The organism is Pseudomonas sp. Pseusp3 (genome assembly GCF_047304225.1).
In the GTDB taxonomy this organism is placed as follows: Bacteria; Pseudomonadota; Gammaproteobacteria; order Pseudomonadales; family Pseudomonadaceae; genus Aquipseudomonas; species Aquipseudomonas fluorescens_CD.
The window spans coordinates 1-57,671 of sequence record NZ_JBGLYV010000029.1; the positions used below are offsets into that span (position 1 = coordinate 1).

Below are 57,671 nucleotides of genomic sequence, written 5' to 3' on the forward strand. Positions count from 1 at the left end.
GTGGTGGTGGCGGCGGGACTGCCAAGCCCCCGGGATTGCCCTCGCCGTTCACGACACCCACACTTCCCGACCCGATTTTTACCAACCCGAATGCGATTCATGGGTTTGACGTTACCGGTTTTATCCAGGACATGACCCTGGACACCACCAATGCGAATTGCCCCAATACCAGCGACCCGAGCCGCTTTGGGGGGACCGTCCAGTTGAACGGCGTCACGATTGTTGTCCCTTGCAACACCGTAATGCAGATGCCGGCCAACACCCTGACCTGGGCCGACTTCGTCAGGGGTGGAACCCTGGCGCTCGGAAAATCACCGGCGGCTTACCCCTCGTTCGAGATCCATGTGGTAGGCAATACCGTCTCCAACAAGCCAATTGCCGGGCTGATCTTTGTCTCCCAGCAATCCGTCAACGCAGGTAGCGGTGTCATCACCCGGATCGACTACACCAACGGCAACATCGAAGTTGACAGTGGAAACCCGACGCAACCCACGATCATTCAGATCAACGATCCGAATGGCCGTTTTGGCCGCGCCCAAAGCCCCGACCCACGCTTCTCCGTCGATGATGCCAACCCGACCATCCATGCTGCCACCGGCTACCCGATGTGCGTGCCACGTACGCTCTCCGGGGACGATGCGCTCTGCCCACAGAAAAACCGGCCAAAAGTGGTCACCCCGACCACGACCAACAACTGCCGCAATTTCAGCCAGGCCGGCGTCGCGCTTCCGGCCAGTGGAGAGCTCTCGGGTCCAGCGGTGGGGCAGGTCTATTGCAGCCAGTACGTCATGAAGCGATTCAGCGATGCTACACGCACGGCGACGGACCCCGACCCGACACAACAGGCACCCTTCGAAGTCGGCGACTTCATCAGCTGGTCCGGTACTCTGTTCAAGTCAGCAACTACTGGCCTCCCGGACTTTGTCTCTGCACACACGATCGAGGCGAATGTCGGGATCTACACTCAGCCTGGTTCGCAGCCCAGCTACATGGCTATCGGGGAATTTGGCATCGGTACGGCCGACCCGGCCGCAACGGCCATCAACGGAGTAGCCCAGGAGACGCAGGACCGGATTTTCCTTGAAGCCTCGACCACCGACATCAAGACCCCGGTCGACATCTATCTGATAGATGTCAATCCATCGACAGGTGTGCAAACCAATCGCTGGATTACCCCCTATGAGATGACGGGTGAATGCAACCCTGGACTGGGCCTTGCGGCCAGTTGCCTGGGAGCCTCGGGTGGTATCACGACCCAGAACACGGGTGCTCAGCCACAACGCGCCAGATTGCGTGCGACCAAAGCGCCCACTGGGCTGCTTAGCCAGCCGACACGTACCTTGCGCGTCGTTGCCCGGTCACTTTGCGTTCCACAGCTAAGCTTGTCCCAGGCCGGCGTGGATGCTTGCATCCAGAATGCGGGCAGGTTGACCGTCGCCAATGGACTGACTGCCGGACAGTATGTGGCGCCGGTGTTCGAGTTCATCTTTCCGGAAGGCGTCAAGCCTGGCGACCCGGTGGTGCCGAACGACTTCTGGCACCTGCCGTTCATACGTAACGGCGAGGGTGTGAGCACTCCAACAGGCGTAGGCCCTCTGGACCCGACACCATGGTGATCAAGGCCTGAACACAGCGCAAAAAAAAACCGCCGCTCCCGGAGGAAGCGGCGTTTTTTTCAAGACACTGCGTTAAGGCTTAGTAGCCCAGGTCGAAGTTCTCTTCTTTCATGTCCATCAGGTTGTTGGCGCCCGACAGCATGGTTGCAACGTGAGTGCGGGTACGCGGCAGGATGCGCTGGAAGTAGAAGCGCGCAGTCTGCAGCTTGGCGGTGTAGAACGCCTCTTCGGTAGTGCCGGCAGCCAGTTTCTCGGCAGCCAGGCGCGCCATGTCAGCCCAGAAGTAGGCCAGGCAGGCGTAACCGGAGTACATCAGGTAGTCCACGGAGGCCGCGCCGACTTCTTCGCGATCTTTCATGGCGGCCATACCGACCTTCATGGTCAGCTCGCCCCATTCCTTGTTCAGTGCAGCCAGCGGAGCGATGAACTCTTGAACCGCTTCGTTGCCTTCGTTGGTCTGGCAGAACTTGTGGACGATCTTGGTGAAGCCTTTCAGAGCCTCGCCCTGGGTCATCAACACTTTACGGCCCAGCAGGTCGAGTGCCTGGATACCGGTGGTGCCTTCGTACAGCATCGAGATACGGCTGTCGCGAACGTTCTGCTCCATGCCCCACTCGGCGATGAAGCCGTGGCCGCCGTAGATCTGCACGCCGTGGTTGGCCGACTCAAAACCGACTTCGGTCATGAACGCCTTGGCGATTGGCGTCATGAAAGCCAGCAATGCGTCGGCTTTCTTCTTCGCCTCGGAGTCCACACCGTACTTGACGATGTCGACTTGCTTGGCGGTGAAGTAAACCATCGCACGGTTACCTTCGGCGAATGCCTTCATGGTCAACAACATGCGGCGTACGTCAGGGTGAACGATGATCGGGTCAGCGGCTTTGTCCGGCGCTTTCGGGCCAGTCAGCGAGCGCATTTGCAGACGGTCGCGAGCGTATTTCAGGCCGCCCTGGAAACCGACTTCGGCGTGGGCCAGACCTTGCAGAGCGGTACCCAGACGTGCGGTGTTCATGAAGGTGAACATGCAGTTCAGGCCTTTGTTCGCCGGGCCGATCAGGAAACCGGTAGCGCCGTCGAAGTTCATCACGCAGGTGGCGTTGCCGTGGATGCCCATCTTGTGTTCCAGGGAACCGCAAGACACGGCGTTACGCGTGCCAACCGAGCCATCAGCGTTCGGCAGGAACTTCGGCACGATGAACAGGGAGATGCCTTTGGTGCCAGCCGGTGCATCCGGCAGGCGGGCCAGTACGATGTGGACGATGTTGTCGGCCATGTCGTGCTCACCGGCCGAGATGAAGATCTTGGTGCCGGAAACCTTGTAGGAACCGTCGGCCTGAGGCTCGGCCTTGGTGCGCAGCATGCCCAGGTCGGTGCCGCAGTGCGGCTCGGTCAGGCACATGGTGCCGGTCCACTCGCCGGAAACCAGCTTGGTCAGGTAAGCCTCTTGCTGCTCAGGGGTGCCGTGCTCGGAGATGGTGTTCATCGCACCGTGCGACAGGCCTGGGTACATGCCCCACGACCAGTTGGACTCGCCGACCATTTCGCTGATGGCCAGACCCAGAGACTCCGGCAGGCCTTGGCCGCCATGCTCTACGTCGTGGGCCAGGCTTGGCCAGCCGCCTTCAACGAATTGCTTGTAGGCTTCCTTGAAGCCAGTCGGGGTCTTAACGCCAGACTCGCTCCAGATGCAGCCTTCGAGGTCGCCCACGCGGTTCAGCGGAGCCAGCACCTGCTCACAAAACTTGGCGCCTTCTTCGAGAATGGCGTCAACCATGTCCGGAGTTGCGTCCGCACAAGCCGGCAGGCTCTGATAGTGCGCTTCGTAGCCGAGCAGTTCGTCACGTACGAAGCGAATATCACGCAAGGGGGCCTTGTAGTCAGGCATAGCGATAAACCTCTGCTGATGTAACCGGGAATGAACGACCGCATTGATTTGTTGTTGCGATCAAACAGTTGTTTGAAACATACGTTTACGCCCAAATCTTGTCAAGCGCCGATCTTTTGCCGTTCGTCATCGCAGGTTTGGACACACAGGCACACGGCAACGCCCCCGCGCGTTCGAAGCAGCCCGCCACACAGGAAAGATTAGTTGAGCAAGAAAGACTTACGCAGAAAAACGCCGCGATCGGGCGCGGCGCTTGAAGGTGCGGATTCAGTAAAAAATCAAGCGAAGGTATCGATCAAGGTTCCAAGCACTTCATCGGCTGCCTTGGCGACTTTCACGCCCAGTTCCACCTGAAATTTGCCCTGAGACATTTCGACCACGTTGCTGGCCAGGTCCGATTGCTGACTACGATCGACAGAACGCAAGCGATCAACCTGAGCCTCGGAAGACTGGCTGGTGACTGAGCGTTCAATGGTGGTGTTGGCGATCTGCCCGGCGGCTTGATCGACACGGTTCTGCCCTGTCTGAATAGTGCTCAGACCGGCATAAAAAGCGCTGTTTCCTGAGATTTCCACGGGAGAACTCGTCCTTGCAAAGGATCAACAGCGGCCATTGAAGCAGAGTGGCCGGCAAAACACCCGACAAAAACACTAATGGCACAATGCCTTGTCATAGGCAAAGCCCGCATTGCTAAAACATCAGTCCAACAGGTCCAGTTGCAAGTGCTCGGCCACCGCTTCGGCCGTGACGGCCTTGAGTTTGGGCACACGCCCCAGGCACGGCGCTGGCAGACGCTCGGCGAGAGTGGCAAGGTTTTCTTCAAGACGCGAGGTCTTCGGGTCGATGATGTTGGCCACCCACCCCGCCAGTTGCAGACCGTCCCGGGCAATCGCTTCGGCCGTCAGCAATGCATGGCTGATACATCCCAAGCGCACGCCGACCACCAGAATCACCGGCAGACCCAGCGCCATTGCCAAGTCCGACAGATTGTCCTGATCTGCCAGCGGCACGCGCCAGCCTCCAGCGCCTTCGATCAAGGTGAAATCTGCCTGCATGGCCAGAATCTGCCGCATCGGCGCCAGCAACGACTGCACCGTCAGCGCCACCCCGGCCTCTCGCGCCGCCAGGTGCGGGGCAATGGCCGGTTCGAAGGCCATCGGATTGACCTGTGCATAGGTGAGTGTTAGCGAACACTCCGCCAGCAAGGCCAGTGCATCGGCATTGCGCAAGCCTTTGGGTGTCACATCGCAACCGGAAGCGACCGGCTTGCCCGCCGCCGTGCTCAAGCCTGCCGAACGTGCCGCGTGCAGCAGCCCCGCAGCGACCGTGGTCTTACCAACATCGGTATCCGTGCCGGTGATGAAATAGGCTGCACTCATAAGGATTTCTCCAAAACGGCGTACACCACTTGATAAGTCGCCGGCAGGCCTTGGGCCTGACGAAACTGCTCGTAAGCCTCAATCAGACCCAGAATCCGTGCCCGGCCGGTCAAGCCACCCGGTCGACCGGGATTGAGGTTGTGCGCACCCAGCGCCTTGAGTTCATGGGTCAGGCTGCGCACATCCGGGTAATGCAGCACATGCGCAAGGTTTTGCAGACTGACCGTCCTCAAGCCGCTGGCCGCACACAACTGCTGATAAACACCAAACTCCCGGAAACGGTTGACATGCACCATGCCATCGACCTGCCGCCAGCTGTCGCGCAATTCAAACAACGTCCCTGCACACAGACTAGCAAACGCGAAAATTCCACCCGGCTTCAGCACCCGAAAGGCTTCACTGAGCACCGATTCGAAGTCCGCGCACCACTGCACCGCCAGGCTGGAGAAGATCAGGTCGCAAGTCGAATCCTGCAGTGGCAAACGCTCGGCGTCGCCGGCCACGAAGTGCGTGGCACCTCCCAATGGCCGGGCATGGTTGAGCATGCCTTCGGCGATATCCAGCGCCACACCATGACCGCCCGGAAAGTGCTCATCCAGGGCACGACTGAAATGCCCGGTGCCACAACCAAGATCCAGCCAACGCTGCGGTACGAAGTCTTGCGGTAAGCGCCTGAGCAATTGGCTGCCGACATCACGCTGCAACTCGGCAACGCTATCGTAGCTCGCCGCTGCGCGGGAGAAGGAAGCGGCGACCTGGCGCTTGTCGGGCAAGGCGCCGGGCAGGTTGGGAAGGGATAAATCAGTCATCGCCGCACTCATGCAAAAAGGCCTGGATCGCCCCCGCCACACCGTGGGGATCTTCCAGGAGAAACGCGTGGCTGGCCTGTTCAATCAGACCGATTTCAACATCCGGCAGCAATGCCAACAACTCGCCCGCCGCTTGCGCTGGCACCAGCCCGTCATGGCCGGCGAACAGATGCAATTGCGGACCGCGGAACGACTGCATTGCCTGTCGTGTATCCAGTTGCGCGAGCACTTGCAGACCGCTCAGCAGCAGCGGCGCGGCGGTGTTCGGTGCACCACCGAGCAACAACCGCGACAATCCGCGCGAGTCTTCGGCGCCTTGGGCGCAGAGCAGTGAAAAGCGTTTCAACGTCGCGCGCGGATCGGCTCCACATCCCGCCAGAAACGCATCGAAGGTTTCCCGGGGCATGGCGCTTGCCCATTGTTCATGAGCGACAAAAGAAGCGTTGCTGGCCAGGGTAAACACACCACAGCAGCGATCTGCACGCCGGGCCGCCAACTCGCAGGCGAGCATGCCGCCCAAGGACCAACCGCCAAGCCAGGCGTCCTGCGGCAATATCGAATCAAGCTCGTCGAGCCACTCTTGAAGATCGCTCGACTCCAGTTCCGGTAACGGCTCGATCTCGACATGCAGGTGCTCATCCAGGCCGCGCAAGGCCGCCGCCAAAGGCTCCAGCGGTGAAACGCCAAGGCCCCAACCGGGCAGCAGAATCAGACGATCACGCATGGCTTGGCTCCGGCTTCAGTTGTTGAAAGCAATCGGCCAGTCCATTTAACAATAGCTGTACCTGGGCCTCGCTGTGGGCAGCCGTCAGCGTGACCCGCAGTCGGGCGCTGCCGGCAGGTACGGTCGGCGGGCGAATCGCGGTCACCATCAACCCGCGTTCGCGCAGCATTTGCGAAAGGCGTACCGCGCGCCCCGCATCACCAATCATGATCGGCTGGATCGGCGTGAAGCTGTCCATGAGTTCCAGGCCAATCTGTTCGGCACCGGCGCGGAACTGGCGGATCAGCGTCTGCAAATGCTCGCGACGCCAGTGTTCGCTGCGCAGCAGTTCCAGGCTTTTCAACGTGGCGCAGGCCAGCGCAGGTGGCTGGCTGGTGGTGTAGATGTAGGGACGGGCGAACTGGATAAGACTCTCGATCAGCTCTTCGCTGCCCGCCACAAAGGCACCCGCCGTACCAAAGGCTTTACCGAGGGTACCGACCAGCACCGGAACGTCATCCTGGCTCAGACCGAAATGCTCGACGATGCCGCCACCGTTGGCACCCAGCGGTCCAAAACCATGGGCATCGTCGACCATCAACCAGGCGCCTTTGGCCTTGGCCTCGCGAGCCAGCGCTGGCAAGTCAGCGATATCGCCGTCCATGCTGAACACGCCGTCGGTGACCACCAGCGTATTGCCGGTGGCTTTTTCCAGGCGTTTGGCCAGGCTCACCGGGTCGTTGTGCAGATAGCGATTGAACCGCGCACCGGACAACAGCCCCGCGTCGAGCAGCGACGCATGATTGAGGCGGTCTTCGAGCACCGTATCACCCTGCCCCACCAGCGCCGTGACCGCGCCGAGGTTGGCCATGTAACCGGTGGTGAACAGCAACGCGCGCGGGCGACCGGTCAGGTCGGCCAATGCTTCTTCCAGGGCATGATGCGGGGTGCTATGGCCGATGACCAGATGTGACGCCCCGCCGCCCACACCCCACTTCGAAGCACCCGCGCGCCAGGCTTCGATCACTTGCGGATGATTGGCCAGGCCCAGGTAGTCGTTGTTGCAGAACGCCAGCAACGGCTGGCCATCGACCACCACTTGCGGCCCCTGCGGACTTTCGAGCAGCGGGCGCTGGCGGTAGAGGTTTTCGGCACGACGGGCAGCAAGGCGTGCGGCGAGATCGAAAGACATGCAGGCCTCGACTTTCAAATGACATAGAGCTTTTTGTGGGAGCGGACTTGCTCGCGAATACGGTCTGACATTCAACAAAGATGTTGACTGATACACCGCCTTCGCGAGCAAGCCCGCTCCCACAGGGTTTAGCATTCATCCAGTGGAAGCTGTGATTGCTCAAATAGCTGCGTTGTAAAACTGCTCGCTGCTCTTCTGCTCCACCAGCGCCTGCTCGATAGCCGCCTGATGCACTTCATCGGCGTGCTCTTCGCGGGCTTCCGGCAGGATGCCCAGGCGCGAGAACAGTTGCATGTCCTTGTCGGCCTGCGGGTTGGCAGTGGTCAGCAGTTTTTCGCCGTAGAAAATCGAGTTGGCACCGGCGAAGAACGCCAGGGCCTGCATCTGTTCGTTCATGGCTTCGCGGCCGGCGGACAGGCGCACGTGGGATTTTGGCATCAGGATGCGGGCAACCGCGAGCATGCGGATGAAGTCGAATGGATCGACGTCGTCGGCATTTTCCAGCGGCGTACCGGCGACTTTCACCAGCATGTTGATCGGCACCGACTCCGGATGCTCCGGCAGGTTGGCCAACTGGATCAACAGGTTGGCGCGATCGTCCAGCGACTCACCCATGCCCAGAATGCCGCCGGAGCAGATCTTCATCCCCGAGTCACGCACATACGCCAGGGTTTGCAGGCGCTCGCTGTAGGTGCGGGTGGTGATGATGCTGCCGTAGAACTCCGGCGAGGTATCGAGGTTGTGGTTGTAGTAGTCGAGGCCGGCCTTGGCCAGCGCTTCGGTCTGCTCCTGATCCAGGCGCCCGAGGGTCATGCAGGTTTCCAGGCCCAGGGCTTTCACGCCTTCGACCATCTTCAGCACATAAGGCATGTCCTTGGCCGACGGGTGCTTCCACGCCGCGCCCATGCAGAAACGGGTCGAACCGATGGCCTTGGCGCGAGCGGCCTCTTCGAGGACCTTCTGCACTTCCATCAGTTTTTCTTTTTCCAGGCCGGTATTGTAGTGACCGGACTGCGGACAATATTTGCAATCTTCCGGGCAGGCGCCGGTCTTGATCGACAACAGGGTCGACACCTGGACGCGGTTGGCGTCGAAATGCGCGCGGTGCACCGTCTGCGCCTGGAACAACAGGTCGTTGAATGGCTGAACGAAGAGTGCTTTGACTTCGGCCAAAGACCAGTCATGACGCAGGTTTGCAGTGGTGCTGGCGCTCATGGGCGATTCCTTGATTTATGCTGGGCTGGCGACCGGGGGAATGGAATACCCACAGGCGCGACACGGATGTTCGGCATATTTAAGGAAGAGCGATGCGCTGTCAACCACGATACAAAGGACCGGTTTACATCTGGTTAAAAAACAAACAACACTGCTTGCTCTGCGATGAAATCGCCGATGGCACCCTCCCTGTCTGCATGGCCTGTGAAACCGAGTTGCCCTGGCTCGGCGATCACTGCCAGACCTGCGCCCTGCCGCTCCCGGCTGCGGGCCTGACCTGCGGCCATTGCTTGAAGCAGCCACCGGCCTTCGAACAAGTGATTGCTCCCTGGACCTACAGCTTTCCGGTAGACAGCCTGATCACCCGTTTCAAGCACAACGCAAAGTGGCCGTTTGGTCGCCTGCTCGCCGAACTTCTCGTTCAATGCCTGCAACATCGCTTCGAAGACGATCTGCAGCGGCCCCATGCGCTGATCCCGGTGCCACTGGCCAGCCGGCGCCTGCGCCAGCGCGGGTTCAATCAGGCGGCAATGCTGGCTCAGTGGTTGAGTGCCAGTCTCGATATCCCTTGCGACGAACGGTTGCTGCTGCGAACCCAGGACACCGACGCCCAGCAGGCCTTGAATGCCGAAGCCCGCCGAAAGAACCTGCGCAACGCATTCGCCCTGGCACCCGGCGCCGTCGTCAAAGGCCGGCACCTGGCCCTGATCGACGACGTACTGACCACGGGTGCCACGGCCCAGGCCCTGGCGAGGCTGCTGATGGACGCCGGTGCGGCGAGGGTCGACGTCTATTGCCTGGCCCGCACGCCCAAACCCGGCGAGACACCCTGACTTGACTCGCGCAGCCCAAGCGGCCAACGTCCTCATCATCGTCACCACCCAAAGCGACTCGCCATGTCTTTGCCCACCTTGTTGTCCCAGCACATTGTCCGCCGTCCGCAGCGCATCGCCCTGCTGCAGCACATCGCCGAACAAGGCTCGATCACCCGCGCCGCAAAGAGCGCGGGCCTGAGCTACAAGGCCGCCTGGGATGCGATCGATGAACTGAACAACCTGGCGCAGAAACCGCTGGTGGAGCGGATTGTCGGTGGCAAGGGCGGTGGCGGTGCCCGCCTGTCCAACGAAGGCGAGCGCGTGTTGCGCCTGTACCAGAAGCTGCAAGCCTTACAGGCTCAAGTGCTGGAAGCCGCTGAAGACGCCAGCGACCTCGACCTGCTCGGGCGCTTGATGCTGCGCACCAGCGCACGCAATCAGCTGCACGGCAAGGTAATGGCGATCGAACCTCAGGGACGCAACGACCTGATTCGCCTCGAAGTCGCCGAAGGCGTGATCGTCGACGCGCAAATCACCCACGACAGCACCGAGCGCCTGGAACTGCAAATCGGCACTGAAGTCGTGGCATTGATCAAGGCCGGATGGCTCGATGTGCTTGGAATCGATTCCGTTGAAACCCATGGAAACAATTGTCTGAAAGGCACCATCGAAAAAATTCTCGACGCCGACGATGGCCCCAGCGAAGTGCGCATTACCCTGCCCAACGGCCTGACACTGTGTGCCCTGGACGAACCGAGGCATCTGCAGGCATTGGGGCTGACGTGCGGCAAGCCGGTGCGCGTGGAGTTTTCGCCGTCCAGGGTGCTGCTGGGCACACCGCTGTAAACAGAACTGCAACAAAAGGTTCATTACTCATGATTAAGGTGTCTGCAAAACCGCAGGGAGCCTGAAATGAGCCTATTAGAAGAAAACCAGTCCACCGATCTCGAAACCATGGTCGGCCTCAGTCGTCGCGGCTTCATCAGCGCAGGTGCCCTGTGCGGCGCCGCGATGTTCCTCGGCGGCAACCTGTTGAGCCGCAGTGTGATGGCTGCCAGCGTCAGCGCCGGTAACAGCCGGTTGCTGGGTTTCGACAGCATTCCCGCCGCCACCAGCGACGCAATCACCCTGCCACCGGGCTACAAGTCCTCGGTGCTGATCAGCTGGGGCCAGCCTCTGCACAAGGATGGCCCGGCGTTCGACCCGAGCGGCAACGGCAGCGCCGAACATCAGGAAGCCCAGTTCGGCGACAACAACGACGGCATGAGCCTGTTCGAATTCCCGGGCGAAAAAGACCGGGCGCTGATGGCGATCAACAACGAATACACCAACTACCGCTACCTCTACGCTCACGGCGGCATGCCGCAATCGGCGGAAGATGTACGCAAGGCGCTGGCCTGCGAAGGTGTGTCGGTGATTGAAGTGCAGCGCAAGAACGGCCAATGGCAATTCGTCCAAGGCTCGCGCTACAACCGCCGCATTCACGGCAATGCCCCGATCAGCATGAGCGGCCCGGCCGCCGGCCATGCCCTGTTGAAAACCAGTGCCGATCCCCACGGCAAGAACGTTCTCGGCACCTTTCAGAATTGCGCCAACGGCAAGACGCCGTGGGGCACCTATCTGACCTGTGAAGAGAACTTCACCGACTGTTTCGGCAGCAGCAACGCGGAGCAGAAATTCGACCCGGCACAAAAACGCTACGGCGCGGTGGCGACCAGCAAGGAGATCAACTGGCACCAGCACGACGAGCGCTTCGACCTGGCCAAGAACCCCAACGAGCTCAACCGTCACGGCTGGGTGGTGGAGATCGATCCATTTGATCCGAAGTCGACGCCGGTCAAACGCACGGCCCTGGGGCGCTTCAAGCACGAAAACGCCGCCCTGGCCGAAACTGGCGATGGTCATGCCGTGGTGTACATGGGCGACGATGAGCGCGGTGAGTTCATCTACAAATTCGTCAGCCGCGACAAGATTGACCACAAGAACCCCAAGGCCAACCGCGACATTCTCGATCACGGCACCTTGTACGTGGCGCGTTTCGATGCGGGGGACGGCAACGCCGATCACCCGAAAGGCCAAGGTGAATGGATCGAACTGACCCACGGCAAGAACGGTATCGACGCCAGCAGCGGCTTTGCCGATCAGGCTGAAGTGCTGATCCACGCCCGTCTCGCCGCCAGTGTGGTGAAAGCCACGCGCATGGACCGCCCGGAATGGATCGTGGTCAGCCCCAAGGATGGCCAGGTCTACTGCACGCTGACCAACAACGCCAAACGTGGCGAAGACGGGCAACCGGTGGGCGGACCGAACCCGCGCGAGAAGAACGTCTACGGCCAGATCCTGCGCTGGCGCACCGAGCGCGACGATCACGCCTCGCACACCTTTGCCTGGGACCTGTTTGTGGTGGCCGGCAACCCGGGTGCGCATGCCGGTACACCGAAGGCCGGCTCGTCGAACATCACGCCGCAGAACATGTTCAACAGCCCGGACGGCCTGGGCTTCGACAAGGCCGGACGCTTGTGGATCCTGACTGACGGTGATGTGAGCAACGCCGGTGACTTTGCCGGAATGGGTAATAATCAGATGCTCTGCGCTGATCCTGCGACCGGCGAGATTCGCCGCTTCATGGTCGGACCGGTGGGCTGTGAGGTGACCGGGATCAGCTTCTCGCCGGACCAGAAAACCCTGTTTGTCGGGATCCAGCACCCGGGCGAAAATGGCGGTTCGACCTTCCCCGAGCATCTGCCTAACGGCAAGCCGCGCTCATCGGTGATGGCGATTACCCGGGAAGACGGCGGGATCGTCGGCGCCTGACAGACCCTCTTCGCGAGCAAGCCCGCTCCCACTGGTGATCTATGGTGTGCCACCGATCGCGTGCACACCAACGATCCAGTGTGGGAGCGGGCTCGCCCGCGAAGGCGTCAGCCCAAACACCGCACATCTCAAGCCCACCCCCTAAAACCGCGCCGTCTGCGCTACCATGCCTGGCCGGACGCAGCAACCTGCTGCGCGCAGGAGTCAGCATGGCCCACCCGTTTGAAACCCTTACGCCAGACCTCGTGCTCGATGCCGTCGAAAGCATCGGCTTTCTCAGCGATGCGCGCATCCTGGCGCTCAACAGCTACGAGAACCGCGTCTATCAGGTCGGTATCGAAGACGCCGAGCCGCTGATCGCCAAGTTCTACCGGCCGCAACGCTGGAGCAACGAAGCGATTCTGGAAGAGCACCAGTTCACCGCCGAACTCGCCGACTGCGAGGTGCCGGTCGTGGCGCCGTTGATCCACAACGGTGAAACCCTGCACGAACACAACGGTTTTCGTTTCACCCTGTTCCCCCGCCGTGGCGGCCGTGCACCGGAGCCTGGCAACCTCGATCAACTGTATCGCCTTGGCCAGTTGCTCGGCCGCTTGCATGCGGTTGGCTCGACACGGCCGTTCGAGCACCGTGAAGCACTGGCGGTGAAAAACTTCGGCCATGACTCACTCAATACCTTGCTCGACGGCAACTTCATCCCCCGCAGCCTGCTGCCGGCCTACGAGTCGGTGGCCCGCGATCTGCTCAAGCGTGTGGAAGATGCCTACAGCAACACGCCGCACCAGAACATCCGCATGCACGGTGACTGCCACCCCGGCAACATGATGTGCCGCGACGAGATGTTCCATATCGTCGACCTCGACGACTGCCGCATGGGCCCGGCGGTGCAGGACATCTGGATGATGCTCGCCGGCGATCGCCAGGATTGCCTGAGCCAGTTGTCGGAACTGATGGATGGCTACAACGAATTCCACGACTTCGACCCGCGTGAACTGACCTTGATCGAACCATTGCGTGCCTTGCGCCTGATGCACTACAGCGCCTGGCTCGCCCGCCGCTGGGACGACCCCGCATTTCCCCGCAGCTTTCCGTGGTTCGGCACCGAGCGTTATTGGGGTGATCAGGTGCTGGCATTGCGCGAGCAACTGGCGGCACTCAATGAAGAGCCACTCAAACTCTTCTGATTCACCCTCAAACCCTGTAGGAGCGAGCTTGCTCGCGAAAAATCAGAGAACACCGCGGGGCATCAGGTTCCCCGCGTTATCGTGGACGACCATCGTCGGAACGCCGCCCGGAGCAAGCTCGCTCCTACATGTATCAGCACATCACACAAAATCTCCTTACAATCCCCCTCTTTGTTAGCTGCCTAAGCAAGGATTCTGCATGCAAGCCGCCAACCCGCGTCGCGGGTACATTCTAGGCCTGAGTGCCTACATCATCTGGGGGCTTTTCCCCCTCTATTTCAAAGCCATCGCCAGCGTGCCCGCCGTGGAAATCATCATCCACCGGGTGCTGTGGTCGGCGCTGTTCGGTGCCTTGTTGCTGCTGGTCTGGAAGCATCCCGGCTGGTGGCGCGAGCTGCGGGAAAACCCGCGACGGCTGGCGATCCTGGCCCTGAGCGGTGCGCTGATCGCAGCCAACTGGCTGACCTACGTCTGGTCGGTGAACAACGGCCGCATGCTGGAGGCCAGCCTCGGCTACTACATCAACCCGTTGGTGAACGTGCTGCTGGGCATGCTGATCCTCGGCGAACGGCTGCGGCGCATGCAATGGATTGCCGTCGGTCTGGCGACTGTGGGGGTGGCGCAACAGGTCTGGCAAGTCGGCAGCCTGCCGTGGGTGTCGCTGGTGCTGGCCCTGACCTTCGGCTTCTATGGCCTGATTCGCAAGCAAGCACCGGTCAAGGCACTGCCGGGGCTCGTGGTGGAAACCTGGATGCTGGTGCCGATTGCCCTCGGCTGGTTGCTGCTCAACCCGACGGCCAGCAGCGCCCAGGCCGAATTCTGGACCACGTCCCAAGCCTGGTGGCTGGTGGCCGCCGGCCCGATCACGCTGGTGCCACTGGTCTGCTTCAACGCCGCTGCACGGCATTTGCCCTACACGACACTGGGTTTTCTCCAGTACCTGGCACCGACACTGGTGCTGCTGCAAGCGGTCCTGCTGTTTGGCGAGCACTTGTCGTCCAGCACCCTGGTGGCGTTCATGTTTATCTGGGCCGGCCTGGCGGTTTACAGCGTTGATGCGTGGCTCAGTTTGCGTCGCCGCAGCTGATCAAAAAACACACAACCCCCTACAGGCCACGTCTCCCGTGGCCTGCGTTGATCCTTCCCAAGGTTATCCACAGCGTGATCCCCGCCGATTGTGTGCAAGTGGTTGAAACTGCTGGTTTTTTGATCAAGTCCTGAAGAACCCCGGTCGGCGTGGCCTGGCGGTGTGTCTCTACAGGTTATCCACAGGCCGGTGCACGTTTAACTTGGATAACCTGATCAGGGATCACTGCGCAGCACCAACTCGACCATCAGATCATCGGCCAGGGTTTCCAGGCGCGATTGCAGTACGTCCAGCGACAACGTCAGCGGGACAGCAAGAATCGCTTCGGCATGGAACAACGGCTCGCTGCTCATCGGTGCCGGGCGCACTTCGGTGACCAGCCGTTCCAGATTCACCCCCTGCTCGCTCAACAAGCGTGTGATGTCACGCACGATCCCCGGTCGATCATTGCCCACCAGTTCCATGGCGATCGGCTTCCAGGTGCAAGATTGTTCGATGCTGCTTTCGGCGACCAACACGCGAATGCCCTGGGCGGACAAGCCCTGCAGGGCATCGACCAATTCGTCGTAGGCCTCGGCCGGTACGCCCACCCGCAGAATGCCGGCGAATTGTCCCGCCATGCGCGACACGCGGCTTTCCAGCCAGTTGCCGCCGTGCTCGGCAATGCATTGGGCAATGCGCTCGACTTGCCCGGGCTTGTCCGGAGCAAAAACGGTGAGTACGAGATGGTCCATGGCGCAGCCCTCTGGTCATGTTTTTTGTTTTGGAAAAACAAGTATAGGCAAGGGTTGAACCTGCGCCGACAGGTCCGGCGCCTTCACGAGCAGGCTCGCTCCCACAATGATTGCGCTGGCCCTTGTGGGAGCGGGCTTGCTCGCGAATGCAGGCACCACCGAGGCGACAGACACAACAAATCGTGTACAACTTTTGATATTTAACTGGAACAATCCAATAGTTTTTTGAGAACATCACGATCCCCGACGTGACCGCAATGCGTCATGGGGTCGCAGAACGACGTAATTAGTCTAATTTTCACAACCGCAATTCATCATGTAGTATGCCGCAGCGCGCACTACATAATGTTGGATCGATGTCTGCCGCAGGCACGTTCGCAACCCTGAAAGCCCTGTCAGCAAGGCCCCAAGCCGTTGATTGGTCCCAACCCAGCCGCCCGTCATGGGCATGTACTGGTAGAGGGGTTTGTGGTTTAAATGGCCAAAGGCTTCATTGTTAAATTGAAGAGCTGAAAAGCGAAATAGCTGAGCAGAGTGAGGCAAGCAATGACTGAACACGTTCAAGTCGGTGGCCTGCAGGTCGCCAAAGTCCTGTTCGACTTCGTGAACAACGAAGCCATTCCCGGTACCGGCCTCACCGCCGATAAGTTCTGGGCCGGTGCCGACAAGGTCATCCATGACCTGGCGCCGAAGAACAAAGCCCTACTCGCCAAACGCGATGATTTCCAGGCTCGTATCGATGGCTGGCACCAAGCGCGTGCCGGTCAACCGCACGACGCCGTGGCCTATAAAGCCTTCCTGCAAGACATTGGTTATCTGCTGCCAGAAGCGGCCGATTTCCAGGCGACGACGCAAAACGTCGATGACGAAATCGCCCGCATGGCCGGCCCACAACTCGTGGTGCCGGTGATGAATGCCCGCTTTGCGCTCAATGCCTCGAACGCCCGTTGGGGTTCGCTGTATGACGCGCTCTACGGCACCGACGCCATCAGCGAAGCTGGCGGCGCGGAAAAAGGCAAAGGCTACAACAAGGTACGCGGTGACAAGGTCATCGCCTTCGCCCGCGCCTTCCTTGACGACTCGGCGCCATTGGCGGCCGGCTCCCACGTCGACTCCATCGGCTACAAGATCGTTGATGGCAAACTGGTAGTCGCCCTTAAAGGCGGCAGCAACACCGGCCTGCGCAACGACGCTCAACTGATCGGCTTCCAGGGCGATGCCACTGCACCAACCGCGATCCTGCTGAAAAACAACGGCCTGCATTTCGAAATCCAGGTCGACGCCAGCACCCCGGTCGGCCAGACCGACGCCGCCGGTGTCAAAGACATCCTGATGGAAGCCGCGCTGACCACCATCATGGACTGCGAAGACTCGGTTGCCGCCGTCGACGCTGATGACAAGGTGGTGATCTACCGCAACTGGCTCGGCCTGATGAAGGGCGATCTGTCCGAAAGCGTCGCCAAGGGCGGTCAGACCTTTACCCGTACCATGAACGCCGACCGCACCTACACCGCTGTCGATGGCAGTGAACTGAGCCTGCACGGTCGTTCGTTGCTGTTCGTGCGTAACGTCGGTCACCTGATGACCATCGACGCGATCCTCGACAAAGATGGCAATGAAGTGCCGGAAGGCATTCTCGACGGCCTGGTGACCTGCCTGTCGGCGATCCACAACCTCAACGGCAACAGCTCGCGCAAGAACAGCCGCACCGGCTCGGTCTATATCGTGAAGCCGAAGATGCACGGCCCTGAAGAAGCAGCGTTCACCAACGAGCTGTTCGGTCGCATCGAAGACGTGCTGGGCCTGCCGCGCAATACCCTCAAAGTCGGGATCATGGACGAGGAGCGTCGTACCACAATCAACCTCAAGGCCTGCATCAAGGCGGCAAGCGAGCGCGTGGTGTTCATCAACACCGGTTTCCTCGACCGCACGGGCGATGAAATCCACACCTCCATGGAAGCAGGCGCCATGGTGCGCAAGGCGGACATGAAGGCGGAAAAATGGATCGGCGCCTACGAGAACTCCAACGTCGATATCGGTCTGAGCACCGGCCTGCAAGGTCGCGCACAGATCGGTAAGGGCATGTGGGCCATGCCTGACCTGATGGCGGCGATGCTCGAACAGAAAATCGCTCACCCGCTGGCCGGTGCCAACACCGCCTGGGTACCATCGCCAACTGCCGCTGCGCTGCACGCGCTGCATTACCACAAGGTTGACGTGTTCGCCCGTCAGGCCGAACTGGCCAAACGTGCGCATGCTTCGGTGGACGACATCCTGACCATCCCGCTGGCGGTGAACCCGCAGTGGACCGCCGAACAGATCAAGAACGAACTGGACAACAACAGCCAGGGCATTCTCGGTTATGTGGTGCGCTGGATCGACCAGGGCGTCGGCTGTTCGAAGGTGCCGGACATCAACGACGTCGGCCTGATGGAAGACCGTGCAACGCTGCGTATTTCCAGCCAGCACATCGCCAACTGGCTGCGCCATGGCATCGTCACCGAAGACCAGGTCATGGAAAGCCTCAAGCGCATGGCGCCGGTGGTTGACCGTCAGAACGCCGGCGACGCGCTGTACCGCCCGCTGGCCCCGAACTTCGACAGCAACATCGCCTTCCAGGCGGCGGTCGAACTGGTGGTCGAAGGCACCAAACAGCCGAACGGCTACACCGAGCCGGTCCTGCACCGTCGTCGTCGCGAGTTCAAAGCGAAGAACGGGTTGTAAGCCCGCTCTCTCTACAAAAATCCCCCGGTTGAAAAACCGGGGGATTTTTGTTTCTGCGTCCTGAGAATGTAGAGCTACTTCCTGTAACGCAACGCGCTGGCAGCGATGTGATGGCCTATTTTCGATGCATTCATGAACAAAGCAATTCCAACGACCGTGATGACGAGAGCAAACAGTTTTTCGCCACCAATGGGTTCGTCGAGTACATACCACGACGTCAAGATACCCGATATCGGAACAATCACTGACAACGGTGCAACCTGGCTCGCCGGATACTTCTCAATCATTCGGTTCCACACCCAATACCCGAATACCGTCGCCACATAGGCCTGGAACAGGACAGATACCAGCACCGGAGCAGTCATGTCTGTTAGCAACGCCTGGAAAGGGGCCGCTCCCTTGACCCAGTAAGTCATCAGATATAGAGGAGGTGTTGCATACAGACTCGACCAAACGACAAAGGAAAATATATCAACCACTTTGCTTTTCTTGACCAGCACATTGCACAAACTCCAGAACAGTGCGCCGAGGAGTATCAGAAAAAGTCCAAGACTTTCGGCATAACCGTCTGTTACATGAATAATGAACATCAGCCCCAGCAACGCCATGAGAATGCCGGCCACTTGTATTCCCGTCATTTTCTCGCCAAACAGCAGCACCCCCCAGATGACCGTGAAAAAAGCACTGAACTGCAAGAGCAAAGATGTCACGCCGGCACTAACGCCAAGAAACATGCCATAGTTCATCAGCCAACACATTCCGATACCAAACAACAGACCGTAGAGAATAGTTACAAACGTACTGACACCTTTCGGTTTCGGGATGAAGAACACCAGCGGCAGCGCACAGAAAGTAAAGCGCAACGCGGTCAATATGAACGGATCGATACCGTCAAGACTGATATCAATTACCGTAAAATTGCTGCCCCACATGACTGTCACACCGATAATAAGTACAAGATCGCGAAATTCCATTTTCTTTATCATATCGTCCTCATTGCGATACACACCCACACAACCCGGGAAGAGCGATGACCTGATCTTTGACAGTATTTTGTCTGCACGAACTAACCGCAGATTGAATACACGACGACCACCGGCATGCTCAAACCACTAAAGCAGGGGGAGTAAAATCGGTAACTTTTATAGCGCTACGACAGTTCCCGCAAACCACGAATGACATTAGATAATGCCTGCGCTGGCTTTCAAGCACCGAACGATAACTGAATCACCGAAAGAAAATACAAGCTATTTGTGAGGAGCTTTTTCGCAGAGCAAATGGACAACTCTAATTACAATTTGAATTAACAAAAACAACTCAAATTCGCAATTAACAATTACAAATAATAAATTATTTAATGTCCAGTTCGTGCTTTACCAGTGCCACAAGGTGCTTGGCATCAATAGGCTTGAGCAGAAAGTCCACAACGCTCAAATGCATCGCGGCGATTGCATCCTTCACGTCGGCGTCTCCCGAGACAATGATGATCGGCAACGCCGCCCGAACCGATTCACGTATCTGGCGGATCAGATCCAGCCCGTCTACATGGCCCATCCGCAGGTCGGTGATCATCAAACCGATCGAGGGCTTTTTGATCTCTGCCTCAGCCACCAGGATATTGAATGCCGCTTCGCCGCTGACTGCAGTCATGCAGCGAACGCCCTGCAACTCGAGGATCTCTGACAACAGCTCCCGGGCGTCTTTATCATCGTCGACGATCAGCACCCGTTGCGGCGGCAAGTCAGGTTCCAGCATGACGGCACTGAGCGCTTCCCGCTCGGCGTCACTCAAAATATCGTGGTCGGACATGGCGTTCCCTACATGTTCAGTTCAATTCCCTAGCACAGTGGTGAGACATCGCTAAGAGACCTTCAATTTGCACTTCGTCGGAGACTTTTCCTATAGCAGGATAGAGCGATTTTTCTCTCAATTGCGTAAGGTTTTTCTGACATTCCGTCACACTCATTGCCTACCTAGACTTACGTCCAATGGGCACCCTGACCGTAGGGGTCGACCATGGTTGAGTCATCCGACAACAACAATTCAAAAAAGACTGCGGTAATGGTTATGAGTAAAGCGGACGCCTTCACACAGGCAGGGAAAACCGCGGTGTTGCAGAACATCCAGGGCACGTTGCAATTCCTTCAGCGCTTCCCGCCCTTCAATCAGATGGAACACGCTCACCTGGCGTATCTGGTCGAGCAATGTCAGCTGCGTTTCTACGCCCCTGGCGAGAGCATCATCAAACCCGCCGACGGCCCGGTCGAGCACTTCTATATCGTCAAGCAAGGCCGGGTCGTGGGCGAACGTCCGCATACGGCAAAAGGTGGCACCGAGACGGTCTTCGAGATCACCACCGGCGAATGTTTCCCACTCGCGGCATTGCTGGGTGAGCGGGCGACCCGCACCGAGCACCTGGCCGGCGAGGACACCTTCTGCCTGCAACTGAACAAGCCGGCGTTCATCCGCCTGTTTTCGCTATCGGACACCTTCCGCAACTTCGCCCTGCGTTGCGTCAGTAGCCTGCTGGATCAGGTCAACCAGCAAGTGCAGCAAAAAGCCGTGGAAACCCTCGGCACCCAATATTCGCTCAATACCCGACTGGGCGAATTGGCCATGCGCCACCCGGTGACATGCGCCCCGCAGACGCCGTTGCGCGAAGCCGTGACGCTGATGCACGAACAACAGGTCGGCAGCATCGTGGTGGTCGATGAACTCAAGGCGCCACAGGGGATTTTCACCCTGCGCGACCTGCGTCAGGCCGTGGCCGATGGCAGCAGTGATTTCAATGAAGCCATCGAAAGGCACATGACCCGGGCGCCGTTTTTCCTGTCGCCGGATCACAGTGCATTCGACGCCGCGATTGCCATGACCGAGCGTCACATCGCCCATGTCTGCCTGGTCAAAGACCAACGCTTGTGCGGCGTGGTTTCCGAGCGCGATCTGTTTTCCCTGCAACGGGTCGACCTGGTGCACCTGGCCCGCACTATCCGCAATGCACAGAAAGTGGAAAACCTGGTGGCGCTGCGGGGCGAAATCGGCCAGTTGGTCGAGCGGATGCTGGCCCACGGCGCGTCTTCGACGCAGATCACCCACATCATCACCTTGCTCAACGACCACACCGTGTGCCGGGTGATCGAACTGACCCTCGCCGAAAAAGGCGACCCCGGCGTGCCGTTCAGCTGGCTGTGTTTCGGCAGTGAAGGCCGCCGCGAGCAGACCCTGCACACCGATCAGGACAACGGCATTCTGTTCGAAGCCAGGGATGCGGCCCATGCCGCCGAGATTCGCGGCAAGCTGTTGCCCATTGCCCAGCAGATCAACCAGAGCCTGGCGCTGTGCGGCTTCACCTTGTGCAAGGGCAATATCATGGCCGGCAACCCGGAGCTGTGCCTGTCCCGGGCCGAGTGGGCGCGACGCTTTGCGGCGTTTATCCGCGAGGCAACCCCGGAGAACCTGCTGGGTTCGAGCATCTATTTCGATTTGCGCGTGGTCTGGGGCAGCGAACAAAGCTGCGAGCAGTTGCGTCGGGGCATTCTCGATCAGGTCGGTGACAACCGCTTGTTCCAGCGCATGATGGCCGAAAATGCGCTGCGCAATCGCCCGCCCGTAGGGCGTTTCCGCGAGTTCGTGCTGACACGCAAAAATGGCGAAAAGGCCAGCCTGGACCTGAAGATTCAGGGCTTGGCACCCTTTGTCGACGGTGCCCGGCTGCTGGCCCTGGCTCACGGTATCGAAGCGAACAACACACTGGAGCGTTTTCGCCAGTTGGTCGCCAGGGAAGTCATCGACCCCCTGGACGGTGCCGCGTACGAAGAGGCCTATCACTTCATCCAGCAAACCCGCATGCAGCAACATCAACTACAGACCCGAGAGAATTTTCCCTACTCGAACCGGGTCGATCCCGACAGCCTCAACCATCTGGACCGACGCATCCTGCGTGAGTCCCTGCGCCAGGCACAACGCCTGCAAAGCAGCCTGACCTTGCGGTATCAGCTATGAGTCTGTTTTCCTGGTTGCGCCCGACGCCACCCACCTTGCCTGCCCATCTGCAACATCGGCTGGAACGCTTGCCGACTGCTGCCGACCTGGCGCAGTGCAGTCTGCGCGAGCAGCGCTGGGTGGTGCTCGATCTGGAAACCACCGGGTTGAACCTGAACAAGGACCACGTGTTGTCCATCGGCGCGGTGGTGATCGAGGACGGGGCCATCGACTTTCGCCAGCAGTTCGAGCGCACCCTGCAATACCCGCAAGTAAAACTCGGCCCCAGCGTGCTGATCCACGGTATTGGCCCCAGCGCCATTGCGGCAGGCAGCGACCCGGCAGAAGCGCTGCTCGACCTGATGGAGTACCTCGGTGACAGTCCGGTGCTGGCCTTCCACGCGCCGTTTGACCAGCACATGCTCGGCCGTGCGCTGAAAGATCATCTGGGTTTCAAGTTGCAGCATCCGTTTCTGGACGTGGCGGACATTGCACCCCTGCTGTGCCCCCAGGCACACATTCGCGAGGCGGGGCTGGACGATTGGATCGACTGGTTCAAGCTTGAAGTCTTCGAGCGCCACCACGCCAGCGCCGACGCCCTGGCCACCGCTGAACTGGCGCTGATTCTGTTCAGCCGCGCGCGGCAGCAGCAGATTCATAGCCCGTTGAATTTGCAGCAGCGGTTAAGTCAGTGGAAGCGCCGGCAGCAGGCGCCCTCCTTCTGACCTTCAGGCCCCCCCCTGTAGGAGCGAGCTTGCTCGCGATGAATTTGAAGGCGACGCATTTTTCCAGACAGCACGCGTCACCGTTCGCGTCCATCGCGAGCAAGCTCGTTCCTACAGGGGCCGTCGCGAAATTCCCACCCGACCAACGCCAATTGCTTACCTCCCCTGCCTCTGCCACAATCGCGAACAGTTCTCGTTAGTTAATATTTCCCAATCGGTAATGCGGCGTGTCGTCAGTCCCAAGCCCTCAAAGTGAGCTCGTCGGTGCGTTATATCGCGACCATCGCGGTTGGCTATTGGCCTGGCTTCGACGCAACGTCGCCTGCCCACAACGCGCCGAAGACCTGAGCCAGGACACGTTCGTGCGCTTGCTGGGCCGCGAAGAACTGAAGGCCCCGCGCGAGCCCCGGGCATTCCTGGTGGCGATTGCCAAGGGCCTGCTGTTCGATTATTTCCGGCGTGCCGCGCTGGAGCAGGCTTACCTCACTGAGTTGATGCTGGTTCCCGAAGCCGAACAACCGTCGGCGGAAGAACAGCAAATGATCCTCGAAGACCTGAAAAACATCGATCGATTGCTCGGCAAGCTCTCCAGCAAGGCCCGGGCGGCGTTCCTCTACAACCGTCTCGACGGCCTCGGCCACGCGGAAATCGCCGAGCGTCTCGGCGTGTCGGTGCCGCGGGTGCGCCAGTACCTGGCCCAGGGTATTCGCCAGTGCTACATCGCGCTATATGGTGAGCCGACATGAATCCGCTCGGTTCCAAACCGGTATCGGCCAAGGTGCTCGACGCGGCGATTGCCTGGCAATTGTCCATGGATTCCGCCAACCCGGTGGAGCGCGAAGAGTTCGCCAGGTGGCACGCGGCCCACGAAGAACACGCCCGCGCCTGGCGCCAACTGGGCATGCTCGACCAGCGTTTCAGCGTGGCCAGCGGCCCGGCTCGCACGGCCCTGCTGCAATCGCGCGAAGGTATTCGTCGACGGGTGCGCAAACTTGGCAGTGGTGTGGCCGGTATCGTTGCGGTGATCGGCCTGGCGCTGTTCGCCGGGCCACGTTACCTGCCGATCGACTATTGGCTGGCCGACCAGAGCACCGCCGTTGGCGAGCAGCGCACCTTGCGCCTGGCTGATGGCACGCTGATCAATCTCAACACCCACAGTGCCCTGGATGTGCGCTTCGATGAAAGGCAGCGACGCATCGTGCTTCAGGAAGGCGAAATCCTGGTGGAAACCGGTCATGGCGACCCCCGGCCGTTCATCGTCGAAACCCGCGAAGGCAGTATGCGTGCGCTGGGTACCCGGTTTCTGGTCAAGCGCGAAGAAGAAGGCACACGCCTGAGCGTGTTGCAGTCGGCCGTGGCGGTTCATCCGGAGTCCAATCCGGACGAACAGATCCTGCGCGAAGGCCAGCAGGTGCTGATCCGCAACAACGGCCTGGGCCCGGTTCTGGCCGTCAACCTCGGCGCGGATGCCTGGACCCGCGGCATGCTGGTGGTAGACAACACGCGGCTGGAAGATCTGGTGCATGAAATCGGCCGCTATCGAAACGGTTACGTCGGCGTCGCGCCGGAGGTAGCCGACCTGCGCATCACCGGCAGTTTCCCGCTGCGCGATACCGACCTGGCGCTCAATGCCCTGCTGCCAACCCTGCCGGTGCAGATCGAACAGCACACGCGATGGTGGGTGAAGGTCGTGGCCAAGGCCGGCAACAAACCCTGAACAGGCATCCACGCCGCTCACTGGATCTACGCGGTGCTTGTGAGCGCATCGCTGGCAAGCCAGCGCCTACAAAAGCCAAAGACTGAATCGAAATTATTTTTATCCAGCCCTATCACTTTTCAATTCTCGCTCGGCACACAGGCAATTGAGAAATATTTCCATTCAGGAGCCGCCGTATGCCCCGTTCGCTAGACACCCTGTTGCGCCCCGGTTTGCTGGCGCTCGCCATTGCCTTGTGCGCCCCTTTGGCCAGCAGCCCACTGTTCGCCGCTGAACAGGCTTCCAGCGTTCGCGCCTACAACTTGCCGTCCGCTCCGTTGGCCAACACCCTGAACCAGATCGCCAGCCAGGCCGGCTTGGCCCTGGCGTTGAACCCATCCCTGGCTGTGGGCAAAACCTCGGCGCCAGTCAAAGGCCAGTTCGACGCAGCCGGCGCCCTGCGTGAAGCCCTGCGTGGTACCGGCCTGCAACTGGAGCAGAGCAGTGCAGGCACCTACAGCCTGGTGGCGGTACCGGAAGGCACCCTTGATTTGCCGGTCACAAGCATTACCGGACAGAACGGTGACGATGAAAGTGCTTGGGGCCCCGTGCAAGGCTATCTCGCCAATCGCACAGCAGCCGGGACCAAAACCGATACGACGCTCGCCGAAGTTCCGCGCTCGATCTCTGTTGCCACTCGTGAGCAGATGCAGGACCGCGCAGTACAGAACCTGGATGACGCTGTGCGTTACATGCCCGGGGTTGTGGCCAGCAGCTATGGCAGCGATAGCCGTGCCGAATGGCTAAAAGTGCGCGGATTTGAACCCACCCAGTTCCTCGATGGCTTGCCGCTGCCAAAGGGCACTTACGCCATGCCGAAGATTGAAACCTGGGATCTGGAGCGCGTAGCCTTGCTGCGAGGCCCTGCGTCTTCAGTTTACGGCCAGACACCTCCCGGTGGATTGATCGACATGGTCAGCCGCCGCCCTGAGGAGTTTGCAAGCAACGAAGTGCAATTGCAGATTGGCAGCTATCAGCGCAAGCAGATCAGTTTCGATAGCACCGGTCCAATTGACGATGAAGGGCGATTTTTATACCGCGTCAGCGGTGTGGTGCGTGATAGCAACACCACCATCGATCACAACGAAGACAAGCGTTACAACATCGCGCCCAGCCTGACCTGGAATATTGACCCGGACACGAAATTGACCTTGCTCAGCCAGTTCAATCGTGACGATACCAGCAACACCAGCCAGTTCCTTCCAGTACAAGGCACCAAACTTTCAACGCCTGCTGGCGAGGTGAAATTCCACGAGAACCTCGGTGATCCGGACTGGGAGTTCTACGACAAAACCTATTACGCGCTGGGTTATGCATTTGAGCACCAGATGAACGACGTTTGGCAGTTCCGTCAAAACCTGCGCTACACCAAGAGCGACCTGTCCTTCCAAGGCATAACCGCTGGCGGTTTTAACGGTTCGGTCAGTGACGATGGCACGGTGGCCCGAGGTGCCAACATCGTCAACGAAGACATCAGCCAGTTCGCCGTGGATAACAATTTCCAGGCAGACTTCGACACCGGCTCAATCAGGCACACACTGCTGCTGGGCCTTGACCACCAACGTGTGAATACCAATTACAAATGGCTGTTCGGCAGCGCGCCGCCCAGCAATATCAACACTCCGATTTACGGCCAGGACTTCAGTAACGTCAGCTATACCGCGTTCAATGATTACAACCAGAAAACCCATGACACAGGCCTGTACATTCAGGACCAGATAGCCCTCGACAACTGGCGCCTGACTTTGGGCGGCCGCCAGGACTGGCTGCACACCGATACGACTTTCTACAACATGAACAATGCCAAGGACACCCGCGACGACACGGCCTTCACCGGCAACGCGGCCCTTAGCTATGTCTTCGACTCCGGTTTCACACCTTACATCTCCTACGCCGAGTCATTTCAAGCCGAACCCGGTGGCGCCAATGGTGAGGCGTTCCGCCCTGGCACTGGCAAGCAATACGAAGTGGGTATCAAGTACCAGCCTCCAGGCAGCGATATGCTATTTACAGCAGCTGCCTATGACCTGACCCGCAAAGACATCGTGCTCAATGACACTCTCGGCGTATCGCGTCCACTGGGTGAAGCCAAAGTGCGTGGCTTCGAGCTGGAAGCAATTGGCAACGTCAACGAGAACTTGAAATTGACTGCCGCGTATACCTACGCCAACACCAAGATGACCAAAGTCACCAGTCCACTGGACCAAAACCGTCCTCTGCCATTGACTCCGGAAAATCAGGCTTCAGCCTGGGCTGACTACACCTGGCATACCGGGGTTCTCGATGGTTTCGGACTTGGTTTCGGCGTGCGCTACGTCGGAGAAACCGACAACATCGCTATCGGCAGCATGGAGTTCGTACGCGATAAATCAGACGGCCACTCCGACTCCTATACCGTCTACGATGCTGCCGTCCACTACGACCTGGGTCGCCTGAACAGCTCGCTCAAGGGCGTCAGCGTTGCGGTCAATGCCAATAACGTATTCGACAAGGAATACATTTCGACCTGTGATGGTTTCTACTGCTATTACGGCGATCGTCGCAACGTAATGGCCAGCGTCGACTACAAGTGGTAACGCCTTGAGCTGACACGCCCAACGACCAGGCCGTCCTTCGTGGACGGCTTTGGTTTTTCTGAAGGCCATGAAATGAAAAGTAAAACAATTCGCCGCTGGTCCGCTGTCCATACCTGGACCAGCCTGGTTTGTACGGTGTTCCTGTTGCTGCTGGCGCTGACCGGCCTGCCGTTGATCTTTCACCACGAGATCGACCACTTGCTGGGCAATGCACCCGAAGTGAAGGCAATGCCGGCGGACACCCCACACCTGAATTTGCAGCAACTGGCAGAGGCGGCCGAGAGACATCGCCCCGGTGAAGTCATGCAGTACTTCGGCTTCGAGGACGATGAGCCCAACGCGGTGCTGACGATCATGGCCGCGACCGCCGGCACCGAGCCGAACTCGTCCCATACCTTCATGCTCGATGCCCGTACCGGCGAAGCGCTGGAAACGCCATCGGCCAACGGCGGCTTCATGCTGACCATGCTGCGTCTGCACGTGGACATGTTCGCCGGCTTGTCGGGCAAGTTGCTGCTGGCGCTCATGGGGGTTCTATTCGTTGTTGCGATCGTTTCCGGCACGGTGCTGTACCTGCCGTTCATGCGTCGCTTGAAGTTCGCCACCGTGCGCCAGGACAAATCCACGCGCCTGCGCTGGCTCGACCTGCATAACCTGATCGGTGTGGTGACATTGACCTGGGCACTGGTGGTCGGCGTGACGGGTGTGGTCAGTGCCAGCGCCGACCTGATCATTGCCGCGTGGCGCAACGACAGCCTGAGCGCGATGGTCGCGCCATACCGCGATGCGCCACCCCTGACGCAATTGGCACCGGCCACCCGCCTGCTCGACATCGCCGAGGAGGTTGCGCCGGGCATGCAGGCGGACTTCATCGCCTTCCCCGGCACGCGGTTTTCCAGCGAGCACCATTACGCGGTGTTCATGAAAGGCAGCACGCACCTGACTTCACACCTGCTGACACCCGTACTGATCGACGCCAGCACCCTGCAAGTCACCGCCGTGGCCGAACGACCGTGGTACATGGACGCCATGGGCATGTCGCAGCCACTGCACTTCGGTGACTACGGCGGCATGCCGATGAAAATCCTCTGGGCGACCCTGGATGTGCTGACCATCATCGTGCTCGGCAGCGGGGTGTACCTGTGGGTAGTGCGGCGCAAGGCTGCCCGGCCTGTGCTGGAAAAAGCGGAGAGCGTGGCATGAAGCCCCGGCAGTCGAACTTCTGGAAAGTGTTCAGCACCCCAATCGTCATCGCCCTGTTCAGCGCGGCAGGGTTGTTTGCCGCGTTGCTCGGGGATGGTGTGTGGGATTCGCTGAGCTGGCTCGGCTTGGGCATCCCCGCCGCTGTTGCCCTGCGGGGCCTCCTGCCACCCTGTAGGAGCGAGCTTGCTCGCGATGGTCGTCAACGATGATGTTGGAAGACTGACACCCCGAGGTGTTCCCGGGTGCATCGCGAGCGAGCTCGCTCCTACAAGGGATATTGAGCTCCCGCCACAACGCGCTATGCTGCCCGACACTGCCACCGATCGAGACGCTGCCATGTCCGCCCCGAGCATGACCCTGTACCACAACCCGCTCTCTCCCTTCGTTCGCAAAGTCATGGTGCTGTTGCACGAAACCGGTCAACAGAACCGCGTGGCGTTGCAAAACAGCGTACTCACCCCTGTCAGCCCGGACCTGACCCTGATCGACGACAACCCCCTGAGTAAAATCCCGGCGCTGCGCCTGGCCGATGGCAATGTCATCCACGACAGCCGGGTCATCCTCGACTACCTCGATCAGCAGCACGTCGGCAATCCGCTGATCCCCCGCGAAGGCTCGGCCCGCTGGCGGCGCCTGACCCTCGCTTCGCTGGCCGACGGAATCATGGACGCAGCCGTGCTGGTGCGCTACGAAGTCGCCCTGCGCGCCCCGGAGAAACACTGGGACGAATGGCTCGACGGCCAGCGCGACAAAATCCGCCGTGCCTTGGCGCTGCTGGAAAAAGACGCGATTGCCGAGCTGACCTGCCATTTCGACGTGGCTGCGATCAGCGTAGCCTGTGCACTGGGTTACCTGGATCTGCGCCACCCGGATCTGGATTGGCGTACGGCGAATCCGCAACTCGCGCAGTGGTATTTCGAGGTGAGTCAGCGACCTTCGATGATTGCGACGATGCCGAAGATTTAAGCCTTCAAAAGATCAGCAATCCGGCTTGTCGGCCGTAAACCGCCGAGCCGGGTTCACCGCCGCCCCAAACTCACGCAAGGCCTTGGCGCCGATCAACAATGGATAGTTGAAGCTGCTGCGATCGGTGAGGTTGACCTCGACCGTGCGCTTGACGTTGCCCAGGCACAATTCCAGATCAACCACCGGCCGCTTGGTGGGTGCTGCCGCCTCGTCATCCTCCTCTTCGAAGCGGGTCTTGATCTTGCTGATGCGCGCGATCTTGTGTTCGTAGACCTGGTTGTTCGCATCCTTGGTGCCAAGGCGGAAACGCACCCAGTCCTCACCGTCACGCTTGAAGGTTTCGATGTCCTTGGCCGACAGCGACGCGGTCAGGGCGCCGGTGTCCATTTTCGCCTTGAGGACCTGCCCGCCGATTTCCGGCAGGGCAATGTATTCGTAACGCCCATAGAGGGTGGGTTCAGCGGCCATGACCGGCAGGGCGATGAGGGAGAGCACTGCAAGGAGGGATTTCACGTGATGGGCTTCCATGAGAGTGAACAGCGGGAATTTAGACCGCCGTTCGCTTGATCGTTCCCACAAGGTTACCGGCCCAAAGGTGAAACATTCGTCACCACCGATTTGGCCTGTCGCCCGAAGCTGCTTATCATTGCGCGCCCAACCGCTTCCACGAGTGACTTATGCGCCGCCTGCTCACCGGCTGTTTCGTGACCCTGCTGCTTCTGCTCAACACCCTGGTGCTGATCGGACCGCTGATGGTGTTTGCCCTGCTCAAGCTGGTCCTGCCTGGCCGCTTTCGCGATTACGCTTCATGGTCGGTGATGTGGATTGCCGAGACCTGGTCCGAGATCGACAAGCTGATCTTCCGCCTGTGTATCCCCACCCGATGGGACATCCGCGGCGGTGACGATCTGCGCCGTGACACCTCGTACCTGGTGATCAGCAACCATCAATCCTGGGTCGACATCCCGGCGCTGATCCAGACGCTAAACCGGCGTACGCCGTTCTTCAAGTTCTTCCTCAAGAAAGAGCTGATCTGGGTGCCGTTCCTGGGCCTGGCGTGGTGGGCGCTGGATTATCCGTTCATGAAGCGCTACAGCAAGGCGTTTCTGGCCAGACACCCGGAACTGGCGGGCAAGGATCTGGAGATCACCAAACAGGCCTGTGAACTGTTCAAGCGCCAACCGGTGACGGTGGTCAACTACCTCGAAGGCACCCGCTTCACGGCGGCGAAACGTGCCCGGCAACAGTCACCGTTCAATCATCTGCTCAAGCCCAAGGCCGGCGGAGTGGCCTTTGTGCTGGCGGCGATGGGTGAACAGCTGGACGCGATCCTCGATGTGACGGTGGTTTACCCGCAGCAGAACATTCCGGGGTTCTGGGACTTGATCAGCGGCAATGTGCCAAGGGTCATCATCGATATCCAGACCCGCGAACTCGACCCCGCGCTGTGGCAGGGCGACTACGAAAACGATCCGTTGTTTCGCGAAAAAACCCAGAACTGGGTCAACCAGCTCTGGATCGAAAAGGACCGGCACATCGACGCCTTGCGCACCGGGCAACGCTGAATCAGCTACCGGTGCCGATGCCCGGGCCCCAGATGCTGCCCAGATTGCTCAGCAGCGAACCGCCAACGCCCTGCTGACCGAGGTATTGCAGGAGCACCGGGGTAAACAGCCCGATCATGCCGCTGTCCATGCCCAAGGCGCTAAAGGCATTGTTCAGGTCATTGGTGTTCTTGACGTTGCCCAAGGCGTTATCCAGGCCTGCGGCCTTGCCGGTGGAGCCGAGCAGTCCGGCAAGCGCACCCAGCTCGCCACCGCCGGACAGCATGTCGATACCCGGCACGCTTTTGGCCAGTTCCGAGTAGTCGGTCGAACTCAACTGGTTCTTCGCCAGCCCCAGCATCGCCCCGGCGCCGCCAAGGGCTTGCTGAGGGGTGATGTTCAATTCAGTGAGCGCGCCCAGCAGGTCCGCCGCTTCCGGGGTCGGCGCGGTATCGGTCGCGGCATTGCCGCCCTTCATGCCGGAAATGGCATTGGCCGCATCGCTCAGGTTGAACTGGGCAAAGGCCGGGCTGACCACCAGGGTCAAGAGCGATGCCAGGACAAAACCGCGTGAAATCTTCATTCAGACATCCTCTATGAACGCCGCCCGGCAATGGGCGGCGAAAAACTGTGCTTTGGACTGATATCCCCCGGCATTGTTCCCAGCCACCCATCCCCTGTAGGAGCGAGCTCGCTCGCGATGGACGTCAACGATGACGCGGGCTGTCTGGATAAACGCATTGCCTTTGAGCCCATCGCGAGCAAGCTCGCTCCTACAGGGATCAGGTTCGGCAGAATATTTTCCCACGCACTGCATCCAGCCTGCCCCCACGCCCGTATATCAAGCACGGACAGACATTCCTGGCCGATTCCCCACCAAAGGATCATCACCATGAAACGCACTACGATCAAAACACCGTTGATTGCCAGCCTGCTGACCCTGGCCCTTGGCGGTGCTTTCGCCCTGAATACCGTACAAGCGGCAACCATGAGCCATGACAGCGTGACCGTCGGCGGCCAGGCCATGCTGCCGAGCAAGGACATCGTCGATAACGCGGTGAACTCCGCCGATCACACCACCCTGGTCGCCGCGGTAAAAGCCGCCGGTCTGGTCGACACCCTCAAGGGCAAAGGCCCGTTCACCGTGTTCGCCCCGGTCAATTCAGCCTTTGCCGCCCTGCCCGCCGGCACCGTCGATACGCTGCTCAAACCGGAAAACAAGACCACCCTGAGCAAAATCCTCACCTACCACGTGGTCGCCGGCAAACTCGACATGTCCACCCTGGCCGAGAAGATCAAGGCCGGTGGCGGCAAAACCGAGCTCACCACCGTTGCTGGCGGCAAGTTGTGGGCGATGATGAACGGCCCGCACAACATCACCATCAAGGATGAAAAAGGTGACGTCGCCGACATCACCACCTATGACGTGTACCAGTCCAATGGGGTGATCCAGGTCATCGACAAGGTGTTGATGCCGAAAAGCTGAACCGTACCGCCGTCCCCGTGCATCGGGGGCGGCGGTCCTCCCGAGGTGTTCGCCGTGAATGGAACAACTGCGCGCCGTGAACTAACCTCTGCCTGCAACCGGCCCCCTGCCCTGCTTTCCGGGAGAACCGCCATTCCAATCACCGACACCGATCAGCTCAGGCAACTGCTGGCCCAGTGCTCACTGGGTGACCGCCGCGCGTTCGAGACGCTGTACCGCAGCGTCGGCCCGCGTCTGCACGGGGTAGCGCTGCGCTTCATGGGCCGTTCGGACCTGGCCGAAGAGGTGCTGCAAGAGAGCTTCGTGCGCATCTGGAACAACGCCTCGCGCTACGAAGCGCATCTATCGGCGCCGTTGACCTGGATGATCAACATCACCCGGAATCAAGCCATCGACCAGTTGCGCAAACACCGTGATCGGCCCTTGAGTGATCTCGAAGAACAGATGCTTGTGGATGAAAGTCCATCGGCCCAGGAGCAACTGGACAGTGCCCGTGAGGCCAGTGCCTTGAGCCGCTGCCTGGACAGCCTCGACGGCATGCAGCGCCAGTCGATTACCGTCGCTTATTTCCAGGGACTGTCGTGTTCCGAGTTGGCCGAACACCTGGCCGCGCCGCTGGGCTCGGTGAAGTCCTGGATCCGCCGCGGCATGGAGCGCCTGCGCAGGTGCCTTGAATCATGAACTATAAAACCCCGACCCTGCGCCGCGCCCTCGCCGCCGACTATGCCATTGGCCTGATGCCCGCCACCGCGCGTCGTCGTTTCGAACAGCTGTTGCTGGAGGATGCGACCTTGCGCGCCGAACTGGCACAGTGGCAGGAAAGCCTGGTCAGCCTGACCGAAGCCCTGCCTGAGCAGCCGGTGCCGGATCGCGTCTGGCAAGGCATTACCGAACGGATCGAACCACAAGTGCTGCACGTGCCGCAGAAGCGTCCGTTCTGGAACTGGCTGCGAGTGTCGGCGGCGCTTTGCTCACTGTTGATTGCAGTGATTCTCGGAGTTCACTACATCTCCGACGACGCCCGCTACAGCGCCACGCTGGTCAACGCCGACGCGAAACCGGCGTTGCGTGTGCAGGCCCATGAGAATTACCTGCAAGTCGAGCCGCTGACGCTGGCGGCTGTCGAACCCGGGCAAAGCCTGGAGTTGTGGGCGATTCCGGCGGACGGCAAGCCGATCTCCCTCGGTGTGATTCCGGCTGGAGGCAAAGGCAAGGTCGAATTGAGCGAGGCGCAGAAAGTGCTGATCGGCAAGCCGATTGCGCTGGCGGTCAGTCTGGAACCGAAGGGCGGTTCGCCGACCGGGCAGCCGACTGGGCCGGTGCTGTACCAAGGGGCGTTGGCGGCACTGTGAAAGCAGAAGATCAAAAAATCGCAATAAAAAACGGCGACCCGAAGGTCGCCGTTTCATTTTGCGTGAAGACTCAAGCTGCGCTGAACATCTTGTGCGGATCAATCACAAACTTCTTCGGCACGCCGGCGTCGAACTCGCCATAACCCTGTGGAGCCTGATCCAGGCTGATCACCTGAACGCCCACCACTTCGGCGATGTTGATGCGGTCCCACATGATCGCCTGCATCAACTGGCGGTTGTACTTCATCACTGGTGTCTGGCCAGTGTGGAAGCTGTGGGATTTGGCCCAGCCCAGGCCGAAGCGAATGCTCAGGCTGCCCATTTTCGCGGCAGCGTCCACGGCACCCGGATCTTCGGTTACGTACAGGCCAGGAATACCGATTTTGCCAGCGACGCGAACCACGCCCATCAGCGAGTTGAGTACGGTGGCCGGAGCCTCGTGTTTCACGCCGGCATGGCCGTGACCGCGAGCTTCGAAGCCTACCGCATCGACGGCGCAGTCCACTTCCGGTTCGCCCAACAGTGCAGCGATTTGTTCGTGCAGTGGGGTGTCTGTTGACAGGTCGGCGATTTCGAAACCCTGAGCCTTGGCATGGGCCAGGCGGATCGGGTTGACGTCACCAATGATCACCACCGCAGCGCCCAGCAGGCGAGCGGAAGCGGCAGCCGCCAGGCCAACCGGGCCGGCACCGGCGATGTACACGGTGCTGCCAGGGCCGACGCCGGCAGTCACTGCGCCGTGGTAACCGGTGGGCAGGATGTCGGAGAGACAGGTCAGGTCACGGATTTTTTCCATGGCCCGGTCGCGATCCGGCAGTTTCAGCAGGTTGAAGTCGGCATACGGTACAAACGCGTACTCGGCTTGGCCACCGGTCCAGTCACCCATGTCGACATAGCCATAGGCACCGCCCGGACGCGCCGGGTTAACGCTCAGGCAGACGCCAGTATGTTGCTCTTTGCACGAACGGCAACGGCCACAGGCAACGTTGAAAGGTACCGACACCAAGTCGCCGATCTGCAGGTTCTCGACACCGCTGCCCTTCTCGATCACTTCACCCGTGATCTCGTGGCCCAGCACCAGACCGGTCTGAGCGGTGGTGCGACCGCGCACCATGTGCTGGTCGGAACCACAGATATTGGTGGAGACCACACGCAGGATGACACCGTGTTCAATCTTCCTGCCGCGCGGGTCCTGCATTTTCGGATAGTCAATCTTCTGCACTTCGACCTTGCCAGCGCCGAGATACACCACACCACGATTGCCAGACATGCTTTCACCTCGCTGTTGTTTTTATGGAACCGCGTTGCCCAGGCAGGCAGCGCGTTAAATGCTCGGGTACAGATGCTGTTTCTTGTGTTGCTTGTGAGGGCCTCTTCGCGGGCAAGCCCCCCCAAAAACCTAGAGAACGACCGTACGATTGGCGTTCAGAAACACCCTTCTCTCAATGTGATAACCAACCGCCCGCGCCAGAGTCAGCCCCTCGATATCCCGCCCCTTGGCGATCAGATCTTCCGGGTAATGGCTGTGGTCCACCGCCTCGACGCCCTGGGCGATGATCGGCCCTTCGTCAAGATCGTTGTTGATGTAGTGCGCCGTGGCGCCCACCAGCTTCACGCCCTTGTTGTAGGCCTGGTGATAGGGCTTGGCGCCCTTGAAACCGGGCAGCAGGGAGTGGTGGATGTTGATCGCCTTGCCATCGAGCTTGCGGCACAACTCCGGCGACAGCACTTGCATGTAGCGCGCAAGGATCACCAGTTCGGCACCGGACTCTTCAATGACCTGCCATACCTGGCGTTCCTGCGCCGGCTTGTCGTTCGGATCCAGCGGGAAGTGGTAGTACGGAATCTGGTGCCAGTCGGCCAGTGGCTTGAGGTCCGGGTGGTTGGAGACCACGGCGGCCACGTCCATCGACAACTGGCCGATGCGCTGGCGATAAAGCAAATCGTTGAGGCAGTGATCGGCCTTGGAAACCATGATCACCACTTTCGGCCGATAGTTCGGCGCGACCAGTTCGAAGTTCATGCCAAAGGCATCACCACGCTCGGCCAACCCCGCGCGGAACGACTTCTCGTCGAAACCATCGGGCTGGCGGAATTCCACACGAATGAAGAAACGGCCCGAAAGCCGGTCATCGAAGGAATGGTGCTCGGTGACGTAGCAGCCCTGCTCGAACAGAAAGCGGGTCACCACATCCACCGTGCCAAGCAGGCTTGGGCAGTCGGCGGTCAGAATCCATGTGTCTGGGGCGCGGCTCATGGTGCGGTGACTCCTGAGAATTCGGTGGATGCCTACTGTAGGAGCGAGCCCTGCTCGCGATGGGGGCCAACGACGACGCGTACTGTCTGATTCAACGCGTTGCCTTGAAGTCCATCGCGAGCAAGCTCGCTCCTACAGTGACGGTGGTGATCAAGCCTGAACGCTGAGGCCGAATTCGGCAGAAGCATCCTGCAGCCACAGCCACCAGTAATCCGAGAAGCTGCGACGAATCAGCAGTTCCCAGGTGTCTTCGGCGGTGTGACGGATCATCAGCTGCGACTTGGCGAACACCGTACCGACGGCTTTGCCCACCGGGAAGTTGTTCGGGTGCACGTCGTAGCTGGTGGACTTCATCAGTACCTGGCGCACGTTCGGGCCGCTCAGCTCGAGGAGCTGCTGGCCGCCGCTGACGTTGACGATGGCAATGTGCAGATTGCCCAGCGCTTCGCGCAGTTTTTTCTCGGCGGCAAACTCTTGACCGGTTGGCACGATCAGCAGCCACTCATCCGGCCCCATCCATTGCAAACTGGTTTCGCCTTTGACGATGACGCTCAGCGCGCCCGGCAACTCGATGCCCAGGGCCTTGTGCACGCCTGCGGCGAACGCGGCGTCGTGGCCATCGCCGCGGATGGTCAGGTGGCCGAGGAGTTTTTTCTCACGCACGGTCACGCCGGCGTTCTTGCGGCCCTTGCCCACCAGGCTGGCGAGGTCGGCGTGATGCAGCGACGACTCGGCCTTGGCCCCGGAGGTTGGGCGTTGTTGGTAAACATTGGCTGCGGTCATAAAGCACCTGTCCTGAATTCTGTATTGATCGTTCCCACGCTCTGCGTGGGAACGATCGGAGGCAATTAAACGTTCTGGCGCTCACCCTTCGGATCGAAGAACACCGAAGAAACGATTTCCGCCTCGATCACGCTGCCGTCCGCCAGGGGGGCGAACACACGTTCGCCCATGCGGTTCAGGCCGCCCTTGACCACGCCCATGGCAAACGAATAGCCCAGGGAGTTGTGCAGGTAACTGGAGGTCACGTGACCGACCATGGTCATCGGGATCGCCTGCTTGGTGTTGAACACCAGTTGCGCACCTTCCGGCAGCCACTTGTTCGGATCGATCGGCTTGAGGCCAACCAACTGCTTACGTTGATCACGCACACAGTCTTCGCGGTTCATGCCACGCCAGCCGATCCACGAGAACGGTTTGGTGCGACCGACACACCAGCCCATGTTCAGGTCGTCCGGGGTCATCGAGCTGTCAGTGTCCTGACCGACGATGATGAAGCCCTTCTCGGCCCGCAGCACGTGCATGGTTTCGGTGCCATATGGCGTCAGGTTGTACTTCTTGCCGGCGTCGACGATTTTTTCCAGCACGCCCATGGCGTAGTCGGCTTGCACGTTGACTTCGTACGACAGCTCACCGGTAAACGAAATCCGGAACACCCGCGCCGGCACACCACCCACCAGACCTTCTTTCCAGGTCATGAACGGGAAGGCTTCGTTGGCCAGGTCAATGTCGGTGACTTCGCTGAGCAGCTTGCGGCTGTTCGGCCCGGACAGGGTCATGGTCGCGAAGTGGTCGGTCACGGAGGTGAAGTACACCTTCATGTCCGGCCATTCGGTCTGGTGGTACAGCTCCAGCCACTGAAGCACGCGTGCCGCGCCGCCGGTGGTGGTGGTCATGACGAAATGGTTGTCGGCAAGGCATGCCGTCACGCCGTCGTCGAACACCATGCCGTCTTCTTTGCACATCAGGCCGTAACGCGCCTTGCCCACGTCGAGCTTGGTCCAGGCGTTGGTGTAGACACGGTTGAGGAACTCGCGGGCGTCCGGTCCCTGGATGTCGATCTTGCCCAGGGTCGAAGCGTCCAGCAGGCCGACGCTGTCGCGCACGGCTTTGCATTCGCGCTTGACCGCTGCGTGCATGTCTTCACCGGACTTCGGGAAGTACCATGGACGTTTCCACTGGCCGACATCTTCGAACTCGGCGCCGTTTTTCAGGTGCCAATGATGCAGAGCGGTGTAGCGCACTGGCTCGAAGATGTGCCCACAGTGACGACCGGCCACAGCGCCAAAGGTCACTGGCGTGTAGTTCGGACGGAACATGGTGGTGCCCATCTGCGGGATGGTCACGTTCAGCGAGCGGGCAGCGATGGCCAGGCCGTTGACGTTGCCGAGCTTGCCCTGATCGGTGCCGAAGCCCAGTGCGGTGTAGCGCTTGACGTGCTCGACCGATTCGAAGCCTTCGCGGGTCGCCAGTTCGATGGCGGCGGCGGTGACATCGTTTTGCAGGTCGACGAATTGCTTCGGTGCCCGTGCGGTGCTCTTTTCATGGGGCACCTGGAACAGCGCCAGCGTCGGCTCTTCGAGGCGGCTCAGGGCTTTCGGCAGTACGCCTTCGACTGTCTGGAACCCGGCTTCAGCAGCGGCGCGGGCGCCGCCTTCAAAACCGTCGGCCAGAGAATCGCCAAGGCCGTAGACGCCGTTGATGCCACCGACACACACGCGTTTCTGCGGTGCTTCACCCGGTACGAAACCGAGGATGTCTTCGCGCCAGATCGGCTTGCCACCCAGGTGCGAAGCCAGGTGAACCACAGGGCTGTAACCACCGGAGCTGGCCACCACGTCGCACTCAAGCCATTCGCCTGGGCTGGTCACGGTGTGGGCTTTGACATCGATGGCGGCCACACGGGCAGCGGTCACGTGCTTGCTGCCACGGGCCTCGATCACGGCGCTGCCGGTAAGGATGCGGATACCTTTGGCGCGCGCTTCTTCCACCAGCGCACCACGCGGGTTGCTGCGGGCGTCGGCGATGGCCACCACTTGCAGGCTGGCATCGAGCCAATCCAGGGCAACGCGGTAGGCGTGGTCATTGTTGGTCGACAGCACCAGCTTCTTGCCCGGTGCCACGCCATAACGGCGCACGTAGGTCGAGACAGCGCCAGCGAGCATGTTGCCCGGCACGTCGTTGTTGCCGTAGACCAGTGGACGCTCGTGAGCGCCGGTCGCCAGCACTACGCGCTTGGCACGAACACGGTGGATGCGTTGACGCACCTGGCCAATCGGTGCGCGGTCGCCGAGGTGATCGGTCAGGCGCTCGTGAATGGTCAGGAAGTTGTGGTCGTGGTAGCCGTTGACTGTGGCGCGCGGCAACAGCAGCACGTCCGGGGTGTTTTTCAGTTCGGCGACGACGCTGGCAACCCACTCCACGGCAGGCTTGCCGTCGAGGCTTTCGCGGGAGTCGAGCAGGCTGCCGCCGAACTCTTCCTGCTCATCGGCGAGGATCACCCGGGCACCGCTGCGCGCAGCCGCCAGGGCAGCCGCCAGACCGGCAGGACCAGCGCCGACGATCAGCACGTCGCAGTGCTGGTTCATGTAGTCGTAGGTGTCCGGATCGTTCTCGGTCGGCGAGCGGCCAAGACCGGCGGCCTTACGAATGTACTTCTCGTAGGTCATCCAGAACGATTGCGGGTACATGAAGGTTTTGTAGTAGAAGCCCGGTGGCATCAGCTTGCCGCCGACCTTGCCGAGAATCCCCATCATGTCGTTGTTCACGCTCGGCCAGCCGTTGGTGCTGGTGGCGACCAGGCCCTGATACAGCGCCTGTTGCGTAGCGCGCACGTTCGGGATCTGCGTGGCTTCGGTGGCGCCGATCTGCAGCACCGCGTTCGGCTCTTCGGCACCGGCGGCGAAGATGCCGCGCGGACGGGAATACTTGAAGCTGCGACCGATGATGTCGACGCCGTTGGCCAGCAGTGCAGCGGCCAGGGAGTCGCCTTCAAAGCCTTTGTAGTTCTGGCCGTTGAAGGTGAAGCTCAAGACTTTGTTGCGGTCGATCCGTCCGCCGTTGGACAGGCGATTGATCTGGCTCATACCTTCTCTCCCAGAGCCGTGCTGGCCGCTTTCGGGCTATCGGTCTTGTCGGTGAATTGTGGCTTGGTGCCGATCTTGTAGGTTTCGAGAATCTCGTAGGTCACGGTGTCGCGAGTGACGTTGAAGTACTGGCGGCAACCGGCAACGTGATCCCACAGCTCGTGGTGCAGGCCGCGAGGGTTGTCGCGGAAGAACATGTAGTCCCCCCACTCCTCGTCGGTGCAGCTGCCCGGGTCCAGTGGGCGCGGGATGTGCGCCTGGCCGGATGCATGGAATTCCTCTTCGGAGCGCAGTTCGCCGCAGTGAGGACAGAAGATATGCAACATAGGGATTTCTCCTGTTAGTGGGCGACTGCTGCAGCGCCGTGTTCGTCGATCAACGCACCGCTGTGGAAGCGGTCGATGGAGAAAGGTGCGGCCAATGGGTGCATTTCACCCTTGGCCAGGCTTGCGGCAAACACGTTGCCCGAGCCAGGTGTTGCCTTGAAGCCACCGGTGCCCCAACCGCAGTTGAAGAACATGTTCGGTACCGGGGTTTTCGAGATGATCGGGCAGGCATCCGGCGTGGTGTCGACGATGCCGCCCCACTGACGGTTCATGCGCACGCGCGACAGGACCGGGAACATTTCGACGATGGCCTGGATGGTGTGCTCGATCACCGGATAGGAACCGCGCTGACCGTAGCCGTTGTAGCCGTCGATACCGGCGCCGATCACCAGGTCGCCCTTGTCGGACTGGCTGATGTAGCCGTGCACGGCGTTGGACATGATCACGCTGTCGATAATCGGCTTGATCGGCTCGGACACCAGCGCTTGCAGCGGGTGGGATTCGATCGGCAGACGGAAACCGGCGAGTTTGGCCATGTGCCCGGAGTTGCCGGCGGTGACCACGCCGACGCGCTTGGCGCCGATGAAGCCCTTGTTGGTTTCAACACCGATGCACACACCGTTTTCCTTGCGGAAACCGATCACTTCGGTCTGCTGGATCAGGTCCACGCCCAAGGCATCGGCGGCCCGGGCAAAGCCCCAGGCCACGGCATCGTGACGGGCCACGCCGCCGCGACGCTGGACGGTAGCGCCCATCACCGGGTAGCGGGTGTTCTTCGAGCAGTCGAGATACGGGATCTCGTCGGCAACCTGCTTGGCATCGAGCAGCTCGCCGTCCACGCCATTGAGGCGGTTGGCGCTGACCCGACGCTCGGAATCACGGATGTCCTGCAGGGTGTGGCACAGGTTGTAGACACCGCGCTGGGAGAACATCACGTTGTAGTTGAGGTCCTGGGACAGGCCTTCCCACAGTTTCATCGCGTGTTCGTACAGGTGCGCCGACTCGTCCCACAGGTAGTTGGAGCGAACGATGGTGGTGTTGCGCGCGGTGTTACCGCCGCCCAGCCAGCCTTTCTCGACCACGGCCACGTTGGTGATGCCGTGTTCCTTGGCCAGGTAGTAAGCCGTGGCGAGACCATGCCCGCCACCGCCGACGATGACCACGTCGTAGACCTTTTTAGGGGTCGGCGTGCGCCACATTTTCTGCCAGTTTTCATGGTGGCTGAGAGAGTGTTTGAAGAGGCCGAAGCCCGAGTAGCGTTGCATAGTCATTTACTCCAAAACCGCACTCAGCGATAAACCGGGAAGTCCGCGCACAGGGCCGATACCTGCTGGGCGACATTGGCCTCGACATCGGCGTCGCCGAGGTTGTCGAGGATGTCGCAGATCCAGCCGGCCAGCGTGACGCACTGGGTCACCTTGAAGCCGCGCGTGGTCACCGCCGGGGTGCCGATGCGCAGGCCGGAGGTCACGAACGGCGACTGTGGATCGTTCGGGACAGCGTTCTTGTTCACAGTGATATGGGCACGACCGAGGGCGGCGTCCGCCTCTTTGCCGGTCAGGCCCTGACGGATCAGGCTGACCAGGAACAGGTGGTTGTCGGTGCCGCCGGACACTACATCGTAGCCGCGTTTGATAAATACGCCGGCCATCGCCTGGGCGTTGTCGATCACTTGTTGCTGGTAGGCCTTGAAGCCTGGCTCCAGCGCTTCCTTGAAGCACACCGCCTTACCGGCGATCACGTGCATCAGCGGGCCGCCCTGGGCACCGGGGAACACGGCTGCGTTGAGCTTCTTCTCGATTTCTTCGTTGGACTTGGCCAGGATCAGCCCGCCACGCGGACCGCGCAGGGTCTTGTGGGTGGTGGTGGTGACCACGTCGGCGTAAGGCAGCGGGTTCGGGTACAGGCCGGCAGCGACCAGACCAGCCACGTGGGCCATGTCGACGAACAGCAGCGCACCAACCTTGTCGGCGATCTGGCGGAAGCGCGGGAAGTCGAGGGTCTTGGAGTAGGCCGAGAAGCCGGCGACGATCATCTTCGGCTTGTGCTCGACGGCCAGGCGCTCGACTTCGTCGTAGTCGATCAGGCCGGTCTTTGTGTCGATGCCGTACTGCACGGCGTTGTACAGCTTGCCCGAGGACGACACCTTGGCACCGTGGGTCAGGTGACCGCCGTGGGCCAGGCTCATGCCGAGGATGGTGTCGCCGGCTTGCAGCAGGGCCAGGTACACGGCGCTGTTGGCCGAGGAACCGGAGTGCGGCTGGACGTTGGCGTAATCGGCACCGAACAGTTGCTTGGCGCGCTCGATGGCCAGGGCTTCAACCTTGTCGACGTGCTCGCAGCCACCGTAGTAGCGCTTGCCCGGATAACCTTCAGCGTATTTGTTGGTCAGGCCACTGCCTTGCGCTTCCATCACGCGCTTGCTGGTGTAGTTCTCCGACGCGATCAGCTCGATGTGATCTTCCTGACGTTGCTCCTCGGCATTCATCGCCGCCAGCAGTGCATCGTCGTAACCCTGGATCTTGTCTTGCTTGCTGAACATCGCGTCTCTCCCAGCGGCGGCGGTGCGCCATTCGTCTCGGTGAGGCACTGGCTTTTCGGCAGTGCCCTTTGATAGCGATGGTATGACCGGCGTCGAGTCGTCAAATGCCTACGGGCGCCACGCAAAGGTGCGTTTACGACATGGCGGGAAATGGCAAGCCGGACACAAACCGCAAATCAGCCTGGATCCCTTGTGGGAGCGGGCTTGCTCGCGAATGTGATGCATCAGTAAGCAGTGAAGTGACTGACACTCCGCTTTCGCGGGCAAGCCCGCTCCCACAGGGTTATGCGAGCACCTGACGCAAAGCCAGCAAAGCGACGAAATGCACGGGATACAGGGCATACGCCCAGCGCCGCATCGGTGGTGGTTTTACGCCCCCTGCGTGTCGCAACAGGAACAATCCGAGCCATGGCGCAATCAGACACGTGACGATGGCCGGAATCGCCGCGATATTGCCCAGGCGAGCGGCGTGATACAGCACCTGCCATTGATTGGCCGCCAGACAGACCAGCCCCGCCAATATCGCGAAATACCAAGGTCGCTGGAGTATCAGCAGCATGGCCAGCGGCAACAGAACACCAAAAAAACCGAACATCAATCGCTGGGAGAAAAACGCTGCCAGCAATATCGCGCCGGCCGCCAGCAGTCGCGACGCAAGCCCCGGTTGCTGCCAGCCACGAACCACCAGCAAGCCCAGGGCAAGGGTGGGCAGCACATTCAAGGTGCCGGGATCGGGTATGAACATTCGGTAAGGAATTTCACTCACCGCGCTGAACAGCAACAGCCAACCCAGGTAGCGCCACTGGCCACCGGTCGTCGTAGTCCGCACACGCTCCAGATTGACCGCCATCGCCAGGCAGAACCACGGAAACGCCAGACGTCCCGGCACATACAGCAAATCGGCGGAATAACCGACATATCGCAAGTGATCGAGCAGCATGCTCAAAAGCGCCAGCCACTTGAGCAGATCCAGCGCTCCATCTCGTTGCTTTAAGTGCATGGCCTTGTGCATCGTCACGTGCATAATTGCCCTTCGACTGTGTATTTTCCAAACAGCGACATCCTGTGCACTTCACCTGACGATCTTGGGAATAGTGCGCACCCTCATTGACCACGGGACGCTTCACCATAGGCATCTCGACCACGGAAGCAGGCCATGACCGACAAGAGCCAACAATTTGCCAGCGACAACTATTCCGGTATCTGCCCTGAAGCCTGGGCAGCCATGGAACAGGCCAACCACGGCCACCAGCGCGCATACGGCGACGACGAGTGGACCGCCCGCGCCTCCGACGATTTCCGCAAACTGTTTGAAACCGACTGCGAAGTGTTTTTCGCCTTCAACGGCACCGCCGCCAACTCGCTGGCGCTGTCGTCGCTGTGCCAGAGTTACCACAGCGTGATCTGCTCGGAAACCGCCCACGTCGAAACCGACGAATGCGGCGCCCCGGAATTCTTCTCCAACGGTTCCAAACTGCTGATCGCCCGCACTGAAAACGGCAAGCTGACCCCGGACTCGATCCGCGAGGTCGCGCTCAAGCGCCAGGATATCCACTACCCCAAACCCCGCGTCGTGACCCTGACCCAGGCCACCGAAGTCGGCAGCGTCTACACCCCGGACGAAATCCGCGCCATCAGCGCCACCTGCAAGGAACTGGGCCTGAACCTGCACATGGACGGCGCGCGCTTCTCCAACGCTTGCGCATTCCTGGGCTGCACCCCGGCTGACCTGACCTGGAAGGCCGGTGTCGACGTGCTGTGCTTTGGCGGCACGAAAAACGGCATGGCGGTGGGTGAGGCGATTCTGTTCTTCAACCACAAACTTGCCGAAGACTTCGATTACCGCTGCAAACAGGCCGGGCAACTGGCGTCGAAAATGCGCTTCCTGTCGGCGCCGTGGGTCGGCATCCTGGAAAACGACGCCTGGCTCAAATACGCCAACCACGCCAACCGCTGCGCGCAATTGCTGGCCGAACTGGTCAGCGATATTCCCGGTGTGGAACTGATGTTCCCGGTTCAGGCCAACGGCGTATTCCTGCAACTGTCGGAACCGGCCATCGCCGCACTGACCGCCAAGGGCTGGCGTTTCTACACCTTCATCGGCAACGGCGGCGCACGCTTCATGTGTTCGTGGGACACCGAGGAAGAGCGTGTGCGGGAATTGGCTCGGGACATTCGCGTGGTGATGAGCGTCTGAAGTCGCTGTCAACGGCGCTGCACATCTCGGCAGCGCCGTTCATCCGAACTGGCATTTCTGACAGTTCACCGTCTCTGCATCGCCGGCGTAGCGTGTGAGCACCTGAAAAGGAGTTCACGCAGTCTTTCGGGAACAACCATGTGTCGAACTTTCGATGCAAAACAATGTTCTAGCAGAGAGTAATTCAAATGAGCAATCAAGCCCTGAAGCAGGTCCTGGCAAACACCCCGAAACCTACTGTCACTAACGTGAGCTGGGACGAAGTTCAAAAAATCGCACAGGTCGGCGACATCATTAAACAGCACGGGAACACGTTTGAACTCGCGCGTAAGGAGTTCGTGCAGCAAATGGACAACTCATTCGAAATAAAGCTGTTTAGAGCTGATAAATAACTCATGATTCCGGTAATCCATTTCGTCAATTGATGGCGAACTGATTCACAGCCAAATCCTGCATGGCGAAGAAAGATACCTCTTCGCCATGCAGGATTTTTTTCATCTCATCTTTCTCACGGCAGCTCCTGAAAGACTTGGTCTACATTGTGTGTCGAGCCTCCGCTCACATAACAACAATCAGGAGCGTGTGCATGTCATTGCAAGGCAAAACCCTGTTCATCACCGGCGCCAGCCGGGGGATCGGCCGCGAGATCGCGCTGCGGGCCGCGCGCGATGGGGCCAATATTGTGATTGCCGCCAAAAGCGCCGAACCCCACGCCAAGCTGCCGGGGACGATTTTCAGCGTGGCCGGGGAAGTGGAAGCCGCGGGAGGCAAGGCGCTGGCCTTGCAGGTGGATGTACGTGAAGAGGATGCCGTACGTGAGGCGCTGGCCCAGGCCAACGAACATTTCGGCAGTATCGATGCACTGATCAACAACGCCGGGGCGATCAAGCTGACCGGGGTCCAGCACCTTGAGCTCAAGCGCTTTGACCTGATGCACCAGATCAACACTCGCGCCGTATTGCTGTGCAGTCAGGCTGCGCTGCCCTATTTGAAGAAGTCCGCCGGGCACATCCTCAACCTGTCGCCACCACTGAACCTCGCCACCAAATGGTTCGCCCAATACAGCCCCTACACCGTGACCAAGTACGGCATGAGCATGCTGACCCTGGGCATGAGTGAGGAATTCAGGAATTACGGGATCAGCGTCAACTCGCTGTGGCCACAGACGATGATCGCCACTGCGGCCATCGAGTTTCAGCTGGGATCACGGGAGTCGTTCAAGCACGCACGTACGCCTGCGATCATGGCCGATGCCGCCCATGTGATCCTGAGCAGCGCAAACCGCAGCCTGACCGGGCGTTTGCTGATCGATGAGGAAATACTGCGAGAAAACGGTGTGACTGAGTTCGAACACTATCGGTTCGCGCCCGACAGCAGCGACAAGCTGATGACGGATCTGTTTATCGACTGAAGCCCCCTCCCTCTGCAGGAGCAAGCTTGCTCGCTCCTGCAAGGGTCATCGGTGTGGATCAGTACTCGATGCGCACGTCGCCTTTCGGCACGCTGCAGCACGACAGGATGAACCCTTCGGCTTCGTCTTCCTCGGTGATCCCGCCGTTGTGCTCCATCTCCACTTCGCCGCCCAGCTTCATCACTTTGCAAGTGCCGCAGATACCCATGCCGCACGCTTTGGGAATCATCAGGCCAACCTTGGCTGCCGCCGCATGCACGGTCTCGCCCGGGGCCACGCGGATGCTCTTGCCGGAGGCGGTGAATTCCACTTGATGTAGATCCGCCGCGTCCACTTCCGGTGCCTCGGCCGCTTGTTCGGCGTGCTCCTCGGCATCGGCGCGAGCCTCTGGCGGGGTCGCTCCGAAGGACTCTTCATGGTAGCGCTTCATATTGAAGCCGGCGTTTTCCAGCAAGCGCTTGACCGCGTTCATGTAGGGCGTCGGACCGCAGCAGAACACTTCGCGCTCAAGGAAGTCCGGAACCATCAGTTCGAGCATCCTGTGGTTCAGGTAACCGCGATATCCGGCCCATGGCTCACCGAAACCGTGCTTCTCGCAAATCAGGTGCAGGCTGAAGTTTTCGATCCGCGCCGCCATATGTTCCAGCTCGCGGTGATAAATGATGTCCTTGGGCGAGCGGGCGCTGTGGATGAATGCCATGTCGACATTGCCGTTGGTGTCGAAGAACCAGCGAGCCATGGACATGCACGGTGTGATCCCTACACCGCCGCTGAGATACAGCACTTTCGGATTTGGGAAATCAATGGCGTTGAACAGCCCCACCGGGCCATGCACCGCCAGCTCGTAGCCTTCATGCAGGGTGTCGTGCAGCCAGTTCGAAACCTTGCCGCCCGGAACCCGCTTGATGGTCACCGAAAAGCTGTAAGGCACCGACGGCGAGCTGGAAATGGTGTACGAGCGCATGATCGGCTGCCCTTCGATTTCCAGCTCCAGGGTGACAAACTGCCCCGGCTTGAAGAAGAACATGATCGGCTGGTCGGCCATGAAACAGAAGGTACGCACATCCCAGGTTTCCTGGATGACTTTGACGCAACGGACGATGTGCCGACCATTGGCCCAGGTCTGGGTGGTTACCGGGTTCAGGAAGTTGTTGGACATGCTGATCTCCACGGCCGACTGTCGGCCTTCATGTTGGCGATTCTGCGTATAGCGCGAATCACCCATTTACCTATCTGCGACATTGACATGCTTATCGCGACCAGCCCCCAACTGCCGGGGCTTGCGCGTCGGGAACAGATTGCACCATGTCGCCCATGGATAAGGTTCTGGCCTGCGCCGGCCCCACACTCGCCCCATACCAAGACATAACCATTACACCTTGCGTAGCAACCCTGAACAGCACACCTGATTAGCCACTTTCGCCGGCCACGCAGATGGCCTTGAGGATTAAACGATGGACGTCACTACTACCCTGAGCCTGGGCGATCCGCTGGAACCCGCACGCAAGGCCACTGCACAGATGCTGCAAGAGCGCGAGCGCACGTTTTCGCTGCCGCAGCCGTTTTACTCCGACGACCGCCTGTTTGATATCGACATGCAGGAAATCTTTCAGAAAGAGTGGTTGATCGCCGGCATGACCTGCGAAATCCCCGCCAAGGGCAACTACCTGACCCTGCAAGTCGGCAAGAACCCGATCATCGTGATCCGTGGCGCCGAAGGCGTGGTGCACGCGTTCCATAACGTTTGCCGCCACCGTGGCTCGCGCCTGTGCACCAGCGACAAGGGCAAGGTCGCCAAGCTGGTTTGCCACTACCACCAGTGGACCTACGAACTCGACGGCCGCCTGCTGTTCGCCGGCACCGAAATGGGCGCCGACTTCGACATGAACCAGTACGGCCTCAAACCGGTGAACGTGAAGACCGCCGGCGGCTACATCTTCATCAGCCTGGCGGAGAACCCTCCGGCCATCGACGACTTCCTGTCGACGCTCAGCCACTACATGGAACCGTACGACATGGAGAACACCAAGGTGGCGGTGCAAACCACCTTGATGGAAAAGGCCAACTGGAAGCTTGTGCTAGAGAACAATCGCGAGTGCTACCACTGCAACGCATCGCACCCGGAACTGCTGAAAACCCTGCTGGAATGGGACGACGTCACCGACCCGCGTGCCGACCAGGCGTTCAAGGACCACGTAGCCGCCTCCGCCGCTGCCTGGGAAGCCGAGAAGATCCCTTACGCCCACGCCAGCTTCGGCCTGCGTAACCGCATCGTGCGCATGCCTCTGCTCAAGGGCACCGTATCGATGACCATGGACGGCAAACAGGGCTGTGCCAAGCTGATGGGTCGCATCAAGAACCCGGACCTGGGCTCGATGCGCATCCTGCACCTGCCGCACTCCTGGAACCACTGCATGGGCGACCACATCATCGTGTTCACCGTGTGGCCGATCAGCGCCCAGGAAACCATGGTCACCACCAAGTGGATCGTGCACAAGGACGCGGTCGAAGGCGTGGACTACGACGTGGAGCGCATGCGCCAGGTCTGGGACGCCACCAACGACCAGGACCGTCGCCTGGCCGAAGAGAACCAGCGCGGCATCAACTCCACCGCGTACCAGCCTGGCCCGTACTCCAAGACTTATGAGTTCGGCGTGGTGAACTTCGTGGACTGGTACAGCGAACGCCTGCTGAGCAACCTGGGGGCCGAGCCTGCGCCGTACCTCAAAGGGGTTCCTGTTCAAGGCTAAATACCCCCCTGCAGGAGCGAGCTCGCTCGCGATGGATGCCTGAACACCGCGGATTACCTGATACCCCGCGTTATCGTTCACGACCTTCGCGAGCAAGCTCGCTCCTACAGGAGTTTGCCCTCCTCTCAAAACTGTACGAAATATGATCTATCTCGTTCAGACCTATGCCCGCCGCACCTCCCAGCCTTCCGCGAACAAGTTATCCACATCTCCACCCACAGCTAATGGGGACAACTGTGGAAATGTCGCCAACTTTCTTCACTGAAACCAAAGAAAAACCGTGACTTATCCAGAAGCATGCTTCCACGGACAGACTGGCTGTTTTTTGATCAGCACCCTGAAAGCCACGGATTACATAGCCTTCAGAGGATGGCAAACACCTTATCCACAGAAGCGCCAACAGACTTTGGGGTTAACTTCGCAGGTTCTGTGGAAAACCGCTGAAGCCCGCAGAAAACCGGTGTTTGCGTGACAGCTGACGGCACAAAACCGTCTTTTGATCATTTTTTAACCACGAGCCTGCACACCACGGTTTATAAGGCCTACAGACGATAGCAAACATCTTATCCACAGAAGCGCCAACAGAGATTGGGGGCAAGTCTGCATCGACAGCAGCACTTATCCCCTTGAAAAAGCTTGGAAAAACCACGAGCCATGGTGGTTGTTTTTTGTACGACGCCCTGCAGGGCTTGATTTGCATGGGGTGTAGCGAGGGACGAACATGTTATCCACAGAACCGCCAACAGGGATTGTGGGTAAATGGCAAAGTTGTTCAGACTTTATTGAGGCATGAGCGACCTGAATCCAGCTCCAGGTTCAATTCGAAGTCTTTGAAGGCACGCCACCCGAGCAATATCGACGGGACGTATTGCCCGTCCACCAACGACGGCGGGATGGTAAAACCCGGGTAGTATTTGTAGCTGACCACCAGGGTGTCGCCTTGCAGGGCCAATACGCCGGTGAAGCGTTGAAAGTGCCTGTTGTCGCCGGTGTAAACGTTCGAGCCTCCCGGCGTCAGCGCCTGCGCCACGCTGACTTGCCTGCCGGGCGACGAGGCCGTCAGGTAGTCGACATTTCCCGTATCGATGATGGCCTGCGTTGCCCGACGATCCAGCTGTGCGGCGACTACCAGCCGCTGGTTGAGATCCAGGCGGCTTAAGGCAATTGGCGCATCACAGCGCCTGGCAGGCGGCGGGTTAAGCTCCAGTGTTCTCCTGGTTATCTTCAAGCGCCCCAGCTTGCTGATCAGATCCAGCCCCAACAGATTATCCCGGTCGCTGACAAAGACCAGGACGTTCCTGAACTCACGGCTGCCGACTTTCAGTGACCCGAGAATTCCCAACCTCGCGGCCAAGCCGCTTTCGCCATAAAACGTGCTGTAGCGATAATGAGCATCGGGCAGCATCCTGACGCCCATCTGTTTCGCAGTTGCAATATTGACCCGGGTTTGCGGTGCCCCCGTGTCCAGTACAAAACGCGCCGAGACACCGTTGGCAGTTCCGACCTCGATAAATGGCAGCGCCTGTTCAGCGATGTAGAAGTCATTGGCATAGGGATGGAGCTGCAGCACCTCATGTCGCGCCGAACCCTTGACCGAGAAATTGCCAGTCGTCGCCAGGATAGCCAGTGATTCGCTGCCAAACGTGGAGAACAGGGCATTCAGGTCGGCATCGGCCGCAATCGCCCGGGCATGCTTGCCCTTGATGGCCAGATAGTATTCGGGGAGTTGGTTGGCGGCCTTGGCTTCGAGCATTCTGGCCAGGACCGTCACCGAACAGCTGAGCTGCTTATCGGCATCCAGTACCTTGTCGCACTGTTGCCGCAGCTGCGCCAGGGGCGCATTGTGCCCCTGATCGGTCTCCAGCCACTGATAAAAGTCCTGATCAGCCACGGGCACATTTGCAGGGGCAGCCGGCAGCAAGCCTGTGGATACCCACAGGGTCGATGCAAAAAGCGCCAGAAGAACGAAAGTCTTCATGTTCAAGCCAGTCATAAAAACCGGATTTCATGAGTCAGCGCTGAACGTCTGAAAACTCCCGAAAGCGTATCGCACCCTTGATCAGCGCATTAAGAACTGTAGCTCAGCGCCCTCGTCAGCGTGGGACGAGGGGCGTGGCGTTGTGGATAACCGTCGCTGGTCGAACCCTCGGGCAAGCTCAGGGCCTGTGCATAAGATAGGCGTCACCAGTGACACGGATCATTGGATGAGGGGTGACCTGGCAGGTTTTGATGATCGCGAAACCGTGTCGCTCGTAAAAGCGCCGGGCGCCAGTGTTGGCGGCATAATCGATCAGGCTCAGGCCATTGAGCCCCAGTCGCTCGGCACGCTCTTGAGCATGGGCGAGAAACTGCACGCCCAGCCCCCGATTGCGCCAGCCTTCATGCAAGGCCAGGCTGGAGATGTAGAGAGTATCGGGCACTTCCATGTCGGCGTACGGCGCCAGTACCGGGTCGGTCGTCGGCACCGCCAGTGGATCGTGGCGCATCACGTAACTGTGCATCATGCCAACGACCTGGCCATCGGCCTCGGCAATCAGGCAGTTCTGGTAAGAGAAATCCACGTCGTCGCGGGCATACCGAATGGCGCCGACGTCCAACAGATCCTGGCCGGGCTCTGCTATCTGGCTCCAGATGTAGTCTGAAGCGCCCTCGGATGAAATCTGGAACAACCGCGCAATCTCACGCGCATCCGCGCGGACTGCCGAACGAAATTCAACTGCCATGGTTTTCTCATGAATGTTGGTAATACAGACATCCGGTGGGATCACTGTTAGCCGCGGGGTTTAGCGCTCATCGAAGATCAAAAATTGTAGGAGCGAGCCTGCTCGCGAAAAACCTGAGGACACCACGGTCATTCAGGCATCCCGCGTTATCGTTGACCACCATCGCGAGCAGGCTCGCTCCTACAGGAGATCTGTGCTGAAACCGGGTTAGCGGACCACACCTTCTTCAATCAGCAACTTGAGAATCGCTTCAGCCCCAGCTTGCGCCGTAACGCCCTTGAGCACTTGTCCACCTCCGCCACTGGCTTTCGCCGTTGCGGCTTTCATGCGGTCGGCGCCGCTCTTGGCCTTGATCACCTTCAGGCGCTTGGGTCGCGGCTTGGCCGGTTGCAGGCTGGCGACCGCGAGCAATTGATCATCGATGATTTCAACTTCCTGCGCTTGCAGCACGCCGCGCCGGGCCGGGCCGTAAGCGCTCTGGCGTGGCTTGGGCGCTGCGTTATCCACAGTCGCCAGAAACGGCAGGCGTACCTTCAGTCGACGACGCTGACCGCGTGGCAAGGCTTGCAGCACCAGCGCCGAACCGCCATCGATGGATTCGACCTGCGCCAGTCCCACCACCAGCGGCCAGCCCAGGCTTTCGGCCAGCAGGAAGGGCAACATGCCCGAGCCTTCACCGGTTTCCGCCTGACTGCCGGTCAACACCACCTGAGCACCGGCATCACGCAGATACTCGGTCAGCGCCGGTAGCGCATCGGCACCTTGCGGTTGCTCCAGCACATGCAGTTGCTCAAGCCCCATGCCCAGGTAAGCGCGCAATGCAGGCTCGGCAATGTCGCCAGCATGCAGCACTTGCAAGTTATCCCCAGCCAGCTGCAGGCCCAGTTCTACCGCCCGCGCATCCTGTTCCGCGCGACGCGGCCGACCGGAGGTCGGGTGGGCGCCGATGGACACCAGGCTGATGATTTTCGTGCTCATAACCCTTTCCTTCCCTTAAGCCGCATCGCGCTTGGCGTCGTTGCGGTAAGCCTCTACCGCCTCGATCAAGGCTTGAAGAATCTCCGCGCTCTCGCCGATCACCGAGAGGTCCGCGCGCTTGATCATGTCGCAACCAGGGTCGAGGTTGATCGCCACCACCTTGTCGCAGGCACCAATGCCTTGCAGGTGCTGGATCGCTCCGGAAATCCCCACTGCCACATAGACCCGTGCGGTGACCCAGGTGCCGGATGCCCCGACCTGACGGTCGCGGGCCATGAAGCCGTCGTCCACCGCCACCCGCGATGCGCCTTCGGTCGCGCCGAGGGCTTCGGCGGTCCGGTGGAAAAGTCCCCAGTCCTTGACCCCGTTGCCGCCGGAGAAAATGAATTCGGCTTCGGCCATGGGGATGGCTGCCGGATCGACTGCCACCGCACCCAGGTCTTCGATCCGCGACAGGCTGCGCGCCACGGTTGTGGATAACTCCACGGGCAGCGCTTCGTGACGGGTTTCGCTGACCGGTTCGGCGCACTCGGCAGCCGCCAGAATCAAGCGTGCCACTGGTCGCGCAAGGTCCTGCAGACCCGCACCGGCGCGGCCGATGCACTCCTGATCCTTGACCTGCCAGACCCGCGTGGCCGGGCGTTCGCCCAGTGCGGCAGCAAAGCGCCGTCCCAGCTCGCCGCCACCGCTGCGGCTGTCCGGTAGCAACCAGTGACGCGGGCTGAACTGGTTATCCACAGCCCGCAGGCCCTGGACGCGTTGTTCCGGTGCATAACCGCTGAATTCGTCACCTTCCAGTACCAGCAAGCGGTCGACGCCCGCCGTGGCGAAAGCGTTTTCCTTGTGCTCGCCGAAGACTACGGCCAGTACCGCGCCGTCCTTGCCAGCCAGCTGGTGGGCCAGGCCCAACAAGTCGCGGTCGTGGCTGCTCAAGCGACCGCCGACCATGTCCGGCACCACGCTGATGTAAAACGCGGGTGCAGTCACTTGATGCAGCGGCAACTGCACTTCAACCGCGGCCGAACGTTTAGTCGTCCCGCCCTGCTGAGCGCCACTGCGGTCGATTCGTTTGATCCCGTTGGGACCGATAAAACCGATCCCGTGGGGATTCTTGCGGATGACACCGTTCGGCCCCATCCAGCTGTGTTGCGCCGGTTGCATGGCCGCGTGCAGCGGGTGCAGACGGTTGCGGGCGATCCATTCAGCGCGAGGGTCGCGGCGGATAATGTCACTCATCAATGCACCTCCGCAGGTTCACGTTTGGCCGGTGCCGATGGCTTTCCCGGCGCGGCGTCTTCGAGCAACGCATCGGCCACCAGTTCGGCGATGTCCTTGATCAGCGGACGCGGTTCGACCACGCCTTCAAGCATCGCGGTGCACTGTGGACAACCCACGGCCACCAGTTCGGCACCGGTTTCACGGATGTCTTCCATGCGCATGTCGGGAATACGTTGCTTGCCAGGGATGTCGGTGATCGGCGCGCCGCCACCACCGCCGCAGCAGCGGGAGCGGAAACCGGAGCGTTGCATTTCTTTCACTTCAATCCCGAGGGCGCGCAGTACCTGACGCGGCGCCTCGTACTCGCCGTTGTAGCGGCCGAGGTAGCACGGATCGTGGTAGGTCACGCTGTCGCCTTTGTGCTGACCGAGATTGAGCGCGCCAGCATCGATGATTTCCGCCATGTAGGTGCTGTGGTGCTGCACCAGATAGTTGCCATCAAATGCGCCGTACTCGTTTTTCAGCACGTGGAAGCTGTGCGGGTCGCAGGTGACGATGCGGTTGAAGCTGTATTTGGCCAGGGTCTGGATGTTGCGTTTGGCCAACAGCTGGAAGGTCGCTTCATCGCCCAAGCGTCGCGCCACGTCACCGCTGTCGCGTTCTTCGAGGCCGAGCACGGCGAAGTCGATTTTCGCCGCCTTGAGCACTTTGACGAACGCACGCAGGGTGCGCTGGTTACGCATGTCGAAGGCACCGTCGCCAACCCAGAACAGCACGTCGGTGGATTTCTTTTCACTGAGCAGGTTGAGGTTCAGGTCAGCCGCCCAGTTCATCCGCCCGCCCGGCGCGAAGCCGCCCGGGTTGTCGGTGGCAATCAGGTTTTCCAGGACTTCCGCGCCCTTGTTCGGGGTCGCGCCTTTTTCCAGGGTCAGGTGACGGCGCATGTCGACGATGGCATCGACGTGCTCGATCATCATCGGGCACTCCTCGACGCAGGCGCGGCAGGTGGTGCACGACCACAGGGTCTCGGCGTCCACCAGGCCGTTGACGATCGGCTGATGCGGATTACCCCCGTGCTCACCAATCGGTTTGCCCGGATACGGACTGCCGGCGAACTTCGCATCGGTGCCGCCAGCCAGGCCGACGACCATGTCCTGAATCAGTTTTTTCGGGTTCAGCGGCTGGCCGGCAGCAAAGGCCGGACACGCCGCTTCGCATTTACCGCACTGCACGCAGGCGTCGAAGCCGAGCAACTGGTTCCAGGTGAAATCCTTGGGTTTTTCCACGCCCAGTGGCGCGCTCGGGTCGTTCAGGTCGAGCGGTTTCAACCCCGTGGAGCGACCGCCGCCAAAGCGTTCGGCGCGACGGTGCCAGGCCAGGTGCAGCGCACCGGCGAAGGCGTGCTTCATCGGCCCGCCCCAGGTCATGCCGAAGAACAGTTCCGACACGCCCCACAACACGCCAACCCCGAGAATCGCAGCCACCAGCCAGCCGCCAAAGTTTTCCGGCAGGATCCCGGCCACCGGCAAGGTCACCAGGAAGAACGAAGCCGAGAACGCCAGCAGGCTTTTCGGCAGGCGCATCCACGGGCCTTTCGACAGGCGCGACGGCGGGTTGCGCCGACGCAGGTAAACAAAGATCGCGCCGACGAACATCACCGCCGACATCAACAACAAGGCATAGCCGAGATAGCGGTTATGCAGGCCAAAACCGTGCACCAGAATCGCCAGCACGGCGGATGCTACCGCACCGCCAGCCGTGGCGACGTGGGTATTGGCAATGTATTTGTCCCGCGCCACCACATGGTGCAAATCGACCATGTAGCGCTTGGGCATGGCGAACAGGCCACCGATCAGGTCGACTTTCGAAGCCCGGCCTCGGCGCCACATGGCCACCCGCCGCAACGCACCCAGAACCGCAAGGCCCAGGGCAGCGAACAACAGGATTGGAAGAAGGGTGTTCAACATGGTGAAGCTCCCAAAGACCTCGGGGTCTCATGTGGGAGCGGGCTTGCTCGCGAATCGGGCGACGCGGTGTATCAGGTGTACCGCGTTATCGTTCTTCGCGAGCAAGCCCGCTCCCACATTGGTTCGGTGTGGTTTTAGAAATCCTTGCACAGCCGCAGCGCGTCGTAGATCGCCGCGTGTACGTTACGCTGGGCCACGCAGTCACCGATGCGGAACAGCAGGTAGCCGTCGCCGCTCTGTTCCAGGCATGGCTGCGGCTTGATCGCGAACAAGGCTTCGACGTCGATCTGGCCTTTGTTGCGCGAGCCTTCCTTCAGCGCGTAGTAGATTTCTTCGTCCGGGCGCACGCCGTTTTCAACGACCACCTGGTCCACCACCCGCTCCTCTTTGGCGCCGGTGTATTCGTTTTCCAGCACCGCCACCAGCTTGTCGCCTTCGCGGTAGACCTTCTCCAGCATCATGTCGCCGGTCATGATCACTTCTTTCGGATACATGCTGCGGTAGTAAGTCGGGAACGACGTACCGCCGATCGCCACGCCAGGCTTGATGTCGTCGGTGACGATCTCGACCTGACTGCCCTTGTCGGCGATGAAGTCGGCGGTCGACATGCCGGTGAATTCGCAAATGGTGTCATAGACCAGTACGTTCTTGCCCGGCGCTACCTTGCCATCGAGGATGTCCCAGCTGCTGACCACCAGGCCTTCAGCCGCGCCCCAGTGCTCGTTCTGCTCGATGAACGGATGACCGCCGACCGCCAGCACCACCACATCCGGACGCAGGTCCATGATGGTCGGCGCATCCGCCGCGGTGCCCAGGCGCAGGTCGACTTTCAAGCGTGCCAGTTCCAGCTGATACCAGCGGGTGATACCGGCGATCTGGTCACGCTGCGGCGCCTTCGACGCCGTGGTGATCTGCCCGCCAATGAATTCCTTCTTCTCGAACAGGGTCACGTCGTGACCACGCTCGGCAGCCACACGAGCGGCTTCCATCCCCGCCGGGCCGGCACCGACCACCACCACCTTGCGTTTTTTACCGGTGGTTTTTTCGATGATGTGCGGCAGGCCCATGTATTCACGGGAGGTCGCCGCGTTCTGGATGCACAACACATCCAGGCCCTGATACTGACGGTCGATGCAGTAGTTGGCACCGACGCACTGCTTGATCTGGTCGACCTGGCCCATCTTGATCTTGGCGATCAGGTGCGGGTCGGCGATGTGCGCGCGGGTCATGCCGACCATGTCGACGTAACCGCCTTCCAGAATACGGGTGGCCTGGTTCGGGTCCTTGATGTTCTGCGCGTGCAGCACGGGAACCTTGACCACTTCCTTGATACCGGCCGCCAGGTGCAGGAACGGCTCCGGTGGATAACTCATGTTCGGAATCACGTTGGCCAGGGTGTTGTGGGTGTCGCAACCCGAACCCACGACGCCAATGAAATCGAGCATGCCGGTGTCGTCGTAATACTTGGCGATCTGCTTCATGTCTTCATGGGACAGGCCGTCCGGGTGGAACTCGTCACCGCAGATCCGCATGCCCACGCAGAAATCGTCACCGACCTCGGCGCGCACGGCCTTGAGCACTTCCAGGCCGAATTTCATGCGACCTTCGAAGGTGCCGCCCCATTCGTCGGTACGCTTGTTGACCCGAGGGCTCCAGAACTGGTCGATCATGTGCTGGTGCACAGCCGACA

At 60.3% G+C, this 57,671-nt stretch carries 50 protein-coding genes and 1 pseudogene (1 of these 51 running past the window's edge); 23 read left to right on the top strand and 28 right to left on the bottom strand.

From position 1 onward, the window contains the following. On the top strand, nucleotides 1-1,616 hold a 1,616-nt coding region (locus ACCD00_RS12215; protein WP_413424764.1), incomplete at its 5' end, for a hypothetical protein. Nucleotides 1,617-1,695: 79 nt separating this feature from the next. On the opposite strand, the gene ACCD00_RS12220 is transcribed toward ACCD00_RS12215, so the two are convergent. The 7 genes from ACCD00_RS12220 to bioB all read right to left on the bottom strand — a co-directional run bounded on the left by ACCD00_RS12220 (nucleotide 1,696) and on the right by bioB (nucleotide 8,799). Beyond that, nucleotides 1,696-3,501: a phenylacyl-CoA dehydrogenase gene (locus ACCD00_RS12220; protein WP_413424766.1), complete on the bottom strand. Its 1,806-nt coding sequence runs from the start codon at nucleotides 3,499-3,501 to the stop codon at nucleotides 1,696-1,698. Between the two features lie 278 nt (nucleotides 3,502-3,779). Next, nucleotides 3,780-4,076 carry a pyrroloquinoline quinone biosynthesis protein PqqE gene (locus tag ACCD00_RS12225; protein ID WP_413424768.1) on the bottom strand — a complete coding sequence of 99 codons (297 nt, stop codon included), beginning with the start codon at nucleotides 4,074-4,076 and terminating at the stop codon, nucleotides 3,780-3,782. A 123-nt stretch (nucleotides 4,077-4,199) separates the two neighbouring features. Continuing rightward, nucleotides 4,200-4,880 carry a dethiobiotin synthase gene (gene bioD, locus ACCD00_RS12230; RefSeq protein WP_413424770.1) on the bottom strand — a complete coding sequence of 227 codons (681 nt, stop codon included), beginning with the start codon at nucleotides 4,878-4,880 and terminating at the stop codon, nucleotides 4,200-4,202. Further along, the gene (bioC, locus tag ACCD00_RS12235) at nucleotides 4,877-5,689 is read right to left on the bottom strand and encodes a malonyl-ACP O-methyltransferase BioC (protein ID WP_413424772.1); all 813 of its coding nucleotides are present in this window, start codon (nucleotides 5,687-5,689) and stop codon (nucleotides 4,877-4,879) included. The genes bioD and bioC overlap by 4 nt, the downstream gene beginning before the upstream one ends. Next, a complete protein-coding gene (locus ACCD00_RS12240; RefSeq protein ID WP_413424774.1) occupies nucleotides 5,682-6,413 on the bottom strand; it encodes an alpha/beta fold hydrolase in 732 nt (243 codons plus the stop codon). The genes bioC and ACCD00_RS12240 overlap by 8 nt, the downstream gene beginning before the upstream one ends. Beyond that, nucleotides 6,406-7,584, bottom strand: coding sequence for an 8-amino-7-oxononanoate synthase (gene bioF / locus ACCD00_RS12245; RefSeq protein ID WP_413424775.1), 1,179 nt, complete (start codon nucleotides 7,582-7,584; stop codon nucleotides 6,406-6,408). The genes ACCD00_RS12240 and bioF overlap by 8 nt, the downstream gene beginning before the upstream one ends. Nucleotides 7,585-7,743: 159 nt before the next feature. Further along, a complete protein-coding gene (gene bioB, locus ACCD00_RS12250; protein WP_413424777.1) occupies nucleotides 7,744-8,799 on the bottom strand; it encodes a biotin synthase BioB in 1,056 nt (351 codons plus the stop codon). A gap of 92 nt (nucleotides 8,800-8,891) precedes the next feature. On the opposite strand from bioB, the gene ACCD00_RS12255 reads away from it, so the two are divergent. From ACCD00_RS12255 to rarD, 5 genes are all read left to right on the top strand, one after another. Next, on the top strand, nucleotides 8,892-9,632 hold the full coding sequence (locus ACCD00_RS12255) for a ComF family protein (protein ID WP_413424779.1): 741 nt from the start codon (nucleotides 8,892-8,894) through the stop codon (nucleotides 9,630-9,632). Nucleotides 9,633-9,695: 63 nt separating this feature from the next. Next, nucleotides 9,696-10,460: a TOBE domain-containing protein gene (locus ACCD00_RS12260; RefSeq protein WP_413424781.1), complete on the top strand. Its 765-nt coding sequence runs from the start codon at nucleotides 9,696-9,698 to the stop codon at nucleotides 10,458-10,460. Nucleotides 10,461-10,526: 66 nt separating this feature from the next. After that, entirely contained in the window at nucleotides 10,527-12,428 is a 1,902-nt protein-coding gene (locus ACCD00_RS12265; protein ID WP_413424783.1) for a PhoX family protein, read from the top strand. Nucleotides 12,429-12,637: 209 nt separating this feature from the next. Continuing rightward, a complete protein-coding gene (locus ACCD00_RS12270; protein ID WP_413424785.1) occupies nucleotides 12,638-13,612 on the top strand; it encodes a serine/threonine protein kinase in 975 nt (324 codons plus the stop codon). 199 nt (nucleotides 13,613-13,811) lie between these two features. Beyond that, nucleotides 13,812-14,699, top strand: a complete 888-nt coding sequence (rarD, locus tag ACCD00_RS12275; RefSeq protein WP_413424787.1) for an EamA family transporter RarD — start codon at nucleotides 13,812-13,814, stop codon at nucleotides 14,697-14,699. A gap of 215 nt (nucleotides 14,700-14,914) precedes the next feature. Here the strand turns inward: rarD and ACCD00_RS12280 are convergent, their stop codons facing one another. Next, the gene (locus ACCD00_RS12280) at nucleotides 14,915-15,433 is read right to left on the bottom strand and encodes a glycine cleavage system protein R (RefSeq protein WP_413424789.1); all 519 of its coding nucleotides are present in this window, start codon (nucleotides 15,431-15,433) and stop codon (nucleotides 14,915-14,917) included. A 546-nt stretch (nucleotides 15,434-15,979) separates the two neighbouring features. Between ACCD00_RS12280 and ACCD00_RS12285 the strand changes: the two genes are divergently transcribed. Beyond that, a complete protein-coding gene (locus tag ACCD00_RS12285; RefSeq protein ID WP_413424791.1) occupies nucleotides 15,980-18,157 on the top strand; it encodes a malate synthase G in 2,178 nt (725 codons plus the stop codon). A 74-nt stretch (nucleotides 18,158-18,231) separates the two neighbouring features. Here the strand turns inward: ACCD00_RS12285 and ACCD00_RS12290 are convergent, their stop codons facing one another. After that, entirely contained in the window at nucleotides 18,232-19,131 is a 900-nt protein-coding gene (locus ACCD00_RS12290) for an EamA family transporter (RefSeq protein ID WP_413424793.1), read from the bottom strand. Between the two features lie 376 nt (nucleotides 19,132-19,507). Then, complete coding sequence (locus tag ACCD00_RS12295) at nucleotides 19,508-19,966, bottom strand: response regulator (RefSeq protein WP_413424795.1); 459 nt, start codon at nucleotides 19,964-19,966, stop codon at nucleotides 19,508-19,510. A gap of 252 nt (nucleotides 19,967-20,218) precedes the next feature. Between ACCD00_RS12295 and ACCD00_RS12300 the strand changes: the two genes are divergently transcribed. From ACCD00_RS12300 to ACCD00_RS12335, 8 genes are all read left to right on the top strand, one after another. Further along, a complete protein-coding gene (locus ACCD00_RS12300; protein WP_413424797.1) occupies nucleotides 20,219-22,159 on the top strand; it encodes a putative nucleotidyltransferase substrate binding domain-containing protein in 1,941 nt (646 codons plus the stop codon). Continuing rightward, nucleotides 22,156-22,863 carry a PolC-type DNA polymerase III gene (locus tag ACCD00_RS12305; RefSeq protein WP_413424799.1) on the top strand — a complete coding sequence of 236 codons (708 nt, stop codon included), beginning with the start codon at nucleotides 22,156-22,158 and terminating at the stop codon, nucleotides 22,861-22,863. Before ACCD00_RS12300 ends, ACCD00_RS12305 begins: the two co-directional genes overlap by 4 nt. A 227-nt stretch (nucleotides 22,864-23,090) precedes the next feature. Continuing rightward, entirely contained in the window at nucleotides 23,091-23,609 is a 519-nt protein-coding gene (locus ACCD00_RS12310) for an RNA polymerase sigma factor (protein ID WP_413424801.1), read from the top strand. Beyond that, on the top strand, nucleotides 23,606-24,580 hold the full coding sequence (locus tag ACCD00_RS12315) for a FecR domain-containing protein (RefSeq protein ID WP_413424803.1): 975 nt from the start codon (nucleotides 23,606-23,608) through the stop codon (nucleotides 24,578-24,580). Before ACCD00_RS12310 ends, ACCD00_RS12315 begins: the two co-directional genes overlap by 4 nt. Nucleotides 24,581-24,756: 176 nt before the next feature. Further along, the gene (locus ACCD00_RS12320) at nucleotides 24,757-27,195 is read left to right on the top strand and encodes a TonB-dependent siderophore receptor (protein WP_413424805.1); all 2,439 of its coding nucleotides are present in this window, start codon (nucleotides 24,757-24,759) and stop codon (nucleotides 27,193-27,195) included. 72 nt (nucleotides 27,196-27,267) lie between these two features. Then, nucleotides 27,268-28,398, top strand: a complete 1,131-nt coding sequence (locus ACCD00_RS12325) for a PepSY-associated TM helix domain-containing protein (protein ID WP_413424807.1) — start codon at nucleotides 27,268-27,270, stop codon at nucleotides 28,396-28,398. Next, a complete protein-coding gene (locus ACCD00_RS12330) occupies nucleotides 28,395-28,607 on the top strand; it encodes a hypothetical protein (protein ID WP_413424809.1) in 213 nt (70 codons plus the stop codon). The genes ACCD00_RS12325 and ACCD00_RS12330 overlap by 4 nt, the downstream gene beginning before the upstream one ends. Nucleotides 28,608-28,734: 127 nt before the next feature. Continuing rightward, a complete protein-coding gene (locus tag ACCD00_RS12335; protein WP_413424811.1) occupies nucleotides 28,735-29,364 on the top strand; it encodes a glutathione S-transferase in 630 nt (209 codons plus the stop codon). 12 nt (nucleotides 29,365-29,376) lie between these two features. Here ACCD00_RS12335 and ACCD00_RS12340 read toward each other — a convergent pair whose 3' ends face one another. Further along, nucleotides 29,377-29,877, bottom strand: coding sequence for an ATP-dependent zinc protease (locus ACCD00_RS12340; RefSeq protein WP_413424813.1), 501 nt, complete (start codon nucleotides 29,875-29,877; stop codon nucleotides 29,377-29,379). A gap of 164 nt (nucleotides 29,878-30,041) precedes the next feature. Between ACCD00_RS12340 and ACCD00_RS12345 the strand changes: the two genes are divergently transcribed. Next, nucleotides 30,042-30,929 (top strand): acyltransferase, encoded by an 888-nt coding sequence (locus ACCD00_RS12345; protein WP_413424814.1) that lies wholly within the window; start codon nucleotides 30,042-30,044, stop codon nucleotides 30,927-30,929. Between the two features lies 1 nt (nucleotide 30,930). Here ACCD00_RS12345 and ACCD00_RS12350 read toward each other — a convergent pair whose 3' ends face one another. Next, complete coding sequence (locus ACCD00_RS12350) at nucleotides 30,931-31,491, bottom strand: DUF2780 domain-containing protein (protein WP_413424816.1); 561 nt, start codon at nucleotides 31,489-31,491, stop codon at nucleotides 30,931-30,933. A 309-nt stretch (nucleotides 31,492-31,800) separates the two neighbouring features. On the opposite strand from ACCD00_RS12350, the gene ACCD00_RS12355 reads away from it, so the two are divergent. From ACCD00_RS12355 to ACCD00_RS12365, 3 genes are read left to right on the top strand one after another with little or no spacing between them, the layout of a single operon-like run. Next, on the top strand, nucleotides 31,801-32,394 hold the full coding sequence (locus ACCD00_RS12355; RefSeq protein ID WP_413424818.1) for a fasciclin domain-containing protein: 594 nt from the start codon (nucleotides 31,801-31,803) through the stop codon (nucleotides 32,392-32,394). A gap of 54 nt (nucleotides 32,395-32,448) precedes the next feature. Beyond that, on the top strand, nucleotides 32,449-33,075 hold the full coding sequence (locus tag ACCD00_RS12360; RefSeq protein WP_413424820.1) for a sigma-70 family RNA polymerase sigma factor: 627 nt from the start codon (nucleotides 32,449-32,451) through the stop codon (nucleotides 33,073-33,075). Then, complete coding sequence (locus ACCD00_RS12365) at nucleotides 33,072-33,746, top strand: anti-sigma factor domain-containing protein (protein ID WP_413424822.1); 675 nt, start codon at nucleotides 33,072-33,074, stop codon at nucleotides 33,744-33,746. Before ACCD00_RS12360 ends, ACCD00_RS12365 begins: the two co-directional genes overlap by 4 nt. Before the next feature lie 70 nt (nucleotides 33,747-33,816). Here the strand turns inward: ACCD00_RS12365 and fdhA are convergent, their stop codons facing one another. The 8 genes from fdhA to ACCD00_RS12405 all read right to left on the bottom strand — a co-directional run bounded on the left by fdhA (nucleotide 33,817) and on the right by ACCD00_RS12405 (nucleotide 43,737). Beyond that, nucleotides 33,817-35,016: a formaldehyde dehydrogenase, glutathione-independent gene (gene fdhA / locus ACCD00_RS12370; RefSeq protein WP_413424824.1), complete on the bottom strand. Its 1,200-nt coding sequence runs from the start codon at nucleotides 35,014-35,016 to the stop codon at nucleotides 33,817-33,819. A gap of 129 nt (nucleotides 35,017-35,145) precedes the next feature. Then, a complete protein-coding gene (gene purU, locus ACCD00_RS12375) occupies nucleotides 35,146-36,003 on the bottom strand; it encodes a formyltetrahydrofolate deformylase (protein ID WP_085716468.1) in 858 nt (285 codons plus the stop codon). A 150-nt stretch (nucleotides 36,004-36,153) separates the two neighbouring features. Beyond that, complete coding sequence (locus ACCD00_RS12380) at nucleotides 36,154-36,786, bottom strand: sarcosine oxidase subunit gamma (RefSeq protein ID WP_057398241.1); 633 nt, start codon at nucleotides 36,784-36,786, stop codon at nucleotides 36,154-36,156. Nucleotides 36,787-36,851: 65 nt separating this feature from the next. Next, nucleotides 36,852-39,869, bottom strand: a complete 3,018-nt coding sequence (locus ACCD00_RS12385; protein ID WP_413424826.1) for a sarcosine oxidase subunit alpha — start codon at nucleotides 39,867-39,869, stop codon at nucleotides 36,852-36,854. Continuing rightward, nucleotides 39,866-40,195, bottom strand: coding sequence for a sarcosine oxidase subunit delta (locus ACCD00_RS12390; protein ID WP_053163068.1), 330 nt, complete (start codon nucleotides 40,193-40,195; stop codon nucleotides 39,866-39,868). The genes ACCD00_RS12385 and ACCD00_RS12390 overlap by 4 nt, the downstream gene beginning before the upstream one ends. Before the next feature lie 14 nt (nucleotides 40,196-40,209). Further along, entirely contained in the window at nucleotides 40,210-41,460 is a 1,251-nt protein-coding gene (locus ACCD00_RS12395; RefSeq protein WP_007907561.1) for a sarcosine oxidase subunit beta, read from the bottom strand. Nucleotides 41,461-41,483: 23 nt separating this feature from the next. Next, nucleotides 41,484-42,737 carry a serine hydroxymethyltransferase gene (gene glyA / locus ACCD00_RS12400; protein WP_413424829.1) on the bottom strand — a complete coding sequence of 418 codons (1,254 nt, stop codon included), beginning with the start codon at nucleotides 42,735-42,737 and terminating at the stop codon, nucleotides 41,484-41,486. A gap of 283 nt (nucleotides 42,738-43,020) precedes the next feature. Continuing rightward, entirely contained in the window at nucleotides 43,021-43,737 is a 717-nt protein-coding gene (locus ACCD00_RS12405) for a TraX family protein (protein WP_413424831.1), read from the bottom strand. Nucleotides 43,738-43,893: 156 nt separating this feature from the next. Between ACCD00_RS12405 and ACCD00_RS12410 the strand changes: the two genes are divergently transcribed. The 3 genes from ACCD00_RS12410 (at nucleotide 43,894) to ACCD00_RS12420 (ending at nucleotide 46,345) form a co-directional block, all read left to right on the top strand. Further along, nucleotides 43,894-44,934, top strand: coding sequence for a low specificity L-threonine aldolase (locus ACCD00_RS12410; protein WP_413424833.1), 1,041 nt, complete (start codon nucleotides 43,894-43,896; stop codon nucleotides 44,932-44,934). 188 nt (nucleotides 44,935-45,122) lie between these two features. Further along, entirely contained in the window at nucleotides 45,123-45,326 is a 204-nt protein-coding gene (locus tag ACCD00_RS12415) for a hypothetical protein (protein ID WP_413424835.1), read from the top strand. 194 nt (nucleotides 45,327-45,520) lie between these two features. Beyond that, nucleotides 45,521-46,345 (top strand): SDR family oxidoreductase, encoded by an 825-nt coding sequence (locus tag ACCD00_RS12420; RefSeq protein ID WP_413424837.1) that lies wholly within the window; start codon nucleotides 45,521-45,523, stop codon nucleotides 46,343-46,345. Nucleotides 46,346-46,403: 58 nt separating this feature from the next. On the opposite strand, the gene gbcB is transcribed toward ACCD00_RS12420, so the two are convergent. After that, nucleotides 46,404-47,504 (bottom strand): glycine-betaine demethylase subunit GbcB, encoded by a 1,101-nt coding sequence (gene gbcB / locus ACCD00_RS12425; protein WP_413424839.1) that lies wholly within the window; start codon nucleotides 47,502-47,504, stop codon nucleotides 46,404-46,406. A gap of 295 nt (nucleotides 47,505-47,799) precedes the next feature. Between gbcB and gbcA the strand changes: the two genes are divergently transcribed. Beyond that, nucleotides 47,800-49,095: a glycine-betaine demethylase subunit GbcA gene (gene gbcA, locus ACCD00_RS12430; RefSeq protein WP_413424841.1), complete on the top strand. Its 1,296-nt coding sequence runs from the start codon at nucleotides 47,800-47,802 to the stop codon at nucleotides 49,093-49,095. Between the two features lie 772 nt (nucleotides 49,096-49,867). Here gbcA and ACCD00_RS12435 read toward each other — a convergent pair. The 7 genes and pseudogenes from ACCD00_RS12435 to dgcA all read right to left on the bottom strand — a co-directional run. Further along, nucleotides 49,868-51,088: a retropepsin-like aspartic protease gene (locus tag ACCD00_RS12435; protein ID WP_413424843.1), complete on the bottom strand. Its 1,221-nt coding sequence runs from the start codon at nucleotides 51,086-51,088 to the stop codon at nucleotides 49,868-49,870. A gap of 163 nt (nucleotides 51,089-51,251) precedes the next feature. Further along, nucleotides 51,252-51,818 (bottom strand): N-acetyltransferase family protein, encoded by a 567-nt coding sequence (locus ACCD00_RS12440; protein ID WP_413424845.1) that lies wholly within the window; start codon nucleotides 51,816-51,818, stop codon nucleotides 51,252-51,254. 79 nt (nucleotides 51,819-51,897) lie between these two features. Next, nucleotides 51,898-51,981 (bottom strand): annotated as a pseudogene (locus ACCD00_RS12445) (outer membrane lipoprotein carrier protein LolA); the annotation flags it as partial. Between the two features lie 44 nt (nucleotides 51,982-52,025). Further along, on the bottom strand, nucleotides 52,026-52,796 hold the full coding sequence (locus ACCD00_RS12450) for an electron transfer flavoprotein subunit beta (protein ID WP_413424847.1): 771 nt from the start codon (nucleotides 52,794-52,796) through the stop codon (nucleotides 52,026-52,028). 15 nt (nucleotides 52,797-52,811) lie between these two features. Continuing rightward, complete coding sequence (locus tag ACCD00_RS12455) at nucleotides 52,812-54,032, bottom strand: electron transfer flavoprotein subunit alpha/FixB family protein (protein ID WP_413424849.1); 1,221 nt, start codon at nucleotides 54,030-54,032, stop codon at nucleotides 52,812-52,814. Beyond that, nucleotides 54,032-55,981, bottom strand: coding sequence for a dimethylglycine demethylation protein DgcB (gene dgcB / locus ACCD00_RS12460; RefSeq protein WP_413424851.1), 1,950 nt, complete (start codon nucleotides 55,979-55,981; stop codon nucleotides 54,032-54,034). The genes ACCD00_RS12455 and dgcB overlap by 1 nt, the downstream gene beginning before the upstream one ends. Before the next feature lie 134 nt (nucleotides 55,982-56,115). Further along, nucleotides 56,116-57,671, bottom strand: the 3' portion of a protein-coding gene (gene dgcA, locus ACCD00_RS12465) for a dimethylglycine demethylation protein DgcA (protein ID WP_008019496.1). The gene runs 505 nt beyond the window's last position; only the last 1,556 of its 2,061 coding nucleotides appear in the window; its start codon lies off the right edge, out of view; the stop codon is at nucleotides 56,116-56,118.

Coding starts and splice junctions, on each gene's coding strand:
- ACCD00_RS12220 (WP_413424766.1), bottom strand. CDS start 3,501: ATGCCTGACTACAAGGCCCCCTTGCGTGATATTCGCTTCGTACGTGAC.
- bioD (WP_413424770.1), bottom strand. CDS start 4,880: ATGAGTGCAGCCTATTTCATCACCGGCACGGATACCGATGTTGGTAAG.
- bioC (WP_413424772.1), bottom strand. CDS start 5,689: ATGACTGATTTATCCCTTCCCAACCTGCCCGGCGCCTTGCCCGACAAG.
- ACCD00_RS12240 (WP_413424774.1), bottom strand. CDS start 6,413: ATGCGTGATCGTCTGATTCTGCTGCCCGGTTGGGGCCTTGGCGTTTCA.
- bioF (WP_413424775.1), bottom strand. CDS start 7,584: ATGTCTTTCGATCTCGCCGCACGCCTTGCTGCCCGTCGTGCCGAAAAC.
- bioB (WP_413424777.1), bottom strand. CDS start 8,799: ATGAGCGCCAGCACCACTGCAAACCTGCGTCATGACTGGTCTTTGGCC.
- ACCD00_RS12255 (WP_413424779.1), top strand. CDS start 8,892: ATGCGCTGTCAACCACGATACAAAGGACCGGTTTACATCTGGTTAAAA.
- ACCD00_RS12260 (WP_413424781.1), top strand. CDS start 9,696: ATGTCTTTGCCCACCTTGTTGTCCCAGCACATTGTCCGCCGTCCGCAG.
- ACCD00_RS12265 (WP_413424783.1), top strand. CDS start 10,527: ATGAGCCTATTAGAAGAAAACCAGTCCACCGATCTCGAAACCATGGTC.
- ACCD00_RS12270 (WP_413424785.1), top strand. CDS start 12,638: ATGGCCCACCCGTTTGAAACCCTTACGCCAGACCTCGTGCTCGATGCC.
- rarD (WP_413424787.1), top strand. CDS start 13,812: ATGCAAGCCGCCAACCCGCGTCGCGGGTACATTCTAGGCCTGAGTGCC.
- ACCD00_RS12280 (WP_413424789.1), bottom strand. CDS start 15,433: ATGGACCATCTCGTACTCACCGTTTTTGCTCCGGACAAGCCCGGGCAA.
- ACCD00_RS12285 (WP_413424791.1), top strand. CDS start 15,980: ATGACTGAACACGTTCAAGTCGGTGGCCTGCAGGTCGCCAAAGTCCTG.
- ACCD00_RS12290 (WP_413424793.1), bottom strand. CDS start 19,131: ATGGAATTTCGCGATCTTGTACTTATTATCGGTGTGACAGTCATGTGG.
- ACCD00_RS12295 (WP_413424795.1), bottom strand. CDS start 19,966: ATGTCCGACCACGATATTTTGAGTGACGCCGAGCGGGAAGCGCTCAGT.
- ACCD00_RS12300 (WP_413424797.1), top strand. CDS start 20,219: ATGGTTATGAGTAAAGCGGACGCCTTCACACAGGCAGGGAAAACCGCG.
- ACCD00_RS12305 (WP_413424799.1), top strand. CDS start 22,156: ATGAGTCTGTTTTCCTGGTTGCGCCCGACGCCACCCACCTTGCCTGCC.
- ACCD00_RS12315 (WP_413424803.1), top strand. CDS start 23,606: ATGAATCCGCTCGGTTCCAAACCGGTATCGGCCAAGGTGCTCGACGCG.
- ACCD00_RS12320 (WP_413424805.1), top strand. CDS start 24,757: ATGCCCCGTTCGCTAGACACCCTGTTGCGCCCCGGTTTGCTGGCGCTC.
- ACCD00_RS12325 (WP_413424807.1), top strand. CDS start 27,268: ATGAAAAGTAAAACAATTCGCCGCTGGTCCGCTGTCCATACCTGGACC.
- ACCD00_RS12330 (WP_413424809.1), top strand. CDS start 28,395: ATGAAGCCCCGGCAGTCGAACTTCTGGAAAGTGTTCAGCACCCCAATC.
- ACCD00_RS12335 (WP_413424811.1), top strand. CDS start 28,735: ATGTCCGCCCCGAGCATGACCCTGTACCACAACCCGCTCTCTCCCTTC.
- ACCD00_RS12345 (WP_413424814.1), top strand. CDS start 30,042: ATGCGCCGCCTGCTCACCGGCTGTTTCGTGACCCTGCTGCTTCTGCTC.
- ACCD00_RS12350 (WP_413424816.1), bottom strand. CDS start 31,491: ATGAAGATTTCACGCGGTTTTGTCCTGGCATCGCTCTTGACCCTGGTG.
- ACCD00_RS12355 (WP_413424818.1), top strand. CDS start 31,801: ATGAAACGCACTACGATCAAAACACCGTTGATTGCCAGCCTGCTGACC.
- ACCD00_RS12365 (WP_413424822.1), top strand. CDS start 33,072: ATGAACTATAAAACCCCGACCCTGCGCCGCGCCCTCGCCGCCGACTAT.
- fdhA (WP_413424824.1), bottom strand. CDS start 35,016: ATGTCTGGCAATCGTGGTGTGGTGTATCTCGGCGCTGGCAAGGTCGAA.
- purU (WP_085716468.1), bottom strand. CDS start 36,003: ATGAGCCGCGCCCCAGACACATGGATTCTGACCGCCGACTGCCCAAGC.
- ACCD00_RS12380 (WP_057398241.1), bottom strand. CDS start 36,786: ATGACCGCAGCCAATGTTTACCAACAACGCCCAACCTCCGGGGCCAAG.
- ACCD00_RS12385 (WP_413424826.1), bottom strand. CDS start 39,869: ATGAGCCAGATCAATCGCCTGTCCAACGGCGGACGGATCGACCGCAAC.
- ACCD00_RS12390 (WP_053163068.1), bottom strand. CDS start 40,195: ATGTTGCATATCTTCTGTCCTCACTGCGGCGAACTGCGCTCCGAAGAG.
- ACCD00_RS12395 (WP_007907561.1), bottom strand. CDS start 41,460: ATGCAACGCTACTCGGGCTTCGGCCTCTTCAAACACTCTCTCAGCCAC.
- glyA (WP_413424829.1), bottom strand. CDS start 42,737: ATGTTCAGCAAGCAAGACAAGATCCAGGGTTACGACGATGCACTGCTG.
- ACCD00_RS12405 (WP_413424831.1), bottom strand. CDS start 43,737: ATGCACTTAAAGCAACGAGATGGAGCGCTGGATCTGCTCAAGTGGCTG.
- ACCD00_RS12410 (WP_413424833.1), top strand. CDS start 43,894: ATGACCGACAAGAGCCAACAATTTGCCAGCGACAACTATTCCGGTATC.
- ACCD00_RS12415 (WP_413424835.1), top strand. CDS start 45,123: ATGAGCAATCAAGCCCTGAAGCAGGTCCTGGCAAACACCCCGAAACCT.
- ACCD00_RS12420 (WP_413424837.1), top strand. CDS start 45,521: ATGTCATTGCAAGGCAAAACCCTGTTCATCACCGGCGCCAGCCGGGGG.
- gbcB (WP_413424839.1), bottom strand. CDS start 47,504: ATGTCCAACAACTTCCTGAACCCGGTAACCACCCAGACCTGGGCCAAT.
- gbcA (WP_413424841.1), top strand. CDS start 47,800: ATGGACGTCACTACTACCCTGAGCCTGGGCGATCCGCTGGAACCCGCA.
- ACCD00_RS12435 (WP_413424843.1), bottom strand. CDS start 51,088: ATGACTGGCTTGAACATGAAGACTTTCGTTCTTCTGGCGCTTTTTGCA.
- ACCD00_RS12440 (WP_413424845.1), bottom strand. CDS start 51,818: ATGGCAGTTGAATTTCGTTCGGCAGTCCGCGCGGATGCGCGTGAGATT.
- ACCD00_RS12450 (WP_413424847.1), bottom strand. CDS start 52,796: ATGAGCACGAAAATCATCAGCCTGGTGTCCATCGGCGCCCACCCGACC.
- ACCD00_RS12455 (WP_413424849.1), bottom strand. CDS start 54,032: ATGAGTGACATTATCCGCCGCGACCCTCGCGCTGAATGGATCGCCCGC.
- dgcB (WP_413424851.1), bottom strand. CDS start 55,981: ATGTTGAACACCCTTCTTCCAATCCTGTTGTTCGCTGCCCTGGGCCTT.